At 73.0% G+C, this 56,865-nt stretch carries 51 protein-coding genes; 21 read left to right on the top strand and 30 right to left on the bottom strand.

Annotated elements, in window-relative coordinates:
- Positions 1 to 238: 238 nt before the first annotated feature.
- The 3 genes from OO54_RS23345 to OO54_RS23355 all read right to left on the bottom strand — a co-directional run bounded on the left by OO54_RS23345 (position 239) and on the right by OO54_RS23355 (position 4,510).
- On the bottom strand, positions 239 to 2,824 hold the full coding sequence (locus OO54_RS23345) for a bifunctional FO biosynthesis protein CofGH (RefSeq protein ID WP_033206143.1): 2,586 nt from the start codon (positions 2,822 to 2,824) through the stop codon (positions 239 to 241).
- Positions 2,825 to 2,967: 143 nt separating this feature from the next.
- Positions 2,968 to 3,798: an LLM class F420-dependent oxidoreductase gene (locus OO54_RS23350; protein ID WP_033206145.1), complete on the bottom strand. Its 831-nt coding sequence runs from the start codon at positions 3,796 to 3,798 to the stop codon at positions 2,968 to 2,970.
- 55 nt (positions 3,799 to 3,853) lie between these two features.
- Positions 3,854 to 4,510 (bottom strand): hypothetical protein, encoded by a 657-nt coding sequence (locus OO54_RS23355; protein WP_033206148.1) that lies wholly within the window; start codon positions 4,508 to 4,510, stop codon positions 3,854 to 3,856.
- Positions 4,511 to 4,623: 113 nt separating this feature from the next.
- Here OO54_RS23355 and OO54_RS23360 point away from each other — a divergent pair, with 113 nt between their 5' ends.
- Positions 4,624 to 5,373 carry a GNAT family N-acetyltransferase gene (locus OO54_RS23360; protein WP_033206151.1) on the top strand — a complete coding sequence of 250 codons (750 nt, stop codon included), beginning with the start codon at positions 4,624 to 4,626 and terminating at the stop codon, positions 5,371 to 5,373.
- 134 nt (positions 5,374 to 5,507) lie between these two features.
- On the top strand, positions 5,508 to 5,984 hold the full coding sequence (locus tag OO54_RS23365) for a carboxymuconolactone decarboxylase family protein (protein ID WP_033206153.1): 477 nt from the start codon (positions 5,508 to 5,510) through the stop codon (positions 5,982 to 5,984).
- Here OO54_RS23365 and OO54_RS23370 read toward each other — a convergent pair.
- Positions 5,968 to 6,462 carry a GNAT family N-acetyltransferase gene (locus OO54_RS23370; RefSeq protein ID WP_026058536.1) on the bottom strand — a complete coding sequence of 165 codons (495 nt, stop codon included), beginning with the start codon at positions 6,460 to 6,462 and terminating at the stop codon, positions 5,968 to 5,970. The two genes, OO54_RS23365 and OO54_RS23370, sit on opposite strands and share 17 nt — an antisense overlap.
- Positions 6,463 to 6,485: 23 nt before the next feature.
- On the opposite strand from OO54_RS23370, the gene OO54_RS23375 reads away from it, so the two are divergent.
- On the top strand, positions 6,486 to 6,944 hold the full coding sequence (locus tag OO54_RS23375; RefSeq protein ID WP_033206156.1) for a carboxymuconolactone decarboxylase family protein: 459 nt from the start codon (positions 6,486 to 6,488) through the stop codon (positions 6,942 to 6,944).
- Positions 6,945 to 6,992: 48 nt separating this feature from the next.
- Positions 6,993 to 7,205 (top strand): hypothetical protein, encoded by a 213-nt coding sequence (locus OO54_RS23380; RefSeq protein ID WP_017241046.1) that lies wholly within the window; start codon positions 6,993 to 6,995, stop codon positions 7,203 to 7,205.
- 102 nt (positions 7,206 to 7,307) lie between these two features.
- Here OO54_RS23380 and OO54_RS23385 read toward each other — a convergent pair whose 3' ends face one another.
- From OO54_RS23385 to OO54_RS23415, 7 genes are all read right to left on the bottom strand, one after another.
- Positions 7,308 to 8,873, bottom strand: coding sequence for an APC family permease (locus OO54_RS23385; protein WP_033206159.1), 1,566 nt, complete (start codon positions 8,871 to 8,873; stop codon positions 7,308 to 7,310).
- A gap of 237 nt (positions 8,874 to 9,110) precedes the next feature.
- Positions 9,111 to 10,565 (bottom strand): aldehyde dehydrogenase family protein, encoded by a 1,455-nt coding sequence (locus OO54_RS23390; RefSeq protein WP_033206162.1) that lies wholly within the window; start codon positions 10,563 to 10,565, stop codon positions 9,111 to 9,113.
- Complete coding sequence (locus tag OO54_RS23395) at positions 10,562 to 12,289, bottom strand: N-acyl-D-amino-acid deacylase family protein (protein ID WP_033206165.1); 1,728 nt, start codon at positions 12,287 to 12,289, stop codon at positions 10,562 to 10,564. Before OO54_RS23395 ends, OO54_RS23390 begins: the two co-directional genes overlap by 4 nt.
- Before the next feature lie 223 nt (positions 12,290 to 12,512).
- Positions 12,513 to 13,637, bottom strand: coding sequence for an LLM class flavin-dependent oxidoreductase (locus OO54_RS23400; protein ID WP_033206167.1), 1,125 nt, complete (start codon positions 13,635 to 13,637; stop codon positions 12,513 to 12,515).
- 110 nt (positions 13,638 to 13,747) lie between these two features.
- A complete protein-coding gene (locus OO54_RS23405; protein WP_033206169.1) occupies positions 13,748 to 14,509 on the bottom strand; it encodes an SDR family NAD(P)-dependent oxidoreductase in 762 nt (253 codons plus the stop codon).
- A gap of 11 nt (positions 14,510 to 14,520) precedes the next feature.
- Positions 14,521 to 15,438: an LLM class F420-dependent oxidoreductase gene (locus tag OO54_RS23410; RefSeq protein ID WP_033206171.1), complete on the bottom strand. Its 918-nt coding sequence runs from the start codon at positions 15,436 to 15,438 to the stop codon at positions 14,521 to 14,523.
- A 190-nt stretch (positions 15,439 to 15,628) separates the two neighbouring features.
- Positions 15,629 to 16,846: an amidohydrolase family protein gene (locus OO54_RS23415; protein ID WP_033206174.1), complete on the bottom strand. Its 1,218-nt coding sequence runs from the start codon at positions 16,844 to 16,846 to the stop codon at positions 15,629 to 15,631.
- A 210-nt stretch (positions 16,847 to 17,056) separates the two neighbouring features.
- Between OO54_RS23415 and afsR the strand changes: the two genes are divergently transcribed.
- Together afsR and OO54_RS23425 are read left to right on the top strand one after the other, a co-directional pair.
- Positions 17,057 to 20,161: an SARP-family global regulator AfsR gene (gene afsR / locus OO54_RS23420; protein WP_033206177.1), complete on the top strand. Its 3,105-nt coding sequence runs from the start codon at positions 17,057 to 17,059 to the stop codon at positions 20,159 to 20,161.
- Positions 20,162 to 20,372: 211 nt separating this feature from the next.
- Positions 20,373 to 20,603, top strand: coding sequence for a hypothetical protein (locus tag OO54_RS23425; RefSeq protein ID WP_033206179.1), 231 nt, complete (start codon positions 20,373 to 20,375; stop codon positions 20,601 to 20,603).
- Positions 20,604 to 20,821: 218 nt separating this feature from the next.
- Here the strand turns inward: OO54_RS23425 and OO54_RS23430 are convergent, their stop codons facing one another.
- Positions 20,822 to 21,469: an LppU/SCO3897 family protein gene (locus OO54_RS23430; protein ID WP_033206182.1), complete on the bottom strand. Its 648-nt coding sequence runs from the start codon at positions 21,467 to 21,469 to the stop codon at positions 20,822 to 20,824.
- A gap of 115 nt (positions 21,470 to 21,584) precedes the next feature.
- A complete protein-coding gene (locus tag OO54_RS23435; protein WP_033206334.1) occupies positions 21,585 to 23,141 on the bottom strand; it encodes a FadD3 family acyl-CoA ligase in 1,557 nt (518 codons plus the stop codon).
- A gap of 90 nt (positions 23,142 to 23,231) precedes the next feature.
- On the opposite strand from OO54_RS23435, the gene OO54_RS23440 reads away from it, so the two are divergent.
- From OO54_RS23440 to OO54_RS23450, 3 genes are read left to right on the top strand one after another with little or no spacing between them, the layout of a single operon-like run.
- Complete coding sequence (locus OO54_RS23440) at positions 23,232 to 24,374, top strand: lipid-transfer protein (RefSeq protein WP_017241033.1); 1,143 nt, start codon at positions 23,232 to 23,234, stop codon at positions 24,372 to 24,374.
- 15 nt (positions 24,375 to 24,389) lie between these two features.
- The gene (locus tag OO54_RS23445) at positions 24,390 to 24,821 is read left to right on the top strand and encodes a Zn-ribbon domain-containing OB-fold protein (protein ID WP_033206184.1); all 432 of its coding nucleotides are present in this window, start codon (positions 24,390 to 24,392) and stop codon (positions 24,819 to 24,821) included.
- A complete protein-coding gene (locus OO54_RS23450) occupies positions 24,818 to 25,594 on the top strand; it encodes an enoyl-CoA hydratase/isomerase family protein (RefSeq protein ID WP_063738319.1) in 777 nt (258 codons plus the stop codon). The genes OO54_RS23445 and OO54_RS23450 overlap by 4 nt, the downstream gene beginning before the upstream one ends.
- On the opposite strand, the gene OO54_RS23455 is transcribed toward OO54_RS23450, so the two are convergent.
- Positions 25,595 to 26,209, bottom strand: a complete 615-nt coding sequence (locus tag OO54_RS23455; protein WP_033206187.1) for a hypothetical protein — start codon at positions 26,207 to 26,209, stop codon at positions 25,595 to 25,597.
- A gap of 126 nt (positions 26,210 to 26,335) precedes the next feature.
- Here OO54_RS23455 and OO54_RS23460 point away from each other — a divergent pair, with 126 nt between their 5' ends.
- Complete coding sequence (locus OO54_RS23460) at positions 26,336 to 26,959, top strand: hypothetical protein (protein WP_033206189.1); 624 nt, start codon at positions 26,336 to 26,338, stop codon at positions 26,957 to 26,959.
- 44 nt (positions 26,960 to 27,003) lie between these two features.
- Here OO54_RS23460 and afsK read toward each other — a convergent pair whose 3' ends face one another.
- Positions 27,004 to 29,451, bottom strand: a complete 2,448-nt coding sequence (gene afsK / locus OO54_RS23465; RefSeq protein WP_033206192.1) for a protein serine/threonine kinase AfsK — start codon at positions 29,449 to 29,451, stop codon at positions 27,004 to 27,006.
- Positions 29,452 to 29,578: 127 nt separating this feature from the next.
- Positions 29,579 to 30,382: a VOC family protein gene (locus tag OO54_RS23470; RefSeq protein ID WP_033206195.1), complete on the bottom strand. Its 804-nt coding sequence runs from the start codon at positions 30,380 to 30,382 to the stop codon at positions 29,579 to 29,581.
- Positions 30,383 to 30,708: 326 nt separating this feature from the next.
- On the opposite strand from OO54_RS23470, the gene OO54_RS23475 reads away from it, so the two are divergent.
- Positions 30,709 to 31,356, top strand: a complete 648-nt coding sequence (locus tag OO54_RS23475; protein WP_017241026.1) for a TetR family transcriptional regulator — start codon at positions 30,709 to 30,711, stop codon at positions 31,354 to 31,356.
- A gap of 171 nt (positions 31,357 to 31,527) precedes the next feature.
- On the opposite strand, the gene OO54_RS23480 is transcribed toward OO54_RS23475, so the two are convergent.
- The gene (locus tag OO54_RS23480; protein ID WP_033206198.1) at positions 31,528 to 31,998 is read right to left on the bottom strand and encodes a nitroreductase family deazaflavin-dependent oxidoreductase; all 471 of its coding nucleotides are present in this window, start codon (positions 31,996 to 31,998) and stop codon (positions 31,528 to 31,530) included.
- Positions 31,999 to 33,396, bottom strand: coding sequence for an acyl-CoA dehydrogenase family protein (locus tag OO54_RS23485; RefSeq protein ID WP_033206201.1), 1,398 nt, complete (start codon positions 33,394 to 33,396; stop codon positions 31,999 to 32,001).
- Positions 33,397 to 33,502: 106 nt separating this feature from the next.
- Between OO54_RS23485 and OO54_RS23490 the strand changes: the two genes are divergently transcribed.
- The 3 genes from OO54_RS23490 to OO54_RS23500 all read left to right on the top strand — a co-directional run bounded on the left by OO54_RS23490 (position 33,503) and on the right by OO54_RS23500 (position 36,783).
- Positions 33,503 to 34,669 carry a thiolase C-terminal domain-containing protein gene (locus tag OO54_RS23490; RefSeq protein WP_033206204.1) on the top strand — a complete coding sequence of 389 codons (1,167 nt, stop codon included), beginning with the start codon at positions 33,503 to 33,505 and terminating at the stop codon, positions 34,667 to 34,669.
- 198 nt (positions 34,670 to 34,867) lie between these two features.
- The gene (locus OO54_RS23495) at positions 34,868 to 36,133 is read left to right on the top strand and encodes an FAD-dependent monooxygenase (protein WP_033206207.1); all 1,266 of its coding nucleotides are present in this window, start codon (positions 34,868 to 34,870) and stop codon (positions 36,131 to 36,133) included.
- Positions 36,130 to 36,783 (top strand): pyridoxine/pyridoxamine 5'-phosphate oxidase, encoded by a 654-nt coding sequence (locus OO54_RS23500; RefSeq protein WP_033206210.1) that lies wholly within the window; start codon positions 36,130 to 36,132, stop codon positions 36,781 to 36,783. The genes OO54_RS23495 and OO54_RS23500 overlap by 4 nt, the downstream gene beginning before the upstream one ends.
- 3 nt (positions 36,784 to 36,786) lie before the next feature.
- Here OO54_RS23500 and OO54_RS23505 read toward each other — a convergent pair whose 3' ends face one another.
- From OO54_RS23505 to OO54_RS23515, 3 genes are all read right to left on the bottom strand, one after another.
- Positions 36,787 to 38,667 (bottom strand): AMP-dependent synthetase/ligase, encoded by a 1,881-nt coding sequence (locus tag OO54_RS23505; RefSeq protein WP_033206213.1) that lies wholly within the window; start codon positions 38,665 to 38,667, stop codon positions 36,787 to 36,789.
- Between the two features lie 182 nt (positions 38,668 to 38,849).
- Positions 38,850 to 40,190: a dicarboxylate/amino acid:cation symporter gene (locus OO54_RS23510; protein WP_033206216.1), complete on the bottom strand. Its 1,341-nt coding sequence runs from the start codon at positions 40,188 to 40,190 to the stop codon at positions 38,850 to 38,852.
- A gap of 368 nt (positions 40,191 to 40,558) precedes the next feature.
- Positions 40,559 to 40,825 carry a DUF4229 domain-containing protein gene (locus tag OO54_RS23515; RefSeq protein WP_033206218.1) on the bottom strand — a complete coding sequence of 89 codons (267 nt, stop codon included), beginning with the start codon at positions 40,823 to 40,825 and terminating at the stop codon, positions 40,559 to 40,561.
- A 164-nt stretch (positions 40,826 to 40,989) separates the two neighbouring features.
- On the opposite strand from OO54_RS23515, the gene OO54_RS23520 reads away from it, so the two are divergent.
- Complete coding sequence (locus tag OO54_RS23520) at positions 40,990 to 41,523, top strand: GNAT family N-acetyltransferase (RefSeq protein WP_033206220.1); 534 nt, start codon at positions 40,990 to 40,992, stop codon at positions 41,521 to 41,523.
- Between the two features lie 61 nt (positions 41,524 to 41,584).
- Here the strand turns inward: OO54_RS23520 and mqnE are convergent, their stop codons facing one another.
- Positions 41,585 to 42,748 (bottom strand): aminofutalosine synthase MqnE, encoded by a 1,164-nt coding sequence (gene mqnE, locus OO54_RS23525; RefSeq protein WP_017241017.1) that lies wholly within the window; start codon positions 42,746 to 42,748, stop codon positions 41,585 to 41,587.
- Between the two features lie 51 nt (positions 42,749 to 42,799).
- Complete coding sequence (locus OO54_RS23530; RefSeq protein ID WP_017241016.1) at positions 42,800 to 43,255, bottom strand: Lrp/AsnC family transcriptional regulator; 456 nt, start codon at positions 43,253 to 43,255, stop codon at positions 42,800 to 42,802.
- 112 nt (positions 43,256 to 43,367) lie between these two features.
- Between OO54_RS23530 and OO54_RS46445 the strand changes: the two genes are divergently transcribed.
- Positions 43,368 to 43,505 carry a hypothetical protein gene (locus tag OO54_RS46445; protein ID WP_164875197.1) on the top strand — a complete coding sequence of 46 codons (138 nt, stop codon included), beginning with the start codon at positions 43,368 to 43,370 and terminating at the stop codon, positions 43,503 to 43,505.
- Here the strand turns inward: OO54_RS46445 and OO54_RS23535 are convergent.
- Positions 43,502 to 44,185: a UbiX family flavin prenyltransferase gene (locus tag OO54_RS23535; protein WP_033206223.1), complete on the bottom strand. Its 684-nt coding sequence runs from the start codon at positions 44,183 to 44,185 to the stop codon at positions 43,502 to 43,504. The two genes, OO54_RS46445 and OO54_RS23535, sit on opposite strands and share 4 nt — an antisense overlap.
- Positions 44,186 to 44,298: 113 nt before the next feature.
- Complete coding sequence (locus OO54_RS23540) at positions 44,299 to 45,570, bottom strand: carboxylate--amine ligase (protein ID WP_063738320.1); 1,272 nt, start codon at positions 45,568 to 45,570, stop codon at positions 44,299 to 44,301.
- A 253-nt stretch (positions 45,571 to 45,823) separates the two neighbouring features.
- On the opposite strand from OO54_RS23540, the gene OO54_RS23545 reads away from it, so the two are divergent.
- The 5 genes from OO54_RS23545 to OO54_RS23565 are packed head-to-tail and all read left to right on the top strand — an operon-like array spanning position 45,824 to position 51,134.
- Positions 45,824 to 46,735, top strand: a complete 912-nt coding sequence (locus OO54_RS23545) for a phosphotransferase family protein (RefSeq protein WP_159391611.1) — start codon at positions 45,824 to 45,826, stop codon at positions 46,733 to 46,735.
- Entirely contained in the window at positions 46,732 to 48,573 is a 1,842-nt protein-coding gene (locus OO54_RS23550) for a hypothetical protein (RefSeq protein ID WP_033206228.1), read from the top strand. Before OO54_RS23545 ends, OO54_RS23550 begins: the two co-directional genes overlap by 4 nt.
- Complete coding sequence (locus OO54_RS23555; protein WP_051787135.1) at positions 48,570 to 48,989, top strand: hypothetical protein; 420 nt, start codon at positions 48,570 to 48,572, stop codon at positions 48,987 to 48,989. Before OO54_RS23550 ends, OO54_RS23555 begins: the two co-directional genes overlap by 4 nt.
- Complete coding sequence (locus OO54_RS23560; RefSeq protein WP_051787136.1) at positions 48,989 to 50,236, top strand: FAD-dependent oxidoreductase; 1,248 nt, start codon at positions 48,989 to 48,991, stop codon at positions 50,234 to 50,236. Before OO54_RS23555 ends, OO54_RS23560 begins: the two co-directional genes overlap by 1 nt.
- 13 nt (positions 50,237 to 50,249) lie before the next feature.
- Positions 50,250 to 51,134, top strand: coding sequence for a glycoside hydrolase family 16 protein (locus tag OO54_RS23565; RefSeq protein WP_051787137.1), 885 nt, complete (start codon positions 50,250 to 50,252; stop codon positions 51,132 to 51,134).
- A gap of 49 nt (positions 51,135 to 51,183) precedes the next feature.
- Here the strand turns inward: OO54_RS23565 and OO54_RS23570 are convergent, their stop codons facing one another.
- The 5 genes from OO54_RS23570 to OO54_RS23590 form a co-directional block, all read right to left on the bottom strand.
- A complete protein-coding gene (locus OO54_RS23570) occupies positions 51,184 to 52,020 on the bottom strand; it encodes a polysaccharide deacetylase family protein (RefSeq protein WP_051787138.1) in 837 nt (278 codons plus the stop codon).
- A 95-nt stretch (positions 52,021 to 52,115) separates the two neighbouring features.
- Positions 52,116 to 53,117: a glycosyltransferase family 2 protein gene (locus OO54_RS23575; RefSeq protein ID WP_033206230.1), complete on the bottom strand. Its 1,002-nt coding sequence runs from the start codon at positions 53,115 to 53,117 to the stop codon at positions 52,116 to 52,118.
- Positions 53,114 to 54,367, bottom strand: coding sequence for a lipopolysaccharide biosynthesis protein (locus OO54_RS23580; RefSeq protein WP_033206233.1), 1,254 nt, complete (start codon positions 54,365 to 54,367; stop codon positions 53,114 to 53,116). Before OO54_RS23580 ends, OO54_RS23575 begins: the two co-directional genes overlap by 4 nt.
- Positions 54,368 to 54,600: 233 nt before the next feature.
- On the bottom strand, positions 54,601 to 55,989 hold the full coding sequence (locus tag OO54_RS23585; protein WP_063738321.1) for a glycosyltransferase family 2 protein: 1,389 nt from the start codon (positions 55,987 to 55,989) through the stop codon (positions 54,601 to 54,603).
- On the bottom strand, positions 55,986 to 56,813 hold the full coding sequence (locus OO54_RS23590) for a glycosyltransferase family 2 protein (RefSeq protein WP_033206235.1): 828 nt from the start codon (positions 56,811 to 56,813) through the stop codon (positions 55,986 to 55,988). Before OO54_RS23590 ends, OO54_RS23585 begins: the two co-directional genes overlap by 4 nt.
- Positions 56,814 to 56,865 lie beyond the last annotated feature (52 nt).

Raw genomic sequence — 56,865 nt, forward strand, 5'->3', positions numbered from 1 at the left:
CCGGGTGCGGGTTCAGGCGCGGAAGCCTGGGCCCGGCAAGGGGCGCCGTCCGTTGTGCCCACCCGTTCCGCCCCAGCGGAACGAATGCCCACAACGCGGGGGCGGGGCGCAGGCGCGGGGGTGGGCACCGCCCCAGCGGAACGATTGCCCACAACGCGGGGCGGGGCGCAGCGCGCGGGGGTGGACACCGCCCCGGCGGAACGATTGCCCGCAACGGGCGGGGCGCAGGCCCGGGGCGTTAGGGCTGGGGGAGGACGGGGAGGAGGGTGGGGAGGTGGCCGTCGGAGGCGCGGGCGGTGTGTTGGCGCTCGGCGGGGACGGGGCCGTAGAGGGTGGTGCGGGGCTTGGCGGGGCGGCCGGCGGCGGAGGCGATGGCTTCGAGGTCGCGGATGGAACGGTAGGAGCCGTAGCTGGAGCCGGCCATGCGGGAGATGGTCTCTTCCATGAGCGTGCCGCCGAGGTCGTTGGCGCCGGAGCGGAGCATCTCGGCCGCGCCGTCGGTGCCGAGCTTGACCCAGCTGGTCTGGATGTTGGGGATGTGGGGGTGGAGGAGGAGGCGGGCCATGGCGATGACGGCCCGGTTGTCGCGGGTGGTGGGGCCGGGGCGGGCGATGCCGGCGAGGTAGACCGGGGCGTTGGTGTGGATGAAGGGGAGGGTGACGAACTCGGTGAATCCTCCGGTCTCCTGCTGGATGCGGGAGAGGGTGCGGAAGTGGCCGAGCCAGTGCCGGGGCTGGTCGACGTGCCCGTACATCATCGTGGAGGAGGAGCGGATGCCCAGTTCGTGGGCGGTGGTGATGACCTCGATCCAGGTGGCGGTCGGCAGCTTGCCCTTGGTGAGGACCCAGCGGACCTCGTCGTCGAGGATCTCGGCGGCGGTGCCGGGGATGGAGTCGAGTCCGGCCTCCTTCGCCGCCGTGAGCCATTCGCGGATGGACAGGCCGGTGCGGGTGGCGCCGTTGACGACCTCCATCGGGGAGAAGGCGTGGACGTGCATGCCGGGGACGCGCTTCTTCACGGCGCGGGCGATGTCGAAGTAGGCGGTGCCGGGCAGGTCGGGGTGGATGCCGCCCTGCATGCAGACCTCGACGGCCCCGACGTCCCAGGCCTGCTCGGCGCGGTCCGCGACCTGGTCGAGGGAGAGGGTGTAGGCGTCGGCGTCGGTGCGCCGCTGGGCGAAGGCGCAGAAGCGGCAGCCGGTGTAGCAGACGTTGGTGAAGTTGATGTTGCGGGTGACGATGTACGTGACGTCGTCGCCGACCATGGATTTGCGGACGTCGTCGGCGACGCGGGTGAGGGCGTCGAGGGCGGGCCCGTCGGCGTGGAGCAGGGCGAGTGCCTGTGCGTCGGTGAGCTTCGTCGGGTCGTCGGCGGCGACGGCGAGTGCTTCGCGGACGTCGGCGTCGACCCGTTCGGGGACCATGCCGGGCGCGGCGGCCTCGCGCAGCGACTCCCAGTCGCCGTACACCTCGTCGAAGTCGTCGCGCCGGTCGTGGGTGCGGCCGGTGGTGTCGATGGTGCGGTGGAGGTCGGTGCGGCCGGTGGCGGTGAACGCCTCGTCGGGTTCCTGCCAGGGCAGGCCGCGGACGGGGGCGTCGGGGTCGGCGAGGCCGGTCTCGGGGTCGGCGAGGGCCCGGACGTGCGGGAGGAGCCGGGGGTCGAGCCAGGGTTCGCCGCGGGTGACGAACTCGGGGTAGACGCAGAGCCGTTCGCGCAGTTCGAAGCCGGCGGCGGCGGACCGGGCGGCGAGCTCTTCGATCCTCGGCCAGGGGCGCTCGGGGTTGACGTGGTCGATGGTGAGCGGCGAGACGCCGCCCCAGTCGTCGATGCCGGCCGCGATCAGCCGTTCGTACTCGGAGTCGACGAGGTTCGGCGGGGCCTGGAGGCAGGCGGAGGGGCCCATGATGAGCCGGGCGACGGCGACGGTGGCGACGAGGTCGTCCAGTTCGGCGTCGGGCATCCCGCGCATCGCCGTGTCCGGCTTGGCGCGGAAGTTCTGGATGATCAGTTCCTGGATCGAGTGGTACGCGCGCGCCACGCGCCGCAGCGCGAACAGCGACTCTGCGCGCTCCTCCAGGGTCTCCCCGATGCCGAGGAGCAGCCCGGAGGTGAAGGGGACGGAGGAGCGGCCGGCGTCCTCGAGGACCCTGAGGCGGACGGCGGGCTCCTTGTCGGGGGACCCGTAGTGGGGGCCGCCGGGCTCGGACCACAGTCGGGTCGCGGTCGTCTCCAGCATCATGCCCATGGACGGGGCGACCGGCTTGAGCCGCTGGAAGTCGGTCCAGGACAGCACGCCCGGGTTGAGGTGGGGCAGCAGTCCGGTCTCCTCCAGGATGCGGATCGCCATGGCCCGTACGTACGCGATGGTGTCGTCGTACCCGTGCGCGTCCAGCCACTCGCGGGCCTCGGGCCACCGGTCCTCGGGCTTGTCGCCCAGTGTGATCAGTGCTTCCTTGCAGCCCAGTTCCGCCCCGCGCCGGGCGATGTCGAGCACCTCGTCCGGCGACATGAACATCCCGTGCCCGTCGCGGCGGAGCTTGCCGGGGACGGTCACGAAGGTGCAGTAGTGGCACTTGTCCCGGCACAGCCGGGTGAGCGGTATGAACACGCTCTTCGAGTACGTGATGACCCCGGGCCGCCCGGCCGCCTCCAGGCCGGCGTCCCGCACGCGGCCCGCGGACGCCACCAGATCCGTCAGGTCGTCGCCCCGTGCCCGCAGCAGCACGGCCGCCTCGGTCACGTCGAGCGCGACCCCGTCCCTGGCCCGCTTGAGGGCGCGTCGCATGGCGTTCTCGGTGGGGCGGGCTGCCTGGTGATCAGTCATGAACCGAGCATACGAGCGGGTGGGGCGGCGCATGCTCGAGTCTCCCCAGGAAGGGCGTCCACCCGGGACGGCGTCCGCCCGGGAAGGGTGTCTCCCCGGGAAGGGCACCGCCCCGGGGTCTCATCGGTGGTCGCCCCGGCCCCTCACAGGTACCGGGCGTAGGCGTCGAGGGTGCGCAGCACCTCGGCCTCGCCCGCCGGGGGGAGTTGGAGGACGACCTCGGCGCAGCCGAGTTCGGCGTAGTGGTCGAGTTTGCCCGGGTTGGGGAGGACGGCGTACGGGACGAGCTGGAGGGTCTTGGGGTCGCGGCCGGCGCTCTCCCAGGCCTCGCGCAGGACCGGGAGGGATTCCGTGAGGCCGCGGCCGCCGATCGGCATCCAGCCGTCCGCGCCTTCGGCGACGCGGGCGAAGAGCTTCGGGCCTGCCGCGCCGCCCAGGAGGATGCGGGGCGCGCCGCCGGCCGGCTTGGGCCAGGCCTCCGAGGCGCGTACGGAGCCGCCGGACGTGCCCTCGTACGCGGTGGGTTCGGGTGCCCACAGGGCGCGCATGAGGTCCAGCCGGTCGTGGGTGAGACCCCGCCGGGTGGACCAGTCGACGCCGTGGTCGGCGGCTTCCTCGCGGTTCCAGCCGTAGCCGAGGCCGAGGGTGAAGCGGCCGCCGGAGAGGTGGTCGAGGGTCGCGATCTGTTTGGCGAGGGCGATGGGGTCGTGCTCGGCGAGCAGTGTGACGCCGGTGCCGAGGCCGAGCCGTTCGGTGACGGCGGCGGCCTGGCCGAGTGCCACGTAGGGGTCGAGGAGCCGGCTGTACTCGCGGGGCAGTTCGCCGCCCGCGGGGTAGGGCGTGGTCCGTTCGACCGGGATGTGGGTGTGCTCGGGGAGGTAGAGGCCGGCGAACCCGCGCTCCTCGAGCTCGCGTGCCAGCCGTACCGGTTCGATGGTCTCGTCGGTCAGGAAGATCGTGGTCGAGATCCGCATAGCGGCACGGTAGGGGTTGGGGCGCGGATTTCCGAGGGTCGCGACGTGCCGTGCGTCAGCGGGCGGGGTCCACCGCGCGCCGCTCCGCGGCCAGGTCGCCGTAGCCGCCGTGTTCCCAGACCTTCTCGCGGAAGTGCTGCGGGGTGAGCGGGGTGCGGTCCTCGCCGGGGACGTCCTGGAGGTGCACGGTGCCGCAGCGGTGGCAGTACCAGCCGTGCGACCAGAGTTCCTCGGCCTGGTGGCGGCGGCGCGTGACGCGGGCGAAGGCGGTGCGGCGGCGCACCACGACGACGCAGACGAGGACGGCGGCGAGCAGGGCGAGCGCCGAGATCCAGCCCAGGAAGCCGTACGCCGGCGGTGGGTCGGCGGGCGTGTCCGGCGGGAGCGTGGGCCAGCCGTCCAGTTCCGGCGGCTGGTGCCCGGGCTCGTCCCGGAACCACTTGCCGGCGATGACCCCGCCGAGGAAGGTGCCGACGGAGACGGCCGCGGCGAGGAGGCCGAGGCAGCCGATCGCGTACGTGGGCGGCGGGGGCACCGGCGCGAGGGCGTCGGAGAGGCCGGTGCTCACGGTCCTCGTCACGGTCCGCATGTCGCCGTCGCTGTCCCGTTCCCGGCTGGTGACGGCGTTTCGGCCCGCGAGGTACACGGCGGGCACGGCCTGCACCAGGTCGTCGCGGTCGCAGCCCGGGCAGGTGTTGCTCGTGCGGCTCATGGCTCCCCCTCTCCCCTGTCTGCACTTGGTGACGGGATCATGCCAGGAGCGGTTCCCGCCGGCGCGCCCGAAAACCGCCTGCGCCGCCCCGCACCGCCCCCTACCGTGTCCGGGTGCTGAACCGAATCGAGTCGTACTACGACGCCGTCACCCGCCCCTCCTCCCGCGCCGAGGACTTCGGTCCGCTGACCCTCTTCGTCCAGGCGGGCAACGGCTGGCCCTACTACGCCCGCCCGACCCTCGGGCACGAGGGCGAGGTGGCCGTCGAGGCCGTGGAGGCGGTACGGGCCCGGCAGCGGGAGCTGGGGGTGCCGGAGGCGTTCGAGTGGGTGGCGGAGACGACGCCGGGGCTGCGGGCGGCCGTGGAGGCGAGCGGGCTCACCGTGCACGAGCACCCGCTGATGGTCCTGGAGGGCGACGGGCTCGCCGTGCCGGACCCGGAAGGGGTCACCGTGCGGATGGTCGGCGCGGACGACATCGCCCTGGAGACGGCCGTGGCCGCCCCCTTCGCGGCCTTCGGCATGCCGCCGATGCCCGGCGCCGCCGACCGGGTCGCCCAGCGGATCACGGGCGGGCTGACCCGGCTCGCCGCGGCCCTCGACGACACCGGAAGCGCCCTTTCGGCGGGTCAGCACCAGCCCGTCGGCGCGGTCTCGGAGGTCGTCGGCGTCGGCACCGTGCCGGCGGCGCAGCGGCGCGGCCTCGGCCTGGCGGTCACCGCCGCGCTGGTCGCGGACGCCCGGGCGGGGGGCGCCGAGCTGGTGTTCCTGTCGGCTTCGGACGCCGACGTGGCCCGGCTCTACGGCCGGTTGGGCTTCCGCACGGTCGCCACCGCCCTCATCGCGGAGGCCGAGGAGGCGTAACCGCAGGTCAGGGGCGCGTGACGGGCTCCCGGAAAATTTCTCCGAAAAAAGTTCTCCGGAGCTGTCACATCCTCGTCGCGCGCTCCGTCAGTGCAGTGAAAGCGAAAGACGAGAGACGCTGAGGAGCGATCACGATGGCGCTGCACGAGCCCAAGGCCCGTATGACGAACCCCGCCTACCTGCTTCCGGACGCCGCCCCGGCGATCATGAACCTGGTGAAGGCGTCCCGGCAGGGCGGGGTCGACGAGTCCCTCCTTGAGCTCGTGCACCTGCGGGCCAGCCAGATCAACAACTGCGGCTTCTGCGTCGACTTCGGCGCGAAGGGCGCCAAGAAGGCCGGGGTCAGCGACGAGAAGCTGTTCGCCGTCGCCGCCTGGCGCGAGGCGCCGTACTTCTCCGACGAGGAGCGCGCGGCCCTCGCGCTCGCCGAGGCGGCGACCCGCCTCGCCGACGTGACGGACGCCGTGCCGGACGACGTCTGGGACGCGGCCGCCGACCACTTCGACGAGAAGCAGCTCGCCTCGATCGTGCTGACGGTCGGGATCACCAACCTCTTCAACCGGCTGAACGTGACCGTTCGCCAGCCGGCGGGCGTCATCCCCTCGCCGTGACCGTGCGGGCCTCCCGCACCATCCACACGTCGAACGGCGTCTCCGCCTCGACGGTGAAGCCCTCCCGCTCGTAGAGGCGGATGGCCGCGCTGCCGCGCAGGGACTGGAGGCGGACGGGTGCCCCCTCCGCGTCCGTCCGGCCGAGCAGCTCGCGCAGCACCGCCGTGCCGACGCCCCGGCCCTGGGTCTCGGGGCTGAGGTAGAAGTGCTCCAGCCAGAAGCCTTCGCCGTCGCCGAGTCCGTGTCCGCCGTCGTCGCCGTCGGCGTGCGGAACCAGGGCCACGCAGCCCGCGAAGGCCCCGTCCACCTCGACCACCGAGGTGTACTCGGCCCGGTAGCGCCTCCGCAGTCGCTGTCGCACCTGCTGCTCGTCGAACACCCCGAGCCTGACCAGGTCGTCCCGCATCACCACAGCTCTCAGCTCGGCGACGGTCTCCACTTCCTCAGCCCGTGCCGGGCGCATCGACCAGTTGATCATGTACGCATCCTAAGGAGCCTTCCGTGACCGCTCGCATCCCGAACCCCGCCATCGTCCTGTCCGACGTCGGCCCCGCGATCTTCCAGCTGATCAAGGCCGTGCAGGGCGGCAGCGACGTCCCCTCCAGCACCCTCGACCTGATCCACCTGCGGGCCAGCCAGATCAACAACTGCGGGTTCTGCGTGGTCGGCGGGGCGCAGAAGGCGCAGAAGGACGGCGAGACCGCCGAGCGGCTGCACGCCGTGGCCGCCTGGCGGGAGGCCCCCTACTTCACCGACGCGGAGCGGGCGGCGCTGGACCTCGCCGAGCACGCGACGCGGCTCGCGGACCGTCCGGACGCGGTGCCGGACGCGGTGTGGGAGGAGGCCGCGCGCCACTACAACGAGCAGCAGCTCGCCCAGATCGTGGCGTGGCTCGGGGTCACGAACCTCTTCAACCGGCTCAACGCGACGACCAAGCAGCCGGCCGGCCAGTCCTGGTAGTCGCCGCGCGACAGTAACCGGATCCAGGGCGTCCGCGTTGGTGCGGTCATGAAGAGGATCCTCACCGCAGCCGCCCTGTCCTGTCTCGCCGCGGCCGGCGCCGTCTCCGCCGCGGGCACCGCCGCCGCCGACACCGGCGGAATGAACCTTCCGTCCGTGGTCCCGCTCAGCGGCGTCCTCACCCCCAAGGCGAAGCCGGCCGGCACCCCCGACCTGCCGCCCGCGAACGCGGCGGTGGAGCGGCTGCTTCCGGGCCGCTGAGCGGCGACGGACGGCGGAGAGCGAAAGACGAAGGCGACGGGACCCCCCACGGGCCCGCCGCCTTCGCGCTCTCGGTGACTCAGGAGTGCGTGCGGTCGCGGCTCAGTCGGCGACGACCAGCGACGGCGTCTCCTTCGTCAGGATCTCGCCGCGGAAGAACGCGGGGCTCCTGCGCTGCATGACCAGCATGATGACGACGCCGAGGGCGAGCAGGCCGACGCCGATCACGAAGACCGAGCCGACGCCGAGGACGGCGGAGCCGGAGCCGTAGGCCGGGTCCCACATGTCGTACAGGGTCTTGCCGAAGACGGCGGTCAGCATGAGGCCGCCGAGGGCCGGCAGGAGGCCCTTGAAGGCGAGGTCGCGGGCCGAGCGGAAGAGCTCGCCGCGGAAGTACCAGACGCAGGCGAAGGCCGTCAGGGCGTAGTAGAAGCAGATCATCAGGCCGAGCGCGTAGATGGTGTCGACCAGGACGTGCTCGCTGACCAGGGTCATCACGGTGTAGAAGACGCCGGTGGCGACGCCCGCGACGATGGTGGCCTTGCCGGGGGTCTTGAAGACCGGGTGGACCTTGGTGAACGACTTCGGCAGCGCTTCGTAGGTGGACATCGCGAGGACCGTGCGGGCGACCGGGATGAAGGTCGTCTGGAGGCTCGCGGCCGCCGAGGCGAGGACGGCGACGAAGAGCAGGATGCCGAGCGTGGGGCCCATGACGGGGCCCGCGAGGGCGGCGAAGACGTTGTCGGAGGTCTCCGGGTTGGCGAGGCCGAGGCCCTGGTCGCCGGAGCCGACGACCATCTGGGCGGCGATGCCGGTGGCGAGGTACGAGCCGACCAGGACGACCATCGCGATGAGCGCGGCGCGGCCGGGGGTCTTCGCGCTGCCGGTGGTCTCCTCGTTGGTCGCCATGCAGGCGTCCCAGCCCCAGTACATGAAGATCGAGAGCGAGAGGCCCGCGGTGAAGGCCGCGAAGGACTGCACCGCGAAGGGGTTCATCCAGGACCAGGAGAAGTCGACGGAGGTCTCGAAGGACCCGGCCTTCGACAGGGCCATCGCCACGAAGACGGCGAGGACGACGAGCTGGAGGCCGACGAGGGTGTACTGGAGGCCCTTGGTGGCGGTCATGCCGCGGTAGCTGATCGCGGTGGCGACGGCGATGAGCGTCAGGCAGGTGACGATGTGGACGGCCTTGTTGTCGTCCAGGGCGGCGATGGACGCGGATCCGGTGATCTCGCCCGCGAGGAGCCAGAAGTAGGAGGTGGCGACGCCGGCCAGGTTGGACAGCACGATGATCGTCGCGATGACCAGGCCCCAGCCGCACATCCAGCCGATCTTGGGCCCGAAGGCCTTCACGGTCCAGGTGAACGAGGTGCCGCAGTCGGGCATGACCTTGTTGAGCTCCCGGTACGCGAAGGCGACGAGGAGCATCGGGAGGAAGCCTGCCAGGAAGATGGCGGGCATCTGCAGACCGACCTCGCCGGCGGTGGAGCCGAGCGTCGAGGTCAGGCAGTAGACGGGAGCGACGGTGGAGATGCCGATGACGGCACTGCCGAGGAGGCCGACGGAGTTTCCGCCGAGGCCCTTGCCGCGCACATCGGAGGTGCCGCTCGGGGCGTCGACGCCCCTTACCGTGTCTCCGGCCTGGGGCCGGGCTTCCACCTGAGTCATGAACAGGACGTTAAATGCTGCGGTTTCCACATCCGGAAGACCAGAGTCCGCTCATTTGATCGATCATCGCCTTTCATTGGACGGGTCGAAGCGGGCACTCGCCAATGATTGAAAGATCGACCACCGCGACGGACCGACCAACTGGTAGGTCGGTCGCCGGGTGTCCGATATGCGGGAACCGCAGCACTGTCTCGAATGTCCGATTTCAAATTTTCCCGAGGAATTTTCGGACCGTCCTCACCCCGGCCAGACGACCGCCTGCAGCTCGCTGTATGCGTGTAGCGCGTACGAGCCCACGTCCCGCCCGACCCCGCTCTTCTTGAACCCGCCGAACGGCGCCTCCATGTTCCGCCCGATCGTGTTCACGCCCACTCCGCCGGCCCGCAGCCGGGCCGCCGTGCGGAAAGCGCGGGCGACGTCGCCGGACCACACGTAGTCGATCAGTCCGTAGTCGCTGTCGTTGGCGAGCGCGACCCCCTCCTCCTCGTCGTCGAAGGGGACGACCACGACGACCGGGCCGAAGATCTCCTCCCGCACCACCCGCATCTCGTTGGTGCAGTCGGCGAGGAGCGTCGGGGCCACGTAGAAGCCCCGGGCGAAGTCCGGACGCTCACCGCCCGCGACGACCCGCGCCCCCTCCTTCCGGCCCAGCTCGACGTACGCCTCCACCCGGTCGCGGTGCGCCGCCGAGATCACCGGGCCGACGACCGTGCCCTGCTCCGCCGGGTCCCCCACCTTCATGAAGGCCAGGTAGCCGGTCAGCTTCTCGATCAGCCGCTCGTAGATCCCGCGCTGCGCCAGGACCCGCGTCGGGGCCGTGCAGATCTGCCCGCTGTAGAAGGCGAACGTCGTGCCGATGCCCATCACCGCCGCGTCCAGGTCGGCGTCGTCGAAGACGAGCGCGGCGCCCTTCCCGCCCAGCTCCATCAGCTGCCGCTTCAGGGAGCGGCCGCAGACCTCGCCGATCGCCTGCCCGACGGCCGTGGAGCCGGTGAACGACACCATGTCGACGTCCGGGGAGTCGACGGCGGCCTCGCCGACCGCCTGTGCGGAGCCGGTGACGACGTTGACGACGCCCGCCGGGACCCCCGCCTCCTCCAGGGCGCGGGTCATCGCGTACACGGAGAGCGGGTCCTGAGGGGCCGGTTTCACCAGGACGGTGTTGCCCATGGCGAGCGCCGGGGCGATCTTCCCGGCCGGGTTGGCCCAGGGGTTGTTGTACGAGGTGATGCAGGTGACGACGCCGACCGGGCGCCGCACCGCCACCGCGCCGAACACGCCGGCCTTCCCCATCGGCCCCGCCTCGTTGATCTGCGGGGGCAGCGCCTGCTCGACCGGCTCCATCGCGCCCCGCGCGTAGCGCCGGAAGCGGGAGGACCCGACCGCGACCTGCATCCCGCGCGCGGTCCCGGTGGTGGCGCCGGTCTCGGCCCGCGCGAGGAGCGTGTTCGCGTCGGCGTCCCTGGCCATGAGGTCCGCGGCCCGGTCGAGGATCGCGGCCCGTTCCTCCGGCTTCGTGCGGGACCAGGAGGCGAAGGCCTCGCGGGCCGCGGCGGCCGCCTCGTACACCTGCCGCCGGCTCGCCTCCGGCGCGAGGCCGACGACCTCCTCCGAGGCCGGGTCGATCACCTCGTAGTGGCCGCCGTCGGGCTCGACCCACTCCCCGGCGATGAAGAGCTTCTCGGTCCTCACCTGGTGTTCACCGTCCTCGTGTCACGGCCGGAGCGCAGCACCCTGCCCGGGATCGCGCCGGTCACCTCGTCGTCCCGTACCGTCTCCACGCCGTTGACCCGCACCGAAACGATCCCGACCGCGCGCGAGTCGAGCCGGGGGCTGTCCCCCGGCAGGTCGTGCACCAGGGTCGCCGGGCCCGCGTCGATCCGCTCGGGGTCGAAGAGGACGAGGTCGGCGTGGAAGCCCTCCGCGATACGGCCCCGCTCGCGCAGGCCGAACAGCCGCGCCGGGTCGTCGCTGAGCATCTTCACCGCCCGCTCCAGCGGGACCAGCTTCCGGCCGCGCAGGCAGTCCCCGAGGAAGCGGGTCGTGTACGGCGCTCCGCACATCCGGTCCAGGTGCGCGCCGGCGTCCGAGCCGCCGAGCAGGACGTCCTCGTGATCCCAGGTCTCCCGGCGCAGCGCCCAGGACGCCGGGTCGTTGTCGCGGGGCATCGGCCACAGGACGGTCCTGAGGTCGTCGTTGGCGCAGATCTCGACGAGTGCCTGGAACGCGTCCTGTCCGCGCTCGGCGGCGACGTCCCGCACGACCCGGCCGGTGAGCCCCTCGTTCTCGCGGCTGTACGTGTCGCCGATGACGTACCGGCCGAAGTCCGCCAGCCGCCGGAACACCCCCGCCTCCTTGGAGTCGGCGCGCAGCAGCATCCCGGCCCGCACCTCGGGGTCGCGGAGCCTCGCGATCCGCTCGGGGACCGGGAGGGCGAGGATCTCGCCCCAGCCGGGGATGAGGTTGAGCGCGCAGAACGTGCCGAGGGACATGTTCATGGGCGTGAGGATCGGCATCGTGAGCGCCACGATCCGGCCGCCGGACTTCCGGGCCCGCTCGGACGCCGTCAGCTGGCGCGGGACGCGTTCGGGAACGGCGGCGTCGATGGTGAGGACGTTCCAGTTGAGGGGGCGCCCGGCGGCGGCGGTCATCTCCACGAACAGTTCGATCTCGTCGTCCGAGAACTGGTCGAGGCAGCCCGCGAGGATGGCCTCCAGCTGTGTGCCCTCGTGCTCGCCGACGGCCCTCGACAGGGCGATCAGCTCCGCGGGCGTGGCGTGCCGGGAGGCGACCGGGGCGCCGTCGCCGTCCGAGTGGGTCGAGGACTGGGTGGTGGAAAGACCCCACGCGCCCGCCTCCATGGCCTCCTTGAGCAGGGCGACCATCCGGTCCAGCTGCTCGGGCGTGGGCTGCCCGCCGACCGCGTCCGCGCCCATCACGTACCGGCGCAGGGCGCAGTGGCCGACCATGAAGCCGGCGTTGACGGCGATCCGCCCTTCCAGGGCGTCGAGGTACTGGGCGAACGACGACCAGCTCCAGTCGACGCCGTCCTCCAGCGCCTTGAGCGCCATGCCCTCGACCTTCGACATCATCCGGCGCGTGTAGTCCGCGTCCTCCGGCCGGTCCGGGTGCAGCGGCGCGAGGGTGAAGCCGCAGTTCCCGCCCGCCACCGTGGTCACGCCGTGGTTCATCGACGGCGTGGCGTACGGGTCCCAGAACAGCTGCGCGTCGTAGTGGGTGTGCGGGTCGACGAATCCGGGCGCGAGCACGAGTCCGGTCGCGTCCTCGCTGGTGCGGGCGGTGGCGCCGGGGCCGGGGAAGACGATCCGGCCGTCGCGTATGCCGACGTCGGCCACGTGGCCGGGGGCGCCGGTGCCGTCCACGACGGTGGCGCCCGTGATCAGGTGGTCGAGCATGACGGTCCCTTTCTGTCCGTGGACGCGGGTGTGCCCCGGACCGGGGCCGCCGCGGGGCCCCGGCCGGGGCTCGTACGGGGCGGCGGTCCGGGAAGACACCGCCCCGCGTCGTTGGTGCGGGTCAAGACACGGAAGGCGGAGGCGCCCGCCAAGGCGCCGTCCCGTGTGCCCACCCGTCCCGCCCTGCGGGACGATTGCCCACACAGGGGGGCGGGGGGTCTCGTCAGGAGCCCGCGGCCTGGCGGAAGCGGGTGGTGCGGTGGACGGGGTCGGTGTCGATCTTGGGGATGACGTGTTCGCCGATGAGCTTGATGGAGTTCATCGTGTCCTCGTAGGAGATCCCGATGGGGAGCCCGAAGGAGAGCTGGTCGGCGCCGGCCTGCTCCCAGCGCTTGCACTGGGCGAGGACCTCTGAGGGGTCTCCGCAGATCATCAGCTCCTCCTGGATGAGGAGTTCGATGATCTCGGCGGAGTACTCGGGGAGCAGCTCGGGCCACTCGGGGATGCCCTCGGGCCGGGGGAAGGTGTCGTGGTAGCGGAAGAGCAGCGACTGGAGGTAGTTGAGGCCGCCGCCGACGGCGATCTCGACGGCCTTGTCGTGGGTCTCGGCGCAGATGGCCGTCGAGGTGACCATGACGTTGTCGTTGACGAAGTCGCCGATCGCCTTGGCCTCCTTGATCGCCGTCTTGTACGACTCGACGACCCACTCCATGTCGGAGACCTTCTGCACGCTGAAGCCGAGGACGCCGAGGCCCTTCTTGCCGGCCATGGCGTACGAGGAGGGGGACCCGGCCGCGTACCACATGGCGGGGTGGGACTTCCCGTACGGCTTGGGGAGCACCTTGCGGGGCGGCAGCGACCAGTGCTTGCCCTGGAAGCCGGCGTACTCGTCCTGGAGCCACATCTTGGGGAACTCGGCGATGGTCTCCTCCCACAGCTCCTTGGTGTGGTTCATGTCGGTGATGCCCGGCATGAACCCGAGGATCTCGTGGGAGCCCGCGCCGCGTCCGGAGCCGAACTCGAAGCGTCCGGCGGAGAGGTGGTCGAGCATGGCGACCTTCTCGGCGACCTTCACCGGGTGGTTGACCGGGGCGAGGGGGTTGAAGATGCCGGAGCCGAGGTGGATGCGCTCGGTGGCGTGGGCGAGGTAGCCGAGGTAGACGTCGTTGGCGGAGAGGTGGGAGTACTCCTCCAGGAAGTGGTGCTCGGAGGCCCAGGCGTACTTGAACCCGGACTTGTCCGCCTGGATGACGTACTCGGTCTCCTCCATGAGGGCCTTGTGCTCGGCTTCGGGATCGGTCTCGGCGCGCTTGCCGACGTATCCCTGTACGAAGATCCCGAATTCCAAGGGGGTTCACCGTCCTCTAGTTTCTGACGCATCGTCAGATCTGTGATGTGCCCGACTGTCGCACCGCGGGCGGGCGCGGTCAATACCTGATGACTCGTCAGATCTGCTTCTCAGAAGAGGCTCACGCCGGCCAGCCAGCCGCCGTCGATCACGAACGGCTGGCCCGTGATGTACGCCGACTCCTCCCCGGTCAGGAACAGCGCCAGGGCCGCCACCTCGTCCGGGCGCCCGATCCGCCCGAGCGGCACGAGCTTGCGGTACAGCTCGGCCGTGGCCGCCGGGTCCACTCCCTCCGGGTTGCTCATCGGGGTGTCGATCGCCCCCGGGCAGACCGCGTTCACCCGGATCCCCTTCGCGGCCAGCTCCAGGGCCGCGACCCGGGTGAGCCCCAGGACCGCGTGCTTGGAGGCCGCGTACGCGCCGACCCCGGCCATGCCCGTGAGCCCCGTGTACGAGGCGGTGTTGACGATGGTCCCGCCGCCGGCCGCCGCGATCTCGGGCGCGACCGTGCGGATGCCGAGGAAGCAGCCGGTCTGGTTGACCGACACGATCGCCTGGAACTCCTCCAGCGGGGTGGAGAGCAGCTCGTTGAAGCGGAGGATGCCGGCGTTGTTCACGAGCCCGTCGATCTTCCCGAACCGCTCCTTGGCGACGGCCACCGCCGCCGTCCACTCCTCCTCGCTGGTCACGTCCAGGTGGACGAAGGCCGCCCGCTCCTCCCCCAGCTCCTTGGCCAGCGCCTCGCCGGCGCCGTCCAGGACGTCCCCGAGGACGACCTTCGCCCCCTCGGCGGCGAAGAGCCGCGCCTCCTGCTCGCCCTGCCCGCGCGCCGCGCCGGTGACGAGGACGACCCGCCCGTCGAGCTTTCCCATGTCCGTACCCCTCAGAGGTGTGGTGCGACCTCCGTGCCGAAGGCCGCCATCTGGTCGATGAGTTCGCTACGGCTCCGGGACCGGAACCGCACCTGGATCTGGTGCACGCCCATCTCCCCGTACGCCCGCAGGGAGGCGGCGAGCTCCTCCGGCCGACCGCTCAGGGTGCGCCGGCCGACCTCCCAGCCGGGGGCGCCGACGTACAGCGCCTCGGTGATCGCGCCGACCGTGACCGGCTCCGCGATCCCGGCCTCCGCCCGGATCCGCAGCAGCCGCTGGATCTGCGCGGCGAGCTTCTCCCGCGGATCGCCCTGCGGCAGCCAGCCGTCCCCCTTGAGCGCGGCCCTGCGCACGGCGGCCGGCGACGAGCCGCCCACCCAGAGCGGGACCCGCTGCTGCGCGGGCCTGGGCAGCTGCCCGAGGTCCTTGAACGCGAACCGCTCCCCCAGGTGCTCCGGGTACTCCTCGGGCCCGAGGGCCGCCCGCAGCGCGTCGAGGGTCTCGTCGAGCACCGCGCCCCGGCGGGCGAAGTCCACGCCGAGCGTCTCGAACTCCTCCTGGACGTGCCCCGCGCCGACCCCGAGGACCAGGCGTCCTCCGGAGAGGTGGTCGAGCGTCGCGTACGCCTTGGCCGTGACGAGCGGATGGCGCAGGCCGACGACGGCGACGTGCGAGAGGAGCCGGACCCGCTCCGTGGCGGCGGCGAGGAAGGACAGCGTGGCCACCGGGTCGTACCAGACGGTGCTCATCGGCCCGGCGAGCCGGCGCGGGATCGCGACGTGGTCGCAGCTCGCGAGGTAGTCGAAGCCGTGGGCCTCGGCGGCCCGGGCGACGGCGAGCAGGTCCGCCGGACCCGCGGCCGCCTCCCAGGGTTCGACGTAGAGGGTGCTCTGCGACTGGACCGGCAGCTGCATGCCGTAGACCACCATGGGGACCCCCTGGTTCTGACGTACCGTCAGTTATGAGCGGACGAGGGTCATGCTCGTACCTGACGCACCATCAGACAAGGGGCGGGGCGCCCCGGAATCGCTCCGGGGCGCCCCGCGAGGGCCTTGCGGGGGCGGCCCGGCCCCCTTCCCCCGCCGGGTGGGACCCGGCCCGGGATCGGCGGGACGCGGCCTACGGCCGCCAGAGGCCCTCCGGCGTCAGGCCGAGCAGGTCGATCGCGTTGCCGCGCACGATCCGCTCGACGACGTCCGGGGCCAGGTGGCCCATCTGGGCCTCGCCGACCTCCCGGGACTTGGGCCAGGTGGAGTCGGAGTGCGGGTAGTCGGTCTCGTACAGGACGTTCCCGACCCCGATGGCGTCCAGGTTGCGCAGCCCGAAGGCGTCGTCGAAGAAGCAGCCGAAGACGTGGCCGGCGAACAGCTCGGACGGCGGGCGCAGGACCTTGTCGGCGACGCCGCCCCAGCCGCGGTTCTCCTCCCAGACGACGTCCGCGCGCTCCAGGATGTACGGGATCCACCCGATCTGCCCCTCCGCGTACATGATCCGGAGGTTCGGGAAGCGCTCGAACTTGCCGCTCATCAGCCAGTCGACCATCGAGAAGCAGCAGTTCGCGAAGGTGATCGTGGAGCCGACCGCCGGCGGGGCGTCCGCCGAGGTGGACGGCATCCGGCTCGACGAGCCGATGTGCATGGCGATGACCGTGCCGGTCTCGTCGCACGCCCGGAGGAAGGGGTCCCAGTGGTCCGTGTGGACCGAGGGGAGCCCGAGGTGCGGCGGGATCTCCGAGAACGCGACGGCCCGCACGCCCCGCGCCGCGTTGCGCCGCACCTCGGCCGCGGCGAGCTCCGGGTCCCAGAGCGGGATGAGCGTGAGCGGGATCAGCCGGCCGTGCGCCTCCGGCCCGCACCACTCCTCGACCATCCAGTCGTTGTAGGCCCGGACGCAGAGCAGCCCGAGCTCCCGGTCGCCGGCCTCGGTGAACGTCTGCCCGCAGAAGCGGGGGAAGGTCGGGAAGCACAGCGCGGACTGGACGTGGTTGACGTCCATGTCGGCGAGCCGGTCAGGCACGGAGTGGGAGCCGGGCCGCATCTGCTCGTACGTGATGACTTCGAGCCGTATCTCGTCACGGTCGTAGCCGACGGCCGTGTCGAGCCGCGTCAGCGGCCGGTGCAGGTCCTCGTACACCCACCAGTCGCCGATCGGGCCCTCGTCGCCCTTCGCCCCCATGACCGGGGCGAACTTCCCGCCGAGGAACGTCATTTCCTTCAGCGGGGCGCGGACGATCCGGGGCCCGGTGTCGTGGTACCGCGACGGGAGCCGGTCCCGCCAGACGTGCGGGGGCTCCACGGTGTGGTCGTCCACCGAGATGATCTTCGGGAAGGTCTCCATGGCTCTCACGGTAGCGCCGATCTGACGACCCGTCAGCTACCGGGACCCAGAACGGTCACACGACGGCCACACGACCCCCGCACAACGGCCTCGCCACGACTACGCCACGGCCCCTCCCCGGCCGTACTGCCGCCGACCCGATGCTGACGGACTCCCTCCGGACAAGGCAGACTGTCCTGGGCGAAACCAGCGGTACGGGCAGGGGGAGCGATGGACCGTGAGAACGGGCCGCGAGTTCCGGTGCAGCGGGCTCCGAGGACGGGCGCGACGACCCCGGCGGGCGAAGACGCCCGCACGGACGCCTTCGCGAGCACCGACGCCGGGAGGGCCACGGACGCGCGGACGGCCGCGGAAGCCGCGCCGGGAACCGGCACGGACGCACCGACGAGGACGGACGTCACGACGGGCACGGACGCCCCCGGGGTGCTCCGATTCGGGGTGCTCGGACCCGTGCGGGCGTGGCGGGACGGAGAGGCCGTGCCCACCGGATCGCCCCAGCAGCGGGCGCTGCTCGCGGCGCTGCTGCTGCGGGGCGGGCGGACGGCCACCGCGCACGAGCTGATCGACGCGCTCTGGGGCGAGGAACCTCCGTCGCAGGCGCTCGCGGCGGTACGGACGTACGCCTCGCGCCTCCGCAAGGCCCTGGACCCGAAGGTCCTGGTCAGCGAGTCGGGCGGGTACGCACTCCGCACCTCGGCCGCCGCGCTCGACGTCACCACCGCGCAGGAGCTGGCCGCCGAGGCCGAGAAGCTGCGGGCCGGCGGCGACCGCGCGGGCGCCCGGGAACGGCTCGCCGAGGCCCTGGACCTGTGGGACGGCGAAGTGCTGGCCTCCGTACCGGGCCCGTACGCCGAGACCCAGCGGACCCGCCTGGAGGAATGGCGGCTCACGCTCCTGGAGACCCGCCTGGACATCGACCTGGAGGTCGGCGCACACGCGGAGGCCGTCTCCGAGCTGACCGCGCTCACCGCCGCGCACCCGCTGCGCGAGCGGCTCCGCGAGCTGCTCATGCTCGCCCTCTACCGCAGCGGACGGCAGGCCGAGGCACTCGCCGTGTACGCGGACACGCGCCGGCTCCTCGCCGACGAACTCGGCGTCGACCCCACACCCGAACTCTCCCGGCTCCAGCAGCGGATCCTCCAGGCCGACGCCGAACTCGCCCGCCCGGTCGAGGAACCCGCCCCGGCCGCGGCCCCCGTCGCCCGGCCCGCCCAGCTCCCGGCGACCGTCCCCGACTTCACCGGCCGCACGTCCTTCGTACGGGAACTCGGCGCCCGGCTCGCCACCGCCGAGGGCCACGTCATGGCGGTGTCGGCGCTCGCCGGCATCGGCGGCGTCGGCAAGACCACGCTCGCCGTGCACGTCGCCCACGAGGCCCGCCCGCACTTCCCCGACGGCCAGCTGTACGTCGACCTCCAGGGCGCGGGCAACCGGGCCGCCGCACCCGAGACGGTCCTCGGCTCGTTCCTCCGCGCCCTCGGCACCGCCGACTCGGCCGTCCCCGACTCGCTGGAGGACCGCGCCGCGCTCTACCGCTCGACCCTCGACGGCCGCCGCGTCCTGGTCCTCCTCGACAACGCCCGTGACGCCGCCCAGATCCGCCCCCTCCTGCCGGGCACGGCAGGCTGCGCGGCCCTCGTCACCAGCCGGATCCGCATGGTCGACCTGGCCGGCGCGCACCTCGTGGACCTGGACGTGATGTCCCCCGAGGAGGCGCTCCAGCTCTTCACCCGGATCGTCGGCGAGGAACGCGTCGGGTCAGAGCGGGAGGCCGCGCTCGACGTCGTCGCCGCCTGCGGCTTCCTCCCCCTCGCGATCCGCATCGCCGCGTCCCGCCTCGCCGCCCGCCGCACCTGGACCGTGTCGGTCCTCGCCGCGAAGCTCGCCGACGAGCGCCGCCGCCTCGACGAGCTCCAGGCGGGCGACCTCGCCGTCAAGGCCACCTTCGAACTCGGCTACGGCCAGCTCGAACCGGCCCAGGCCCGCGCCTTCCGCCTCCTCGGCCTCGCCGACGGCCCCGACATCTCCCTCGCGGCCGCGGCCGCCGTCCTCGACCTCCCCCTCTGGGACACCGAGGACCTCCTGGAGGCGCTCGTCGACACCTCCCTCGTCGAATCCGCCGCGCCCGGCCGCTACCGCTACCACGACCTCGTCCGGCTCTACGCGCGTGCGTGCGCCGACCGCGACGAACAGCCCCCCTCGGAGAAGGAGGCCGCCCTCTCCCGCCTCCTCGACTTCTACCTGTCGACCGCCGCCCGGGTCTACGCCATCGAACGCCCCGGCGACCGCCTCGTCGACCACCTCGAACCCACCACCCACGACGGCCTCACCTTCACCGACCGCCACGACGCCCAGGACTGGCTCTACGCCGAGGCCAACTGCCTCCTCGCCACCGTCCGCCAGTCCGCCTCCTCCCCCACCACCCTCCGCCGCGGCGTCGACCTCCTCTGGGCCTCCCTCGACCTCGCCGAATCCGGCGCCAACTCCAAGGAGTACGAAGCCGTCGCCACCGTCCTGCGCGAAGCGGCCGGCACGACGGGCGACACCCGGGCGGAGGGACGCGCGGCGCTGACCCTGGCGTACGTCCAGCACGTGGCGGGCCGCTTCGACGAGGCGGACGGCCACGCCCACGAGGCGATGGACCTCACCTCCACGACGGGCGACGACCTCCCGCTGTGCTGGGCGGCCAACGCCCTGGGGATCATGGCCCTCTACCAGGGCCGCAACGCCGACGGGGAACGCTTCCTCGCCCAGGCGACGGCGGCGTTCCGCGCCTGCGACGACGCGGCCGGCGAGGCCAGCGCCCTCTGCAACCTCTCCCGGATCCACCTGGCGATGGGGCAGACGGACATCGCGGTCGAACTGGCCCGGCGCGGCACCGACATGTACGACGCCATGGGCCATTCCCTCAAGGGCGCCAACGGCCGCTACGCACTCGGACTCGCACTGACCCAGGGCGGCCAGCTGGACCAGGCCGCGGCACGGCTCGCCGAGGCCCTGGAGGTGTTCCAGGACAGCAGGCAGCGCCTGTGGGAGGGCATGTCGCTCTTCAGGATCGCCGAGGTCGACATCGCGGCCCGTCGGTACGCCCAGGCCGCGTCGAACTCCGAGATGGCGCTCGCCATCCTCTGGGGAGTGGGCGGCGAGTGGCGCCGGGGACAGGTCCTCGTCGTCCTGGGCCGCGCGCTGTCCGGCATAGGGCAGCACGGGCGGGCCCGGGTCTGCTGGCAGGAGGCCCTCGGCATCTTCGTGGAGCTCGGCTCGCCGGAGGAATCCGAGGTACGGGCGCTGCTGTTGGAGACCGCCGCGGCCTGACCACTGAGCTGCCCGTTCATCGTTCGTTTATGACAGTCGGGCAGTCTTCTCTCATCGATCCGCCGCGTCGGGGGGCAGACGGGTCGATGGTACGGCCGTCACACCGTCGCACTAGGGTGAACGGCTCCGAGTGGGCCCTCCGGCTGTCCACGGGGGAACGGCCGGCAGGGCCCACTCGCCCCATCCGAAGTCACTACGGGAGTTGATCACCATGGCCGACCTGGACCCGACCAAGCCCATAGCCTCGCCGACGAACATGCACGCCACCGGCGAGGACATCGTCAGCAAGAACATGCACGCGACGGACGCTCCGCTCACCGACTCGGTGGCCGAGAAGCTCGGCATCAACGGCAACATGCACGCCACCACGGAGCCCATCGACGGCAGCGCCGGCACGGCCACGACGGACAACATGCACGCCACCACCGAGCCGGCCAAGTAGACCATTCCCGACGGGGAGAACGGCCGCGGCGGCGCCATCGGGGGAGTCGCCGGGGCCGACCATGGAGGTCCGGTCGACGGGGGAGCACACGGGCTCGGGGGACACCCGGCGGAACCAGGGGGGATCCGTCCGGGCAGGGCCCGTGCGCAACGCGATCGGACCACCGCGAAGAGGGGCCGGGCATCTGCCCGGCCCCTCTTCGCGTTTCCCGGCGGGGCTCAGCGGGCGTACGAGCCGAGGCCGACGAGGCAGTAGACGTACTCGCTGACGGTGGTGCCGTTCATGGTGTAGCGGTGGGAGAAGGCGTACTGGGTCTTGGGGTTGGAGTTGCAGTTGTTCATGTCGGAGGTGAAGGGGAAGGTCTGGATGACCTTGTAGTGGGCGTCGGAGGCGGAGCAGGGGACTTCCTCGACGTCGTCGACGCTCTGGGCGGTGGTGGAGTCGGGCAGGGAGCCGTTGAGGCAGGTGCCCTTCTCGTAGGGGTCGGGCTGTTCCTCGGTGGGGGTCGAGGTGGGGTCGAGGCTGGGGAAGGGCTCGTAGGAGAAGGTGGGGACGGGGCCGGGGCCTCTGGAGCCGGGGGCGTCGTCCTTGTCGTCGCCGAGCAGGTACGAGCCTCCGACGAGGGCGCCGATGACGCAGAGGGTGACCAGGCAGCCGAGGCCGCCGGACTTCTTGGGGGCTGCGGCGCCGGCGACGGTGATGCGGAGGTGGACCGTGCCGTCGCCGAGCCTGGCGGCGACGAGTTCGCCGTGGCGGCAGGGACGGACGGTGAGGTGGGCGGGTCCTGAGGGCAGTTGGACGGTGAGGATCACACCCTGAGCGGCCTGCTGCGGGGTGAGGGTGAGGGGGATCTCTTGCGTCGACACCGGCTGCTCCTGGAGAGGGGAGGAGAGGGAGGAGGGAGGCGAACGGTTGCCCGTATGACGTGTACATGGAGCACGTCGGTTGCACCACCCGCCGGCCCCGTCACTCCCCCGCCCGTCACCCCGACGTTCGCGCCCGCAGCTCCCCCTTCACCACCTTGCCGCTCGCGTTGCGCGGGAGTTCGGTGACGAACTCGACGGCGCGCGGGACCTTGTAGTTGGCCATCTCGCGGCGGGACCAGGCGATGAGGTCGTCGGCGGTGACGCGGGCGCCGGGGCGGCGGACGGCGAAGGCCTTGCCGACCTCGCCGAGCCGGGAGTCGGGGACGCCGATGACGGCGACGTCGGCGATGTCGGGGTGGAGCCCGAGGAGTTGCTCGATCTCGGCCGGGTAGGCGTTGAAGCCGCCGACGATGAACATGTCCTTGAGGCGGTCGGTGATGCGGAGGTTGCCGGCGTCGTCGAGGACGCCGATGTCCCCGGTGTGGAGCCAGCCCTCGGGGTCGATCGCCGCGGCCGTCGCCTCCTCGTCCTCGAAGTAGCCGCTCATGACGTGGTGGCCGCGGACGAGGACCTCGCCGGTCGGGGAGAGCCGGACCTCGGTGTCGGGGACGGGGCGGCCCGAGGTGGTGGCGACCGTCTCGTCCGGGTCGTCGCGGCGGCACATGGTGACGATGCCGCTCGCCTCGGAGAGGCCGTACGCGGTGAGGACCGTGCCGACGCCGAGGTCGGCGCGGAGGCGTTCGACGAGCCGGAGCGGGACCACGGCCGCGCCGGTGACGACGAGCCGGAGGGAGGAGAGGTCGTGGGCGGCCCGGGCGGGGTGGTCGAGGAGGGACTGGTGGAGGGTGGGCGGGCCGGGGAGGACGGTGATGCGCTCGGCGGCGATGTTGGCGAGGACGGTGTCGACGGTGAAGACGGACTGGGGGACGATCACCGCGCCGTGCATGAGGCAGGCGAGGATGCCGGCCTTGTAGCCGAAGGTGTGGAAGAAGGGGTTGACCACGAGGTAGCGGTCGCCCTCCCGGAGGCCGGCGAGCCCGGCCCAGATCGCGTAGCAGCGCAGGGACTGGGCGTGGCTGATGACGGCGCCCTTGGGCCGGCCGGTGGTGCCGGAGGTGTAGATGATGTCGGAGGGGGCGTCGGGATCGATCGCGTCGGCGCGGGCGCGGACCCGGGCGGCGGGGATCCGGTCGCCTGCGGCGAGGAAGGCCTTCCAGGTCGTCCAGTCCGGTTCGTCGGGGGCGGTGTCGCCGAGGACCACGACCTTCTCCAGGTACGGGAGTTCGACGCCGGAGCGGCGCAGGGAGGCCACGTACGAGGTGCCGAGGAAGGTACCGGTGACGAAGAGCAGGCGGGCCCGGGAGCGCTGGAGGACGTAAGCGGCCTCGGTGCCCTTGAAGCGGGTGTTGAGGGGGACGAGGACGGCGCCGGCGGTGACGGCGCCGAGGGCCGAGACGATCCAGTCGAGGGTGTTGGGGGCCCAGATCGCGACCCGGTCGCCGGGGCGCATGCCGGTGGCGAGGCAGGCGGCGGCGGCCCGTTCGACGCGTTCGCCTAGTTCGGCGTAGGTGACGCGGGCGCGGCCGTCGACGACGGCTTCCCGCGCCCCGTACCGCTCGGCCGCGGCCCGTACGAGACCGGGGATCGTGCCCCACTCCAGGTCGCCGCGCATGTCCATACCCAACCTCCCTGTAGCTGACTATCCGTCAGATTAGTTGTAGCCTGACGCGCTGTCAGCAGTGCTGCCCCATGAGGAGGTTCGGTGCTCAAGGACGCCACGGCGATCGTCGGAATCGGTCAGACCGCCTTCGCCAAACACCTGCCCGAGACCGAGAAGGCCCTCGCCTGCCGGGCGATCCTCGCCGCCCTCGACGACGCCGGGATCGACCCGTCCGAGGTCGACGGGTTCGCCTCGTACACGATGGAGGAGACCGACGAGGTCGAGGTCGCCAAGGCCATCGGCGCCGGCGACGTCACCTTCTTCTCCAAGGTGGGGTACGGCGGCGGCGGGTCCTGCGCGACCGTCGGCCACCTCGCCGCCGCCGTCGCCACCGGCCAGGCCAGCGTCGGCGTCGCCTGGCGGTCGAGGAAACGGGGCTCGGGCCCCCGGCCCTGGAAGAACACCGCCGTCCAGCTGCCCACCCCCGGCCAGTGGACCCGCCCCTACGGGCTGCTCCGCCCCGCCGACGAGATCGGCATGCTCGCCCGCCGCTACATGCACGAGTACGGCGCCACCCGCGACCACCTCTTCAACGTCGCCCTCGCCTGCCGCAACCGCGCCAACCAGAACCCCGCCGCGATCATGTACGAGCGCCCGCTGACCCGCGAGATGTACATGACCGCCCGCTGGATCAGCGAACCCCTCTGCCTCTTCGACAACTGCCTGGAGACGGACGGCGCCCTCGCCTGCGTGATCGTGAGCGCCGAACGGGCCCGCGACTGCCGGCAGAAGCCCGTGTACGTGCACTCCGCCGCCCAGGGCCTGCCCGCCCAGCACCACGGCATGGTCAACTACTGGAACGACGACCCGCTGTCCGGACCCGCCTGGACCGCCGCCCGGCACCTGTGGAAGCAGGCCGACTTCGGCCCCCAGGACGTCGACGTCGCCCAGATCTACGACGCCTTCACCCCGCTCGTACCGCTCTCCCTGGAGGGCTACGGCTTCTGCGGGCGCGGCGAAGGCGCCGCGTTCACCGAGGGCGGGGCCCTGGAGATCGGCGGCCGGCTGCCCCTCAACACCGGCGGCGGCGGGCTGAGCGAGGCGTACGTCCACGGCTTCAACCTCATCAACGAGGGCGTGAAGCAGCTCCGCGGCACCTCCACCGCCCAGGTCCCCGACGCCGCCACCTGCCTGGTCACGGCGGGCGAGGGCGTCCCCACATCGGCCATCCTGCTTCGCGCGTGAGGAGTTGATCCCGACATGCTGACACCCGTCGCCGACGAGGACGGTGCCCCCTTCTGGGAGTACACCGCCCGGGGCGAGCTCCGCGTCCAGGCCTGCGCGGCCCCCGACTGCGGCGAGCTGCGCTTCCCGCCCCGCCCCTGCTGCCCGCACTGCCGCTCCTTCGACAGCGAGTGGCGGCTGATGTCCGGGCGCGGCCGGATCTGGTCGTACGTGCTGCCCCACCCGCCGCTCCTGCCCGAGTACGCCGCCCAGGCCCCGTACAACGCGGTGCTCGTCGAACTCGCCGACGCCCCGCTCATCCGCCTCGTCGGCAACGTCGTCGCCGACCCGGACGCCCCCCTGAACTCGGTCGACCCGACCCGGCTCCGCATCGGTGCCCCGGTGCGGGTGGCGTTCACCGAGATCGACGGCGTCACCGTCCCGCGCTGGCTCCTGGAGCGCGGGTGAGCATCCGGGTCGAGCGCGACAAGGAGTCCGGGGTCGCGGTCGTCACCCTCGACCGGCCCGCGAAGCACAACGCGATCACCCTCGCCATGGCCCGCGAGCTCGGCTCCGTCTGGCGGGGATTCCGGTACGAGGACGAGGTCCGCGCGATCGTCGTCACCGGCTCCGGCGGGCGGGCCTTCTGCACGGGCATCGACCGCGAGGCCGCCCAGGACGTGCCGCAGCCCTCGTCCCCGTACACGATCGACGACCCGCTCCTCGCGATCGGGCCCAAGGCGAACGACCTGTGGAAACCGGTGATCGCCGCCGTCGAGGGCATGGCCTGCGGCGGGGCGTTCTACCTGATCGGCGAGGCCGAGTTCGTCGTCGCCGGCGAGGACGCGACCTTCTTCGACCCGCACACCACCTACGGGATGGTCAGCGCCTTCGAGACCATCCACATGGCCCAGCGCATGCCCTACGGGGAGATCGCCCGGATGGCCCTGATGGGATCCGCCGAACGGATCTCGGCCCGACGGGCGCACGAGACCGGGCTCGTCTCCGAGCTGACACCGGCCGGCGAGGCCCTGGACGCCGCCGTGCGGGCCGCCACCGTCATCGCCGGCCACCCGACCGAGGCCGTGCAGGGCACGGTCCGGGCGCTCTGGTCGGCCACGGAGGCGTCCCGCACCCCGGCCCTCGCGCACGCCCCGCACCTGGTGACCCTCGGGAACCTGCCGGCGGACCGGCAGGCGGAGCTGTTCGGCCGGCGGGGGCCGGCGTTCAGGACGAGGTAGCTACGGGGTGGCGGTGGCGGTGGCGGAAGGGGTGGCGGTGGGCGTGCCCGAGGGGGTCGCCCCCGTCACCTCGCCCACGACGCTGGCGAAGCACCTCTTCACCCGGTCGACGGCCCCCGGGTGGGTCATCGCCACCTCGAAGGTCTTCGTGCGCCCGGTCGTGACCGTCGTCTCGGTCCGGTCCACCGTCTTGTTGTCCGCGCCCTCGAAGTACACGACGACGCGGAAGGTCTTCTCCGCCCACTCGCCCGAGGTGATCTTCACCGTGGCCGTGGTGTCCGCCTTGCGGGCCGGCTTCCCCTTGCGCTTCTTCTGCGCGGGCTTCACGCAGTCGACGACCTCGACGGTCGCGTCCGTCGTCGGAGAGACGGTCGGCGTCGGGTCGTAGGTGTACTCCTGGGTGGGGCCGCCCGACCCGCTGTAGTCGTCGTTGCTCTTCTCGTCGTTGGAGCAGCCGCCGCCCGAGTCGTCGTCGTCCGAGTGGCTCCGGCTCTTGCTCTTGCCGCTGCCGCCACCGCTGCTGCTGCCGTGGCCGCCCTTGCCGGTGTGGAATCCGGTCAGCGCGAGCACCACCACCGTGAGCGTCGCCGCGAGCTTCAGGCGTGTCCGTACCATCGCCGCAAACCGTCCTGTCTGTTGTGTCCGCGCCACCCTAGGCGATGCCCCGGCGCCACGTGGCGGGGCCCCCGCACCCGGCGTAGCGTCGGGAACGAGAGCCGATCCGTGAAGGAGGCCGCTTCGATGATCCGCAACGTCGTCGGCTCGGTCCTGGCTCTCGCCGGAGCGACGGCCGCCGTCTGGAGCCCCTTCCGTGCCTGGTACGACGGCCGTCACGGCCGCGACTACGCCGTCGACGAACTCTTCACCGGCATCACCGACGCCACGGCCGACGTGCTCGGCTCGATCCTGCTGCCGTTCGCCTTCGCCGCCCTCCTCACCCTCGTCGGCGTGGTGCTCCGCTCCCGGCTGCTCGTCGCCCTCGCCGGGATCGTCGTCCTCGGCTTCACCGTCTTCTGGATGGTCCGCGTCGGACAGGCCGAAGGCAGCCTCGTCGTCTCCGGCGACGGACGGGGCCTCGGCGACGGCGTCGCGAACGCCTTCGGCGGCGGCGTCCTGCTCCTCATCGGCGCGCTCGTCATGCCCGGCCGCAAGAGCCGCGCGCACCGGGTCGACCGGCCGGACCGGCACCACCACCGGCCCACCCACCCCACGCCCGACGGCCCGCCCGTCTCCCCCGACGCCTCCCCCGGCACCCCCGAGGCGCCGAACCGCCACCCGCAGGCCTCCACCCCCTACGCGGCGACCCGGACCTTCGACGTCCCGACACCGGACCCGGAACGCGAGAACCCGCCGCCCAAGGGCTAGCGCCCCCGGCAGCGGGTTCCATCCGGCTCTCTTCCGGACCGGGCCTAGCGTCCGCCGGACCCCCGGCCCGTGGCCGTGCCCTTGACCGCGTCGAGCGCGTACACGCAGCGGTCCTTGCTGCACGCGTACACGACACCGTTGCGCACCACCGGGGAGCCGGTGATCTCGCCGCCCGTGGCGAGCTTCCAGCGCAGCTGCCCGCCGGTCGCGTCCAGGGTGTACAGCACGTGGTCGGCCGAGCCGAAGTGCACCCGGCCGCCGGCGACCACCGGCGCGCCGACGAGCTCGCCGCCCGCCGCGAACCGCCACCGCGGAGTGCCGGTGACGGCGTCCAGCGTGTACAGCGCGCTGCCGCTGCCGACGTGCACGTTCCCGTCGGCGACCAGCACCGGCTCGGCCGACTGCCGCGGCTCGGTCGCGATCCGCCAGCGGTCCTGACCCGTGGTGGCGTCCAGCGCGTACACCGTGCCGAGGTGGTCGGACAGGTACACGCCGCCGCCCGTGACCGCCGGTCCCGGCGCGAACGCGGGCGGCGAGAGGAAGACGGCCGGGGCCTCGAAGTGCCAGCGGACGTGCCCGGCGGCGATGTCGATCGACAGCACCCGGTTGCCCGCGGAGACGTACACGCAGCCGTCCTCGGCCGGTGCCACCCGGACCGGCACGTTGGCACACGACGCGGCGTCGCCGATCGGGTACGACCAGCGCTCCACCCCCGTACGGGCGTCGAGGGCCTGGAGCCGGGCGTCCCGCCACACGTACACGGTGTCGCCGTGCACGGCGGGCCCCGCCTCCGGGGTCTCGAAGTCCGTCTGCGCGCCGGTGATCTCCCACAGCTTGGCGCCGTTGGAGGCCTCCCAGCCCTGCACCCCGCCACCACGCGTCCCGGTCACCACCGTGCCCCGGTCGACCCCCAGCGAGTACACCCAGGCGTCCGTGTGCAGCCGCCAGCGCTCGGTGCCGTCGCCGGCGTCGAGCGCGTACAGCGTGGGACCGTCCGAGGCGTGGATACGGCCCGAGGACACGGCCATCGACCAGGCCACGTCCCGCGTCTTGAACTGACGCCGGCCGCTCCCCGTGTCCAGGGCGTGCACCTCGAACGAGGTCACGTACAGCAGGTCGCCGTCCACGACCGGGGTGCCCCACACGTCGTTCGACATGCGGAACCGCCACGGACGCCAGTGACCCGGCTCCGGCGGCGGCTGCGGGGCCGTCTGGTCGATGCCGCCCTGCGACGGGACGTTCAGCGGACGCGAGCCGGGCGCCGGGCCGGGCTCCGCGCCGTGCGGGCCGCCACCGGGCGGCCGGATCCAGCCGGTCGCCGGGCCCGCGTCCGCGCCCCGGCCGACGGCCAGCGCGGCACGCGTGTCGGCGACCCGGGGGCCCGGGCCGATCGGCACGGTCGCCCCGCCGAGGCGCACCGGACCGCCCGCGCTCTCCGCGGGACCCGCGTGACGGCCGCCGGGGCCGCCGACGGGCTCCGGGTGACGACCGCCGCCGACAGGAGCCGGCCGGCGCCCGCCGGACGGCGCGCCGTCCGGGAAGCGCGGGTCGGCGAAGCCCTCCGGCGGGTCCGCGGGAACCGGCGGCACCGGCGTACGGCCGCCGCCACGGCGCCGCTCGATCATCGCCGTGGCACTGTGCGGGAGCCACGCCGACGCCGTACCGCTGTCGTCGCTGCCCGGCCCGAAGAGGTGCGGGGCCAGCTGCGCCTGGAGATCCGCCGGGGAGGGCCGCCGGGTGACGTCCATCTGCATGCACGACTCGATGAGCGGCCGCAGCTCGTCGGGCAGGCCCGCCAGGTCGGGGCCCTCCCGGAGCAGCATGAACACGGTCTCGACCGGGTTCGCGCCGTGGAACGGCGCGTGGCCGGTGGCCGCGAAGACCAGCATCGAGCCCAGCGAGAACACGTCGCTCGCGCCCGTGACGCTGCGCGAGTCGCGGGCCTGCTCGGGCGACATGTAGGCGGGCGTGCCGACGGCGACGTTGGTCATCGTCAGTCGCGTGTTGGACACCCCCGACGCGATGCCGAAGTCGATCACCCGCGGCCCGTCCTCGACGACCAGGACGTTCGACGGCTTCAGGTCACGGTGGACGAGCCCCGCGCCGTGGATGGACTGCAGGGCCTCCGCGACGCCGGCCGCCAGCCAGCGGACCGCCTGGGCCGGGAGCGGCCCGCACTCGTTCACTATCTCCTCGAGGGAGGGCGCCGGCACATAGGCCGTGGCCAGCCACGGCACGGCCGCGCGCGGGTCGGCGTCTACGACGGCCGCCGTGTAGAAGCCGGAGACCGCCCGCGCCGCCTCCACCTCCCGGGTGAAGCGGACCCGGAACAGCTGGTCCTCCGCGAGCTCCGTGCGCACGGTCTTGATCGCCACGCGCCGGCCCGAGGCCGACCGCGCCAGATAGACCAGGCCCATCCCGCCCGCGCCGAGCCGGCCCAGCACCTCGAAGGGCCCGATACGTCTCGGGTCGTGCTGCGTCAGCTGTTCCACTTGCCTGCCACCTCCCCGTACGGGCCATGAGGGTACGGCCCCGTGGCCCTGATTCTTCCTGTCCGAGGGCCCGGTTGCGAACCCGGGGGCGGATCGGGGTGTCACAGGTCATATCGGCGGCGAGTGGTCAGCTGTCCGGGCGGGGCTTCTCCGGGGATTTCGGTTCGGCGAGGACGGCGAAGCGGGCGCCTTGGTTGTCGTGGAGGACGGCGATGCGGCCGTGGGGGGTGTCGAAGGGAGGGGTGGCGACGCGGCCGCCGAGGCGTTCGGTGGTGGCGCAGGCGTCGTCGCAGTCGTGGACGGCGAAGTAGACGAGGATGTGGCCGGGCATCTCGGCGGGGAAGTCGTCGGTGATGACGGCACGGCCGCCGAAGGCGCTGTCGTCGCCGGGGCGGGAGCCGGGGGGCGACCAGACGCGGTAGTCGAAGGAGGGGTCGCGGCCTTCCTCGGCGGCGTCGGCCTGGCGGCCGAGGTAGCCGAAGACGGTGGCGTAGAAGGTGTCGACGGCGTCGGGACGGCGGGTGTACACCTCCATCCAGCAGAAGGCGCCCGGTTCGTTGGTGACGGCGAAGCCGTCGTCGTCGCCGGCCTGGCGGAGGCCGAAGACGGCGCCGCCGGGGTCGGCGGCGAGCGCGAGGACGCCGAAGGGCCCGACGGGGTAGGGCTCCATCACCATCTGCCCGCCGGCGGCCTTGATCCGGGCGGCGAGGGTGCCGGCGTTCTCGGTGGCGAGGTAGAGGGTCCAGGTGGTGGGCATGCGGCCGTCCCGCTTGGGGACGAGTCCGGCGGCGCGGCGGCCGTCGAGGAGGGCCTCGTCGCGGTCGGCGTCGAAGGTCCAGCCGAAGAGCTCGCCGTAGAAGCGCTTGCCCGCTTCCAGGTCGGGGAGCTGTGCGTCCACCCAGCAGGGGGTGCCCTCAGTGCGTACGGCCATGCTTCCACGCTAGGACGGCGGGGACATCCCCGCACGGCCCGCGCGGCCCGCGCGGGGATGCCGGGGCGCTTCACCGGCCCCTCACGGGCCCTGGGCCCTTGGGGTGACTGGGTTGTCCACGAAAGTTGTCCACAGCCTGTTCATAAGCCTATTCGGGTGCGCGGCTCCCCCGCCCGCTCGAGAACCCCGGCAACCTGGCTTGAACCCGCCCCCACGCCCCGGCCCGCACACCCGTGCCGACCTCGTAGAACGCCCCCGGAAACGGGCCCGCACCCATTTGCACTCGGCCGAATCGCGCGTCGATCGCCCCTCGGTAAGCTGACGGCATGACAGGACAAGTACGCACCGTCGACGGCCGCGTGGCCGGACGACGCGGCCAGGCGACGCGGCAGAAGCTGCTCGACTGCCTCGGTGAGATGCTCAGCTCCTCGCCCTACCGGGACGTCAAGGTCATCGATGTGGCCCGGAAGGCGGGTACTTCACCCGCGACGTTCTATCAGTACTTCCCGGACGTCGAGGGAGCGGTCCTCGAGATCGCGGAGGAAATGGCCAAGGAGGGTGCCGGGTTGACCGAGCTGGTCTCCGGTCGCTCCTGGGTCGGCAAGGCCGGCTGGCAGACCTCCGAGGAACTCGTGGAAGGCTTCCTGGACTTCTGGCGCAAGCACGACGCGATCCTGAGGGTCGTGGACCTCGGCGCGGCCGAGGGGGACAAGCGGTTCTACAAGATCCGCATGAAGATCCTGAACTCGGTCACCAACTCCCTGACGGACGCGGTGAAGGAACTCCAGGCCAAGGGCAAGGTCGACAAGGACGTCAACCCCGCCGCCATGGCCGGCTCCCTGGTGGCGATGCTGGCCTCGGTCGCCGGCCACCAGAAGGGCTTCCAGACCTGGGGCGTGAAGCAGGCCGAACTCAAGCCGAACCTGGCCCTGTTGGTGCATCTTGGCATCACCGGCAAGAAGCCGACCAGATAGCCCCGTCCGCCCCTTCACCCGTCCTGTCGTCGACGCCGACGGCGGCCAGCTCCCCGCGAGGAGGAGCGTGACCGTCGTCGGCGTCGCCGTGTCCGGGGGGCGGGGGCCGACGCCCGTCCGTGTACGGGGCCGGGCCACGGCGCCGTCCGGGACCGGTGGTCCTTCGGCGCGTCACCGCCTCGTCAGGCGGAAGAGCCGGATCTCGCGCTCCACGCGTGCCTGGTAGGTGGCGTACGGGGGCCAGAACCGCAGAGCGGCCTGCCAGGCGGCGGCGCGTTCCTCGCCCGCGAGGAGCCGCGCGCGTACGGGGACGTCCTCGCCGCGCCAGTTGACGTCAGCCTCCGGGTGGGCGAGGAGGTTCGCGGTCCAGGCCGGGTGGCCGGGGCGGCCGAAGTTGGAGCCGATGAGCAGCCAGCCGCCGTCCGGCTCGGGCATGCAGGCGAGCGGGGTGACCCTGGGCTGCCCGGTCCTGGCGCCGCGGGCGGTGAGGACGACGCCGGGCAGCATGCGGGCGCTGAGCAGTACCCTGCCGCGGGTCATCCGGTGCACGGTCCGGTCCATCGCCGGGATGACGTGGGGGGCGATCCTGGCGAAGGTCCGGGTGGAGGAGACCTTCTGCATGATTCTCACGCCGACGGGCATCTACGCCGCCACCTCTCCGAAGGGTCCGGTCCGTTCCGCGGCCCGGGCGCGCAGGCGCCGGGCCGGGCCGAAGAGCAGTTCGTCGGAGGCGGCCCGGTGGAAGTACGCCTCCTGGTCCCGGGTGGGGCCGGTGCCGCCGTGCGGTTGGGCGCTCTCGCCGGCCGTGGCGCGCAGCGCGTCCAGGGCGTGGGCGAGGGCGAGCGGTCCGCTCTCCGGCCCGGGGCCGGGTTCGCGGGCGGCGCAGTGGGTCAGGGAGCGGGCCGTCTCGACCTGGACGTAGAGGTCGGCGAGCCGGTGGTCGACCGTCGGGGCGGGGGCGGCGGGCCGGCCGGACGGTTCGCGGGAGCCGGCGTGGGCGACCGTGCGGTCCAGGGCCTCTCGTGCCGCGCCGACGGCTTCGGCGGCGAGCATCACGGCGGCGGCCCGGCCGGCGGTGGCGAGGGCTCCGAGGACGTCGGCGGGTTCTTCGCCGAGGAGTTCGGCCCCGGTGTCGCGGAACTGGACGGTGGCCCGGGTGCGGGTGGGGTCGAGGGCGGGCTGCCGGGTGCGGACGAGCCCGGGGGCTTCGGCCGCGTCGGCCCGTACGAGGAAGAGGAGGGTGCGGCTGCGGGCGAAGCCTCCGGTGTGGGCGGCGACGATCAGCAGTCCGGCGCTGTGGCCGTCGACGACCTGGGCGGCCTCGCCGTACAGCCGCCAGCCGCCGTCCGTGGTGCGGGTCGCCTGGATGCCGCCGGCCCGGCCGTCGCCGGACCAGGGGTGGGCCGTGTTGTCCCCGGTCAGGCCGAGGGCGAGCGCGAGCGCGCCGGGGACGGCGAGGGTGCAGGTCAGGCTGCCGTCGGCGAGGCGCGGCAGGAGGTCGGCGCGCTGCTCCGGGGTGCCGAGGGCGGCGAGGAGCGGGGCGCCGAGGACGGCGGTGGCGAGGAGGGGCGAGGGTGCGAGGGTGCGGCCGGTCTCCTCGCACGCGGCGGCGAGGGCGGCGGGGCCCCGGCCGGTGCCTCCGTACTCCTCGGGGAGGGTGAGCCCGGCCAGGCCGAGTGCGCCGGACATGCGGGCCCAGAGCTCGGTGTCGTATCCCTCGGGGGTCGCCGTCGCCGCGCGGTTCTCGTCCGGCCCGGCCCGCTCCGCGAGCAGTTCCCGCAGGGCGTGACGAACCGCCTGTTCCTGGTCGGCGGGCGGTTCGGCGCCGGGACCCGACGGCGCGGCGGCGAGCGGCGCGGCGGGCGGGGTCGCGCGAGGCTCCCCCGCAGCGGCGGGCGGGGTCGCGCGAGGTCCTCCCGGCGCGGCGGCCTGCCGGGCCGGGCGCGGTCCCGTCGGTGGGGCGGGTGCCGGGGTGGTGGGCGAGGTGGCGAACGGGTCCGTTGGCGCGGTGGTGAGCGCGGCGTGGTCGGCGGCGTCCATGGAGCTCCCTCCGTATCTGACGGTGCGTCATGCTAGGGCGGGGCGAGGCGGGTTGCCCAGAGAACAGCCGGTCCCGATTCGGAGAATCTGATGTACCGTCAGATTCATGCCCATCACACGCAGCGCCCGCCGTGTCGCCGCCGTCGGGGTCTCCCTCTCCGACTGCGGCCGTGTCGACGAGGCCACCCCTTACGCCCTGCACGCCCAGGCCGCCCGCCGCGCGCTCGCGGACAGCGGCCTCGACCGCTCGCTGATCGACGGCCTGGCCTCTGCGGGGCTCGGCACCCTGGCCCCGGTGGAGGTCGCCGAGTACCTGGGACTGCGCCCCCGCTGGGTGGACTCGACGGCGGTCGGCGGCGCCACCTGGGAGGTCATGGCCGCGCACGCGGCCGACGCGATCGCCGCGGGCCACGCGAACGCGGTCCTGCTCGTGTACGGCTCCACCGCCCGCGCCGACATCCGGGCCCGGCGCAGGACCGCGAACCTGTCCTTCGGGTCGCGGGGCCCGCTCCAGTTCGAGGTCCCGTACGGGCACACCCTGATCGCCAAGTACGCGATGGCCGCGCGGCGCCACATGCACCAGTACGGGACCACCCTGGAGCAGCTCGCCGAGGTGGCGGTCCAGGCGCGGGCGAACGCGTCGCTCAATCCGGAGGCGATGTTCCGGGACCCGGTCACCGTGGACGAGGTGCTCGGCGGGCCGATGATCGCGGACCCGTTCACCAAGCTGCACTGCTGCCTGCGCAGCGACGGCGGCTGCGCGGTGCTGCTGGTCGCGGAGGAGTACGTCCAGGACTGCCGGACGGCTCCGGTGTGGGTGCTCGGCACGGGCGAGCACGTCTCGCACACCACGATGTCGGAGTGGGAGGACTTCACGGTCTCCCCGGCGGCGGTCAGCGGCCGACTGGCGTTCGAGCGGGCGGGGGTGTCCCCGGCGGACGTCGATCTCGCCGAGGTCTACGACGCCTTCACCTACATGACCCTGGTGACCCTGGAGGACCTGGGGTTCTGCGCGAAGGGCGAGGGCGGGGCGTTCTTCGCGGAGAAGGACCGGCTTCCGGTGAACACGGACGGCGGCGGGCTCTCGGCGTGCCACCCGGGGATGCGCGGCCTGTTCCTGCTGGTGGAGGCGGTGCGGCAGCTGCGCGGGGAGGCGCCGGGGCTCCAGGTGCGACGGCCGGACGGCTCGCTGCCGGAGTTGGCGGTGGCGTCGGGTACGGGGGGCTGGTTCTGCTCCTCGGGGACGGTGGTGCTCGGCCGGGACCACCGGTGACCGCCGCGGGCGGGGCGGGGTGCCGCCAGGCGGCGGCCCCGGGTCGGGTCGGGCGGCACCCCCGGCGGCCGCCCGGCCCCGCCCGGCCCCGCCCGCCAGGAATCTATACAACCGTCATAGACAAGCGTGTAGGACATCCGTATAGTCATGTCTGCGGGCAGGGGAACGGCCCGCAGACACCCGACAAGGAGTCCTGAGATGAACCGCAACGCACCCGCCGCCAAGACCGTCCTGATCTCCGGCGCCTCGATCGCCGGCCCCGCCCTCGCCCTCTGGCTGCACCGCTACGGCTTCGTCCCGACCGTCGTCGAGCGCGCCCCCGAACTCCGCACCGGCGGCTACAAGGTGGACATCCGCGGCACCGCGATCGAGGTCTGCCGCCGGATGGGCGTCCTGGACGAGATCCGGGCCAAGTCCACGGACATGCGCGGCGGTTCGTACGTCGACGGCGCCGGCCGCACCATCGGCGAACTGCCCGCCGACATCTTCGGCGGACGCGTCGAGGAGGACGACGAGATCATGCGCGGCGAGCTCGCCCGGATCCTCCACGACCGGACCCGCGACGACGTCGAGTACCTCTTCGACGACTCGATCGCCGCCCTCGCGGAGGACGCGGACGGCGTCACCGTCACCTTCGAGAGCGGCACCGTCCGCCGCTTCGACCTGGTCGTCGGCGCCGACGGACTCCACTCGAACACGCGGAAGCTCGCCTTCGGTCCCGAGGAGCGGTTCAAGCGCCACCTCGGGGCGTACATCTCCATCTTCACCGCCCCCAACCACCTGGGCCTGGACCGCTGGGAGACGTACCACGCGCTTCCCGGGAAGCTGGTCTGCGTCTACAGCTCGGCCGGCGAGGCCGACGCGAAGAACCTCTTCATCTTCTCCTCGCCCGAGGAACTCCCCCACGACCCCCGCGACGTCACCGCCCAGAAGCGCGCCCTCACCGACCGGTTCACGGGCGACGGCTGGGAGATCCCGCGGCTCCTCGGGCACGCGGCGGACGCCGACGACTTCTACCTCGACTCCATGTCCCTGGTCGAGATGGAGAGTTGGTCGAAGGGCCGGGTCGTCCTCCTCGGCGACGCCGCCCACTGCGCCTCCCCCGCCTCCGGCCAGGGCACCGGGCTCGCCCTCACCGGCGCGTACGTCCTCGCCGGCGAGCTGGCCAGGGCGCACGGCGACCACACGGTGGCCTTCGCCCGCTACGAGGAGCGGATGCGGCCCGGCGTGGAGCAGAACCAGCGGATGGCCGAGGGCTTCGTCAAGGAGATGACCGTCGGCTCCAAGTGGAAGATCGCCCTGCGCATGTTCATGGTGCGGACGCTGCCGAAGACCCCGTGGAAGAACCTCATCGCGAAGAAGATCCGCGACGGCATCCAGGCGGCGGCGAACGCGGTCCCGATCGAGGACTACTCCGCGCCGGTCGCCGGCCCGGCCGCCCCGCGCCCTAACGTGACCGCATGACCGACTTCCACCACGCCCTCCACGCCCTCCGGGTCTGGGACACGACACTCCCCTCCTTCGACCCGGCGGGCGCCCCGCCCGAGCCCCTCGCCCTCTTCCACGACTGGTTCACCGAGGCGGTCGCGGCCGGTCAGACCGAGCCGCACACCCTCTCCCTGGCCACCGTGGACGAGGACGGCAGGCCCGACGTCCGCACGGTGATGCTGCACGACGCCGACGAGCGCGGCTGGCACTTCGCCTCCCACGCCACCAGTGCCAAGGGCCGCCAGCTCGCCGCCCGCCCCGAGGCGGCGCTCGGCTTCTACTGGCCGGTGCAGGGCCGCCAGGTCCGCGTCCGGGGCCACGTCGTCACCGGCACCCCCGAGGAGGCGTACGCGGACCTCCACGCCCGCACCACCGGCGCCCTCGCGTCCGCCCTGGTCGGCCGGCAGAGCGAGGTCCTCGACTCCCCCGAGACCCTCGCCGAGGCGAGCGCGGCGGCCTGGCGCCGGGCCCAGGCCGAGCCGGACGCCCCCTCCCCGACCTGGACCCTGTACGTCGTCGAGCCGGCCGAGGTCGAGTTCTTCCAGGGCGACGAGCAGCGCCGCCACCTCCGCCTCCGCTACCGCCGCGAGTCCGGCGGCTGGATCCGCGAACTTCTGTGGCCCTGAGCCCTATTCGGCCCCGGGCCCGTACATCTCCTCGATCTCGCGGGCGAAGTCGCGCAGTACGGCCCGTCGTTTGAGCTTGAGGGACGGCGTCAGGTGGCCGGAGGTCTCGGAGAACTCGGCGGTCAGGACCCGGAAGGCGCGGATGGACTCGGCGCGCGAGACCAGCCGGTTGGCGTCGTCGACCGCCCGCTGGATCGCGGCCAGCAGCTCCGCGTCCCGGGCCAGTTCCCAGAGCGCCAGGTGGTCCTTGTGCCGCATCCGCCGCCAGTGCGTGAGGCCCTCGTGGTCCAGGGTGACGAGGGCCGAGACGTACGGCCGGTCGTCGCCGAGGACGAGGCACTGGGCGACCAGCGGGTGGGCGCGCAGCCAGTCCTCCAACGGGGCCGGGGCCACGTTCTTCCCGGCGGAGGTGATGATGATGTCCTTCTTGCGGCCGGTGATCCGCAGGTAGCCGTCGGCGTCGAGCGATCCGAGGTCGCCGGTGGGGAACCAGCCGTCGTCGGTGTAGGGCAGGGCCACCCCGCGCTGGGCGTCCCAGTAGCCGGCGAAGACGTGGCCGCCCTTCAGCCAGACCTCGCCGTCGTCGGCGATGCGGACGGCGGTGCCGGGCAGCGGCCAGCCGACCGTCCCGGTGCGGGGGCGCTGCGGCGGGGTGACGGTGGAGGCGGCGGTGGTCTCCGTCAGGCCGTACCCCTCGAAGACCTCGACGCCGGCGCCGGCGAAGAACTCGGCGAGCCGGGCGCCGAGCGGGGAGCCGCCGCAGATCACGTACTTCACGCGGCCGCCGAGCGCGTTCCGGATCCGCCGGTAGACCAGCGGGTCGTACAGCGCGCGGGCGGCGCGCAGGGGGAGCGAGGGCGTGGCCTGCTGTCCGTACCGGCGGGCTATCCGCGCGGCCCGGTCGAAGGCGGCGGCCTTTCCGCCGCGTTCGGCGGTGGCACGGGCGGTGTTGAAGACCTTCTCCAGGACGTACGGGATGGCGAGGAGGAACGTCGGCCGGAAGCCGGCGAGGTCGGTGAGGAGTTCGTCGCCCTCGACCGTGGGGGCGTGCCCGACGCGGACCCGGGCGCGGACGCAGCCGACGGACACCATGCGCCCGAAGACGTGGGAGAGCGGCAGGAAGAGCAGGGTGGCGGCGGGTTCCTTGCTCTCCGAGACGAAGACGGGGTGGAGCAGCCGGACGGCGTTGTCGACCTCGGCGAAGAAGTTGGCGTGGGTGAGGGCGCAGCCCTTGGGCCGGCCGGTGGTGCCGGAGGTGTAGATGAGGGTGGCGAGGGTCTCCGGGGTGAGCAGGCCCCGGCGGGCGGTGACGGCCTCGTCGGCGACCCGGGACCCCGCGCGGCGGAGCTGGTCGACGGCGCCGGCGTCGAGGACCCAGAGGTGCGCGAGGCCGGGGAGCCGGCGGCGTTCGGCGGAGACGAGCCGGGCCTGTGCGGGGTCCTCGACGACGCAGGCGGCGGCGCCGGAGTCCTGGAGGATCCAGCGGGTCTGGAAGGCGGAGGAGGTGGGGTAGACGGGGACGGTGACGAGTCCGGCGGCCCAGGCGGCGAAGTCGATGAGGGTCCACTCGTAGGTGGTCCTGGCCATCAGCGCGAGGCGGTCGCCGGGTCGTAGGCCGTGGGCGATGAGCCCCTTGGCGACGGCGTGCACGTCGGCGGCGAAGCGGGCGGCGGTGACGTCGTGCCACCGGCCGTCCGCGTCCTTGCGGGAGAAGAGCGGGGCCTCGGGGTCCTGGCGGGCGTTGTCGTACGGCAGGTCGGCGAGGGAGCCGCGCCTCACCGGGGGCACGAGCGGCGGCATGGAGACCTCGCGCACCCGCCCGTCCACCAGCGTCTTGTGCGGTTCGACGGGTTCGGTGCCGGATGCGGCGGTGACGACGGACACGTGCGGCTCCTCGGTTATCGCGATGAACTGAGGTCGTGCGTCGGTACGTTGCGCTTCCGCGGTGACTGACTAGCCGGTAACCCTACTGCCCGGTAGTCCCCAGGGGGAGCCCCCCGGAAACGCGGCGTGCCCCCTGCCCGGACGGGGGCAGGGGGCACGCGGGGCCGTTCGCGCGGAGAGGGTCAGGCGGCGGCGGTGACCGCGACCTTCTCGTCGGTCTCGCCGATCTCGACCAGGTCGTCGATCGGGGAGGACGAGGCGTTCTCGTACGCCGCGTGGTCGAGGATCTTCTCGCGGGCGGAGACGACGACCGGGACCAGGGCCTGGCCGGCCACGTTGGTGGCGGTCCGCATCATGTCGAGGATCGGGTCGATCGCCATGAGCAGGCCGACGCCCTCCAGGGGCAGGCCCAGGGTGGAGAGGGTCAGGGTGAGCATGACCGTCGCGCCGGTGAGGCCGGCGGTGGCCGCCGAGCCGATGACGGAGACGAAGGCGATCAGCAGGTAGTCGCCGATGCCGAGCTGCACGTCGAAGATCTGGGCGATGAAGATCGCGGCGAGCGCCGGGTAGATCGCGGCGCAGCCGTCCATCTTGGTGGTGGCGCCGAACGGGACGGCGAAGGAGGCGTACTCCTTCGGGACGCCGAGGCGCTCGGTGACCTTCTGGGTGACCGGCATGGTGCCGACCGAGGAGCGGGAGACGAAGGCCAGCTGGATGGCCGGCCAGGCGCCCTTGAAGAAGTGGAGCGGGTTGACCTTGGCGACCGTGGCGAGCAGCAGCGGGTAGACGCCGAAGAGGACCAGGGCGCAGCCGACGTAGACGTCGGCGGTGAAGGTCGCGTACTTGCCGATCAGGTCCCAGCCGTAGTCGGCGATGGCGAAGCCGATGAGGCCGACGGTGCCGAGCGGGGCGAGGCGGATGACCCACCACAGCGCCTTCTGGAGGAGCTCCAGGATCGACTCGGAGAGGGTGAGGATCGGCTTGGCGCGGTCGCCGAGCTTGAGGGCGGCGATGCCGGCGACGGCGGCCATGAAGACGATCTGGAGGACGTTCAGCTCGGTGAACGGCGTGATGACGTCCGTCGGGATGATGCCGGTGAGGAAGTCGATCCAGGAGCCCTCGCGCTTCGGCAGCTTGCCGTCCTGCGGGGTGAGGCCGGTGCCGGCGCCCGGGTTGGTGATCAGGCCGATCGCGAGGCCGATGGCGACCGCGATCAGGGAGGTGATCATGAACCAGAGGAGCGTGCGGGTGGCGAGCCTGGCGGCGTTGTTCACCTTCCGCAGGTTGGTGATCGAGACCAGGATCGCGAAGAAGACGAGCGGGGCGACGGCCAGCTTGAGCAGCTGGACGAAGATGTCGCCGATCTGGCCGAGGGTCTCCTTCAGCCAGGAGACGTCCTGGCTGCGGGCGACCCAGCCGAGCAGGGCGCCGAGGACGAGACCGGCGATGATCTGGGCCCAGAAGGGGACCTTCGGTATGCGGGACGAGGGCTTGGCCTCGGGCGCGTTCGCGGGCGCGGACACAGACACACTCCACAGGTGCGTATCGGGACATACGGGGACGGGGGTGCGGCACGCACGCGCTCGGGCGCGGGCCGCTGCATGATGCCGGATCAGAAGGCGCGGCAACAGACCGCGGACATACAGCGGCAGAGATCGACGTGCAGGCGCGCCACGAGCGGGGTGCTCACGGCATGAGGGGGGCGCACTGCTGTCGTCATGTCGAACACGTTAACACTTGAACTTTGAGAACCTCAAAGCCATTCTTTGGGGTGCGGACACCCCGTTCCACCTCCGAAACGCAGAACACCCCAGACAGGAGCCTTGGAAGGCCCTGTCCGGGGTGAATGTCTGTGAGGAAGCTTACGCAGCCTTTACGCGGCGGGGACGCGCTACAGCGCGTCCTCCTGCGACCGGTTCGCGGCCAGGCGGCCCTTGGCTCGGTCGACCTTCGCCACGACCTCGGCGCTGGCCTCGTCGCGGACCTTGCGGAGGAGGACGAAGCTGAGGGGGGCGGAGACGACGATCGAGAGGGCGAGGACCCAGAGCAGGTTCGAGTCGCCGAGGCCGCGCGGCAGCACCTCGATGTAGACGAGACCCCACAGGGCGAGGAAGCATCCGGCGAAGATGCCGAGACGCATCAGCGTGTAGCGGAGCATGTCAGCCCACTCTTCCGTTCCGACGTTCCGAAAAGTACCCAAGATCCCTTACGGGACCGGCGCCCCTCCAGTGAAGCACGGGGAGCGACGTCCGCCGGGAGCGGGGGCCGCATGGAGGACGTGACCCCTTGAGCGCCACGCCGGGTAATAGATAACATACGCCCATGACCCTTACCTTCGAGGTGGATCCGGCCGTCGACCCCGCACTGCGCGACGGCGTCCTCGCGCTCTGGGCCGACGTCACCAACGCGGGCGGCGCGGTCGGCTTCGTCTCTCCCGTCACGCCCGACGAGATCCGCCCGGCGCTGGTCAGGCACCTCGTCGCGATGACCGAGGGCCGCACCCGCCTCCTCGTCGGCCGCGACGAGGACGGCGAGGTCGCCGCCACCGCCTTCTTCACCTTCAACACCCACCCGCTGATGGGGCACTGGGTGTGGCTGTACACGGTGATGGTCCACCCCCGCCACCAGGGCAAGGGGTACGGCCTCGACCTCATGGCGGCGGTCGAGCGGGCCGCCCGTACCGCCGACGGCTTCGCGGCGATCGAGGCGATCCGGCTCACCTGCCGGGGCGGCCTCGGCCTCGAAGGCTTCTACGCCCGCGCGGGCTACAAGGAGGTCGGCCGGATCCCCGGAGCGATCCGGGTGGCCCCGGGCGACGACCGCGACGACGTCGTCATGCTGCTGCCGCTGACCTGACGGGGGTGCGCGGAAGGGCCGGCGGGATGGTTCCCGCCGGCCCTTCCTCCGTATGCCCCGATCAGAACCGCATGGCCTGCGGGGTCTCGCGGCGGTCCGCGTCCGGGCCCGGGTACTCGCGGATGATCTCGTAGCGGGTGTTGCGCTCGACGGGGCGGAAGCCGGCGTCGCGGATCAGTTCCAGCAGGTCCTCGCGGCCCAGCTTGTTCGGGGTGCCGTAGTTGTCGGCGTCGTGCGTGATCTTGTACTCGACGACCGAGCCGTCCATGTCGTCGGCGCCGTGCTGGAGCGCGAGCTGCGCGGTCTGGACGCCGTGCATGACCCAGAAGACCTTGACGTGCGGCACGTTGTCGAACAGCAGCCGGGAGACCGCGAAGGTCTTCAGGGCCTCGGCGCCGGTCGCCATCGTGGTGCGCGCCTGGAGCTTGTTGCGGACCTTGCCGTCCTGCATGTCGACGAAGTCGTGCTGGTAGCGCAGCGGGATGAAGACCTGGAAGCCGTTGGTCTCGTCCTGGAGCTCACGCAGCCGCAGCACGTGGTCCACGCGGTGGCGCGGCTCCTCGATGTGCCCGTACAGCATGGTCGAGGGGGTCTTCAGACCCTTCTCGTGCGCGAGCCGGTGGATCCGGGACCAGTCCTCCCAGTGGGTGCGGTGGTCCACGATGTGCTGCCGGACCTCCCAGTCGAAGATCTCGGCGCCGCCGCCGGTCAGGGACTCCAGACCGGCCTCGATCAGCTCGTCGAGGATGTCGGAGGCGGACATCCCGGAGATCGTCTCGAAGTGGTGGATCTCGGTGGCCGTGAACGCCTTGAGGGAGACGTTCGGCAGGGCCTTCTTGAGCTCGGAGAGGGAGCGCGGGTAGTAGCGCCAGGGCAGGTTGGGGTGCAGCCCGTTGACGATGTGGAGCTCGGTGAGGTTCTCGTTCTCCATCGCCTTCGCGAGGCGCACGGCCTCCTCGATGCGCATGGTGTACGCGTCCTTCTCGCCCGGCTTGCGCTGGAAGGAGCAGTACGCGCAGGAGGCGGTGCAGACGTTGGTCATGTTCAGATGCCGGTTGACATTGAAGTGGACCACGTCGCCGTTCTTGCGGGTCCGGACCTCGTGGGCCAGACCGCCGAGCCAGGCGAGGTCGTCGGACTCGTACAGGGCGATGCCGTCCTCACGGCTCAGCCGCTCACCGTCCCGGACCTTCTGCTCCAGCTCACGCTTGAGCCCCGCGTCCATATACGGCCCGCCTCCCTTTATCTCCGAAACCAAGGCTTACCCACCGTACTCTCAGCCCTCTTCGGGCAGCTCCCCGACCCGGTTCTCCCACTTCGTGGAGAGCACGATCGTCGTACGCGTACGGGAGACGCCCTTGGTGCCGGAGAGCCGGCGGATCGTCTTCTCCAGGCCGTCGACGTCGTTGGCGCGAACCTTGAGCATGAACGAGTCGTCGCCGGCGATGAACCAGCAGTCCTCGATCTCGGCGAGGTCCTTCAGCCGGCGGGCCACGTCCTCGTGGTCGGCGGCGTCGGAGAGGGAGATGCCGATCAGGGCGGTGACGCCGAGGCCGAGCGAGGCGGCGTCGACGGTGGCGCGGTAGCCGGTGATGACTCCCGCCGCCTCGAGACGGTTGATGCGGTCCGTGACCGAAGGGCCGGAGAGCCCGACGAGCCGACCGAGCTCGGCGTACGAGGCACGGCCGTTCTCACGCAGGGCCTGGATGAGCTGCCTGTCCACGGCGTCCATAGGGAGGAACCTTCCATTGTCCAGCGATACCGCGAGTTTGAGTGTAGAATCTAAGGTACACAGGGGCGACACCCTGTGAATCTTTCAGCAGATCAAAGACGATCTTTCAGGAGTGGTGTTCACCGTGTACACGATCGAGATGGCCTACGCACGCATGCGCGAGCTGCAGGACCTGGCCAACCGCTCGCGTGCCCACCAGCCGTCCGCCGCCTCGAAGCGCGCCGCGAAGAAGCGCGCCAAGAAGCGCTAATCAGAACGGGAACCTCCACCGAGGTCTCCCTCCCAACGGCGGTACAGCTCGTGCGGCACCCCTGCCGCGTCGAGCACCCGCCCGGCGACGAAGTCCACCAGATCCTGGATGTGCGTCGCCCCCGCGTAGAACGCCGGAGAGGCGGGCAGCACCACGGCGCCCGCCTCGTCCAGCGTCACCATGTGCTTGAGCGTCTGTCCGTTCAGCGGGGTCTCCCGCACGGCGACCACCAACGGACGCCGCTCCTTCAGCGTCACGCTCGCGACCCGCTGCAGCAGGTCCTTCGAGAGTCCGAGCGCCACTCCCGCCACCGCGGCGGTCGAGGCCGGCACCACCAGCATCCCCTTCGCCGGGTACGAACCCGAGGACGGCCCCGCGGCCAGGTCACCGGCCGCCCAGTACCGCACGTCGTCCAGGGAGCCCGCGACGTCGAAGGTGTCCGGCTTCCCGTCGGCACCCCGCGCCAGCCAGGCCGCCAGGTCCTCGCGCCAGTGGGCGTCGCGGAAGGAGATCCCCGTCTCGTCGAGCAGCGTGAGCCGCGAGGCCCGCGACACGACGAGGTCGACGCTCTCCCCCGCGGCGAGCAGACCCCTCAGGACGGAGGCGGCGTACGGCGTGCCCGACGCCCCGGAAACCCCCACCACCCAGGGCCGACGACTCTTCTTCTCCTGCGACTCCACGACGCTGAGCCTATCCGGCCGGGAAAAAACAGGCCGTGGCAAGGCGGCCGACGGAGATCACCGGGCGCCTCCGCACCCGGGGCGGCGACCGGGGTCCCCGCCCGTCCACGCCCTCAGGCGCGGACCAGGGCCGCCTTCCCGCGAGCCGCTTCCCGGACGCCGGCCGTCCTGGCGCGCACGTCACGGCCGAGGCGGCGGGTGACCGTGCCGAGGAAGCGGACCGTCTCCGCCGCGGCCGGCAGCGGGTCCTCCCCGCTGAGCCACGCGCGCTCGGTCCCCCCCACCGGCAGCAGGCCCGGCGGCAGCCGGTGCTCCTCCCTCAGCCACGCGGCCACCGACGGCAGGTCGAGATGGCCGGCGACGAAGACCCGCCCGTCGACCTGCGGACGCCGCGGCACGTCACGGCCCGTCAGGTCGAGGTGCAGGGCCCGTACGACGTCCACGCCGTCGGTGTTCTCGAAGAGGCGGAACTGGGCGCCGGTCCGCGGGTTGAAGTCCACCAGCTTGTACCGCCCGTCGCGGCCGTCGTAGCGCCAGTCGAGGTCCGCGACCCCGCAGTAGCCGATCCGGCGGCACAGGTCGGCCGCCAGCTCCGCGAGGACGGGGTTGCCGAGGGCCACCGCCCTGGTCGTCACCCCGGCGTGCGGGGGCCAGGAGCGCAGCTTCAGGCCGGTGAACACGGCCAGGGGCGCGCCGCCCGCGCCGCAGTAGAGGTGGGCGATCCAGTCCTCGGCGCCCTCCCGCGGGATGTACTCCTGCACCAGGACCGGGGGAAGCGCGCCGGGCGGGAACCGGTCGAGGAGGCCGCGTTCGTCGCGGATCGCGGTGGTGCTGCCGACCGCCGGGGTGCGCAGCCGGGTCCACGCGTCGCGGTTCTTGAGGACGACGGGGAAGCCCAGTTCCCTTCCCGCGTCGACGAGTTCGTCGCGGTCGGCGGGCGCCCTGCTGCGGGGCGAACCGACGCCCAGGTCCTCGCAGAGGTCGTGCAGGCTCGCCTTTCCGGCCAGCAGCCGGGGCAGTCCGGCGGGGACGGGGGGCAGCAGGAAGTGCTCGGCGAGGGCGTCGGCGTGCTCGGCGATCAGGATCGCCGCCTCGTCGTCGGTGGGCACCGGGACGCACGGCGTGCCGATGGAGCGGCCGATGGCGAGGAAGGCGGCGAGGAGCGCGTCCGGGTCCTCCAGGCCGGTCGTCGGCCGGACGAACGCGCGGGACAGGTGCCGGGACAGCGCGACCGGGGTCAGCCGGTCCTCGACGACGGCGTGCACGGTGACGCGCGCCCGGCCGAGGGTGCGCACCACGCCGAGCCCGCCGTGGTGCTGCGGGTACCTGCCGACCTTGGCGAGCAGAGCGGGCACCGCCGGGTCGAGGGACGGTTCGTCCGGCACGCGCCTCACGGTTCTCCCTTCGCCCGCGCCCCGGTGGGAGGTGCGGGCCGACGCCCCCGGCCGTCTCCCCCATTGTCCCATAAGGCAGGAAAACAGGGGGTGTTCTATCGTTGGTAACGATATGTCCGCCTTGGGGAACGCTCTCCCACTCAGCACGCCACGGCCCCTGGGAGCACTGGCCGACCGGACCGCGGCGCACGGCATGGTGCGCCACGCGGGATCCTGCGAAGTCACCGTGATGCCGCGGCGCACCGTGTCCCACGCGAACCTGCTGGTCTTCACGGTGGACTGGGCCGGCACCGGCGTCGTGGTCAAGTACCCCAGGACCGACGGGGCTTCCGAGGCCCTCGCCCTGGAGTGGGACCACCTGCGCGACCTCGCGGCCGACCGACGCCTCGCCCCGTGGCGACCGCTCCTGCCCGAAGCCGTCGGCAGCCGGCCCGACGCCGGGCCGCCCCGCCGTCCCCTCGTGCAGACCCGGCTCCCCGGCGTCCCCGCCGGGCCGCTCCTCCCCGACCACCCCCGCGACCTGCGCCGTACCGTCACCGCCGCCCTCCGCCTGCTCGCCGCCCTGCGGGGCGCGACGGGCCGCCGGGAGGCCGCGACGGACCGCACCGCCGACTGGGCGCACGAGCAGCTGGCCGTCCTGACCGCCGAGATCGGCCGGGGCCGTCCGGGCGCCGGAGCCGCGGCCCTCGACCCGCTGCGGCGGCGGCTCGACGACGCCCTCGCCACCGCCACCCTGACGCGCGGCTGGACACACGGTGACTTCCACATCGGCAACGTCCTGCTCGACGAGGACCGCACCCGGATCACCGGCGTCTTCGACTGGGGCAACGCCCGCGCCGACGGCCCCGCCGAGATCGACGCGTGCACCTTCGTCCTCGCGACCCGCGAAGCCCTCGGCGGCCCCCCGATGGGACGGCAGGTCGCCGACGCCCTGCGCCGCGGCCGGCTCCCCGGGGCCGACCGCGCGCTGCTGTCCGCCCACGGCGTCGACCCGGACAGCGGCGGCGACCCGGCGGCGCTGCCGCTGCTGACCTGGCTCTGGCACGTGTCGGGAAACCTCCGCAAGACCCGGCAGTTCGGTCACAGCCGCCGCTGGCTGGGCGTCTCGGTCGCCCCCGTCCTGCGGGAGGCGGACCGCGGCGCAGGAACGCCATGACGGGCGCGCGGGACGGCCCGTACGAGGACACCGCCGCGCCACCCGCCCCGCGGGACGGGTGGACGCACGGGACGGCACCCCCGGCTTCCGCGTCCACCCGCGCCGCCACCGTGCGCCACTGGTCGATACGCGCGGTGCTCCCCCTCTCCCTCGGCCTCTGGCTGTTCTCGCTCCGCTCCGTCCCGCTCGACCGGATGCGCGACCTCGGACTCCTCCAGGTCCTGCCCGCCCTGTTCTGGCTCGCCGCCGCCCTGCTCACCCTCGGCTTCTGCCTCGCCCTGAGCGACCGCCGCACCCACGGCGCCTGGCTGACCGGCTACGTACTCGGGCTGATCGCCCTGCTGCACGCCACGCCCACGCTGCTGTACCCGACCCTGCGCTACTCCTGGGCGTGGAAACACCTCGCGGTCGTCGACGCGATGCTGCGCCACGGCGGCGAGGTGCCGAACGCCGACAAGTTCGCCGTCTACAACGACTGGCCCGGCTTCTTCCAGCTCAACGCCCTGTTCCTGCGGGCCACCGGGCTTGACTCCGCCGTCGGCTACGCCGCCTGGACCCCCGCGTTCGCCAACGCCCTGCTGCTCGCCCCGCTCCTGCTGCTGTACCGGTCCGTGACCCGCGACCGGCGGCTCGTCTGGGGCGGGGTCTGGATCTTCTACAGCTGCTCCTGGGTCGGGCAGGACTACTTCGCGCCGCAGACCTTCGCCTTCCTGCTCTTCATGACCGTGACGGCCCTGCTGTTCCGGCAGCTGCCGACCTCCGCGCTGCCGCGCCCCGATCCGCGCCGACGGGACGGCTGGCCGCCGGCGCTCCTCGCAGGCGTCGTGGTGCTCGTCGCCGCGATCGTCGTCTCCCATCCGCTCACCCCGCTGATGCTGATCAGCGCGCTCGTCGCGCTGTCGCTGCCGCGCCGCAACCGGCGGGTGGTCCTGCCGGTCCTCGCCGCCGCCGTCGTCCTGACCGCCCTCTGGGACGCCACCGTGGCCCGGTCGTACATCTCCGTCCACATCCAGAACCTCGTGCAGTCCCTCGTCCAGCCCGACGAGAACGTGGCCTCGGGGCTCGCCGCGACGGGCAACGCCGCTCCGGGGCAGATCCTGCTGTCCGCGGTCGACCGCGGGCTGTCCGCCGTGGTCGTCGTGCTCGCCGTGGCCGCGTTCGTCGTCCGCCGCTGGACCCGGCGCACGGGACTGCCCCTGCTCGCCGTGGCGCCGCTCCCGCTGCTCGCCGTCAACGCCTACGGCGGCGAGATGCTCTTCCGGGCCTACCTGTTCGCGCTGCCCGCCGCCGCGTTCCTGGTGGCGGCCCTGCTGCTGCCGCCGACGACCCGGCACCACCCCGTGCGCACCCTCGCCGTCTACCCCCTGTTCCTGGCCCTGCTCGGCGGCCTGGTCTTCGGCTACTACGGCAAGGAGGCCGTGAACCGGTTCACCCCCGGCGAGGTCGCCGCCGCCCGCTACGTGACCGACCACGCCCCACCGGGCTCGCGGATCGTCACGCTCACCTCCGACGTACCCGGACTCGACCGGTACTACGAACAGCACCGCAGGATCCAGCTGGCCCACCAGAGCCCCAAGGACACCGAGCGGCTGGTGCGGCACCCGCTGGCCGGCGTGAGCGCGTTCCTCTACGGCTCCACCGAGGAGCAACCCTCGTACATCGTGCTCAGCCGCGCCCAGGACATGAACGGCTACCTCACCGGCGCGCTGCCGGCCGACACCTCCCGGCACCTGCGGTCCGCGATGGCGAACGCCCCGGGCTTCACACTCGTCTACGCCGACGAGAACGCCACCGTCTACCGCTACGTGACCCCACGACCCGTCGGGGGCACCCCGTGACCCCGCACCGGACGCTCCCCCGCCTGGCGCTCGCCGCCTCGGGATGGGTCGCGCTGCTCGCCACCACGCTGCCGGAGGCCGCCCCGCTGCGGGTGGCGGTCGTGACGCCGTTCCTGCTCGTCTGCCCCGGCCTCGCGGCCGTGCTCGCGATGCGGGCCGCCGCACCGGCGCACGGCATGCCCCGGTACGCGGTCCTGGAGGCCGCACTGCTCAGTCTGATGCTCGGTCTCGCCCTGGCGACCCTGGTGGCCGTGGGGCTCTTCCTCGGCGGTGCCTTCACCGCCACGCGGGGCCTGGTCGTGCTCGCCGCACTGACCTCCGTCCTCGCGCTGCTGCCCCGCCGCCACCGCGCGCGGGAACGGGACGGCGAGGTGCAACCTGGTGGAGGGGGAGGCGGGGGGAGAGGAGGTCCGTGATGGTCCCGGAGCTTGGAGGCACCGGCCGCGGCCGGCTGCCGGTCGTGGTGGTCGGAGCAGGCCCGTACGGGCTGGCCACCGCCGCCTGGCTGGGAGCCGCAGGCGTGACGACACGCGTCTTCGGCGAACCGATGGACAGCTGGCGGGCCCACATGCCCGACGGCATGTTCCTCAAGTCCGTCCCGACGGCTTCGTCGATCTCCGCCCCCGACGGGCGTCACCGGTTCGCGGACTTCCGCGCCACACGGGGCGGCCCACCGGTGGGCGACACCTACCCGATCCCCGTCGACGAGTTCATCGCGTACGGCCACTGGTTCCAGAAGGAGCGGGTGCCCGAGGTGGAACGGGCCGCGGTGCGCGAGGTGCGGGCCGCGGACGGCGGGTTCGGCGTGACCCTGGACTCCGGCGAGAAGATCACCGCGGGCTCCGTCGTGGTGGCCAGCGGCCTCGTGCCGTACGCCTACCGGCCTCCCGGCCTCGCCCCGCTGTTCCCCGCGGGACTCGCCTCCCACCCGTGCGACCACGCGGACCTCTCCGCGTTCGCCGGCCGGCGGGTCGCGGTCGTCGGCGCCGGACAGTCGGCGCTGGAGAGCGCCGCCCTGCTGTACGAGACGGGCGCCCGGCCCACGGTGATCGCCCGCACCTCCTCCCTGCTGTTCGGCACACCCCCCACGACGAACCTGCCGGAGGAACGCCCCCGGGCGGTCCGGCTGCTCAAGCCGGCCTCCACGCTGGGCCCCGGCTGGTCCCACGTCGCCGTCAGCCGCGGCGCGGGCGCCTACCGCCGGCTGCCGCTCCCGGTGCGCAACCACTTCCTGCGGACGGTGCTCGGCCCCTCGGGCGCCTGGTGGCTGCGGGACCGGGTGGACGGGCGCTTCCCGGTGCTGTGCGGACGGCGGGTGGCGTCGGCACAGAGGCGGGACGACGAGGGGACGGTACGCCTGGAACTGGCGGACACGACGGGCCGTGCGGCGGAGTCCCTCGACGTCGACCACGTCCTCACCGCCACCGGCTACCGCGTGGACGTGGACCGGCTCGACCTCCTGGAGCCGACCCTGCGGCAGGCGGTGCGCACCCTCCCCGGCGGCCCTCCGGTCCTGTCGGCGGGGTTCGAGTCGTCCGTGCCCGGCCTGTACTTCACGAGCCTCGCCGCGGCCCCCACCTTCGGGCCCGTCCTGCGCTTCGTCTGCGGTACGGACTTCGCCGCCCGCCGGGTCGCGGGCGCGGTCGCGGCCGGGCCGCGGTGACCCCGGGCCCGGTGTGACCCGGGACGCGGGCCCCGGCGGCCCGCCCCGCCGCCGGCGGCGGACGGCCGCGCTGGCACTGGCCTCCGCCCTGCTGGCCCTCACCGCCTGCGGCGGCCCGGCCGGGTCCGCCGCGCCCTCGCCGACGGTCCCGGCCGCCGTCACCTCCTCCGGTCCGCCGGACCCGGGCCCGTGGCGACTCGTCCTGGACGACGGCTTCGACGGCACCGAACTCGACTCCGCGCTGTGGGCGACCTGCTACGACTGGAACAAGGACGGCTGCACGATCAGCAGCAACGACGAGTCCCAGTGGTACCTGCCCGGCCAGGTCTCCGTGCGGGACGGCGAGCTCACCCTCACCGCCGAGCGCCGCCGGACCCGCGGCAGCGACGGCGAGACCTACCCGTGGCGGTCCGGGATGATCTCCACCGGGCGCGACCAGTGGTACGGCGAGCCCCGCCGGACCTTCACCTACGGCTACTTCGAGGCCTCGATCCGCATCCCGGCCGAGGCGGGCATGTTCCCGGCGTTCTGGATGATGCCGGAGTCCCGGTTCACCCCGCCTGAGGTCGACATCATGGAGTTCCTCGACTCCACGACCCGCGTCAACATGTACGTCCACTGGCGCGAGCCCGACGGCGAACGGGCCCGGGAGCGCGGCGAGTACGGGCCTTCCGACTTCTCGGAGCGCTTCCACGTGTTCGGACTGCTGTGGGAGCGCGACGCCCTGGTCTGGTACGTCGACGGCGTCGAAAGGTTCCGCGTGACGGAACCCGAGCGGATCCCCGACGTCCCCATGGAGGTGATGGTCAACCTGGCCGTGGGCGTGCCCAAGGAACCGCCCGCCGACGTCGACCGGGCCCGGATGCGGGTCGACTGGGTGCGGGTCTGGCAGCGGTGAGGCGGCGGCGCGCGGAGGCGACAGCGGTGAGGCGGCGATGCGAAGGGCCTCAGGCGATCGCCTCGTACGGCACGTGCAGCCTCGCCCTCGTACGCCGATAGGCCCGCCACCCCTTGGTCCTGACCCCCTCGGGGAACGGCGCGACAGGCGCCCCCGCGCCCCTCGTCCACTCCCGGAACCGATCCCGGTCCGTGTCGGCCCGCACCATCAGCCGCGCGATGCGCCACGGATCGTCGGCCGCCGAACTGAACGCCTCCCGCACCGCCGCCGCCGACGTCCACCCCGCCTCGCGCACCCGGGCGCGCACCGCGCGACTCGAGTACCCGTGCGGATACGCGAACGCCGTCACCTCGTGCCCGAGCACGTCCGCCAACTCCCGCCCGCACTCCATCACTTCCTCCCGCACCCGGCCGCCCGGCAGGACGTCGAGCTGCGGATGCGTCCGGGTGTGGCCGCCGATCTCCACCCCGGCCGCGTCGAGTTCACCGAGCTGTCCCCGGCTCAGCATCCGCGAACCCGGCGGGAACGGCCCGCCCTCCGGGCCCCCGCCCAGTCCGCCCGTGGTGACGTACAGGGTCGCCGGCAGCCTCCACCGCACGAGCAACGGCAGCACCGTCGCCCGGAAGTCGGCGAAACCGTCGTCGAACGTCAGCACCGCCGCCCGCTCCGGAAGCACCTCGCCACCGCGCTGCGCCGCCACCAGACTGCGCAGCGGCACCACCCTCAGCCCACTTTCGACGATCATGCCCAGCTGCTCCGCGAACGTCCGCGGACTCACCGTGAACGGCGCGATCCACGACGGCGGATCGACCGCCACCGAGTGGTACAGGAACACGGGCACGGCCCCGGCCACGGGCCCCTCCCGGCCGCCCGGCACGGCGGCCACCCGTCCCTCCCGGCCTCCCGTCCCGGCGGTCCGCCCCGTCCGGCCCCCCGCACCGCCGGCCACGGGCCCGTTCCGTCCGCCCGGCGCCGCCGTGCTCACGGCCGTCCCCCGCCCGCAGTGGCGGGCAGGCGTACGGCCACCGCCTCCGCACCGGCGCCCCGGCGCCCGGCGGGGCCGGAAGCGGGGTGGCGGACCCGGCCGACGGCGTAGCCGGCGACGGTCGCGCCGACGCCTCCGGCGAGCGCGCCGGCCGTGCGCAGACCGGCGGGGCGGCCGGGGCGCAGGGCCCGGGCGAACGCGCGGGGGATGGTCGAGCGGAGGTAGGCGCGCTCACTGGCCAGGGCGGCGTGAGTGCCGCCGAGGCGGGCGACCTGGGCCTTGGAGAGGCCCTCCGCGTAGCAGCGGGAGACGAAGTAACCCCAGGTGGCGCGGGCCGCGGGCACCCGGTGGCGGACCGCCGCGGCGGGCTCGTGGAGCAGGACGGCGCCCGGACGGCGGGCCGCGATGCGCAGGCACAGCTCGGTCTCCTCGCAGCCCAGCGGCCGGGTTCCGACCCGGCCCAGGTCGGCGCGGAAGCCTCCGGCGGCGACGACCTCGGCGCGCCGGAAGGACATGTTGGCGCCGATGAAGTTCCGTACGGGCGCGAGGTGTCGGGGCAGTCCCCGGTACGAGCAGCCGACCACCCAGTCGAACTCGGGCGGGAACCACACGGGCCGCCGGGTGACCCACCAGGCCCTGACCAGGCCGCCGACTCCGGCGACGTCGGGGTCCGCGTACCGGGCGAGGAGGCCCCCGGCCCAGTCGGGGTCGGCGGCCGCGTCGTCGTCGAGGAAGGCCACCACCTCGCAACGGGCTTCCCCGACCCCGGTGTTGCGGGCGTCCGACAGGCCCTGGCGCCCGGCGTTCTCGACCACCCGCACCCCGGGGAACGCGGCGGACGCCCGCTCGTACAGCTCGGGGCAGTGGTCGATGACGAGGACGATCTCGTCCACGGGATGCCGTTGGGCGCGCAGGGACCCGATCGCCGCCCGGACGTCGTCCCAGCGGTCGAGGGTGTAGGCGCAGACGACGACGGTCACGCTCGGCACGGTGTTCACGAGGACCTCCCGGGTACGGCCGTGAGCCAGCGCGTACGCCAGATCAGCAGGGGGGTGGCCAGCAGGCACATGGTCGCCAGCCAGGCGACGCCGGCGCCGGTGATCCCCATGACGGGCAGCAGCAGCCTGGTCAGCCCGAGCACCAGCACGCACATCGCGACCTGCAGTCCGACCGCCCAGCGCAGCCTCCGGCGGGCCCGCGACGAGTCGATGGCGATGCTGACGATGATGTTCGGCAGCGACGACAGGGCCAGGAGCCGCAGCAGCGTGGTGCCGTGCTCGGCGTACTCGGCCCCGAAGAGGGACAGGATCTGCGGGGCGAGCGCCACGACGAGGAGAACCGCCGACCCGAGGAGCAGCGTCGTGTGCCGCAGCACCCTCAGCGCGTGCTCGACCAGCCGCCCGGGGCTCCGCACGGCCTCCACCAGCAGCGAGCTGCCCAGGTTGCGGGCCACCAGGTACAGCACGTACCCGACGATCCAGGCCAGCGAGAAGTACGCGCTCTGCTCGGCGCCCAGCTGGTCCAGGACGATCAGCGGGACCAGCGTGTACGCCGCCATCCGGAACAGCGAGCCGAAGTAGTCGGCGGACGCGTACCGCAGCACGCCCTTCGGCCGCTCCGCCACCGTCGACACCCGCACGTGCTGCGGCACGGCCCGCCTCAGCAGGACGAAGTTGGTGACGAGGAGCGACACTGCGAGGGCCCCGGCCCAGGAGGCCAGGATGCCGGAGTGCAGCGCCAGCACCGCGCCCAGTCCGAGCAGTCCGATCTTCACGCACGCGAAGACCAGGTTCTCGGCGACCACCCAGCCGGGCCGGCGCACCGCCGTCAGCGCCCCGTCCTGCATCACGAACACGGCGTATCCGGCGGTGGTCGCGACGAAGCACGCGCCGGTCACCGGCGTCAGCAGGAAGTCCAGTTCGGGCGCGATCATCGGCACGAGCAGCAGGAACCCGAGGGCCGCCATCGCGCTGACCCCGGCGCTCACGGCGTAGCAGGTCAGGATCAGCCTGCGGGTGTGATGCCCCGCCGAGGGCACGAACCGGACCAGGAAGTCGTTCAGGTTGAGCTGCCCCACACCCGCGAGCAGCAGCGTCATGGACAGCGCGGAGTAGCTGACGCCCACGATCTCGTCGTCGTACCAGTGCGTGGCGAGCGCCCAGAACACGGCCCCAAGACCGGCGCTGGCGAGAGAACTCACCGCGAGCAGGTGCCCGTTGCGCAGCAGCGGGTCCTTGGACAGCAGCACGCTCCGACCGGCCTTCAACACCGCGCCCAACGACCGCCGCCCACCGTCCGCCGCCTTCGCTCCGTCCACCGCAGACGCAGGCACGTGCGCGGGCGGCGGCGTCGGCGTGGCCCGGGTGGCCCGAGGGGCCGGCGTGGCCCGGGTGGCCCGAGGGGCCGACGCGGCCCGGGTCGGCCGGGTCGCCCGTCCCCGGAAGGCGCTCACGACGGGTCCGTGGCGCGTGGGCTGCCCGGTCATCGCCCCTCACCCCGCTTCCGGCGTGCGACGGGGGGCGCGGGGACCCCGTGGGCGGGGACTCCACGGCCGTCGTGCGCGGCCCATCGCCGCAGGCGCCGCTCGGCCCGTCGGCTGCGCAGGTAGCCGAACGGCCCGTACAGCAGCCCGCGCAGCTCCAGGCTCGCGACGCGAGACGAGGCGACGCCGGGCCCGGAGCCCGGCCCGGCGTCACGTCCTGTGTCGGGTCGGACGTCGGGCCGGACACGTGGTCCGACGTCAGGCCCCTCACCGAGTGCGGCCCGTGCGCGGCTCCTGGCCAGCGCGTACCGCAGCCCGGCCGGCAGCCGCCGCAGCAGCGCGGGCAGCATGCGTGGTTCGTGGGCGAGGGCCCCGGCCAGGTAGGCGCCGAAACCCGCGCCGTAGCCGAAGGCCTGCGCTTCGAGCGCCTCGGGGGTCCGCCGGTGCCGGTGCCAGACGATCGCGCCCGGCTCGTAGGCGAGGGAACGGCCCCGGGCCAGCACCCGGAAGAACGACAGCAGGTCGTCGCCGCCGCGCGCCGGGGTCCCCACCCCGGTGGCGGGGTCGAACCCGCCGAGCTCGCGCAGCAGTTCCGTCCGGAAGGCCATGTTCGCGCCGGACCCGAACCGTCCCGCCGTGAACGGGAACAGCGGGTCGGCCGGCGGGGCGCCCAACGACCAGGTGCGCGGCGCGTACCCCTTCGCGAACGCCCCGTGCCGCTCCAGCGCGACCTGCGCCTCGGTGTCCAGCTCGGCGGGCACGATCAGACCGGTGACGCAGCCGGTCCCCGGGTCGGCCAGGAAGGGCGCGGCGAGCGCGGTCAGCCACCCCGGGTCGACGAGCGTGTCGTCGTCGGTGAAGGCGGCGATGCGCCCCCGGGCCGCGGCCAGCCCCCGGTTGTGCGCGCGGGCGAGCCCGGGCACGGGCTCGCACAGGTACCGCACAGCCCCGTACTCGCGCCGGATCATCTCCTTCGTGGACGAGTCCGCCGGAGCGTTGTCCACCACGATGACCTCGAACCGCGGGTACTCCACCGCCCGCAGCGAATCCAGGCAGTCGCGCAGCATTCCGGCGCGGTTCCTCGTCGCGACGATGACGCTGACGGGCGGGGCGTCTCTCCCGGCGGGAGCGGGGCCGGCACCTGCTGCCCCCGCCCTCGGGGAATCCCTGAGCACCGCGTCCGCGAGGGCCTGCCACAGTTCCCCGGGCTCGCGGCCGGTCGCCTCGGCCATCCCGAGCGGTCGGCCGTGGAGCCGTACGAGGCCGAGCGCACGGCCGGCCGGTCCGGCGCGGGACCGGCCTCCGGGGCGCCGGAAGGCTCCCGGTTCGGCGAGGTCGATGTCCACGACGGGCATCGGCGCGGCCGGCCCGGTCGGGACCGGGGTCACGGCGCGCTCCCCTCCCGCGGGGCGGGCGACGCCATCGCGCCCGGACGCTCGGACAGGAGGGTGCGGAGCACCCGGCGCCCGTCGGAGATCGCGTGGAGGTTGGAGCGTCCGTTGCGCCGGGGCAGTTCGAGGCTCGGGACCTCGGCGATGCGGAGGCCGGAGCGCAGGGCGTGCACGATCATCTCGGTCTCGATCTCGAAGCCGGTGGCGTGCAGGTCCAGCTGGTCGAGGAAGGTGCGGCGGAAGGCGCAGAAGCCGTAGCAGAGGTCGGTGAGCGTGGCGTCGTACAGCCGGTTCACGAGGGCCAGGAGGGCGTGGTTGCCGAGCCGGCGGAAACGGGTGATGTCGAGCGAGCCGCCGCCCTCGACGAAGCGGGAGCCCTTGACGAAGTCGTACCCGTTCTCGAGGAAGTGCACGAAGTGCGGGATCTCGGCGGGGCTCATGCTGCCGTCGGCGTCCATCATGACGATGTAGTCGCCGCGGGCGGCGAGGAAGCCGGTGCGCAGGGCGTTCCCCTTGCCCTTCCCGCTCTGCGGGATGCTGCGGACCGTGGGCAGGATCTGGGTCGCCACGCGGACCGTGGCGTCGTACGAGTCCCCGTCGATCAGGAGGACCTCGCCGACGCAGTCGGGGATCTGTTCGAACACCCAGGGGATGTTGCGCGCCTCGTTGAGGGCCGGGACCACCAGGCTCACCGCGAGTCGGGTCGGCGCCCTGTCCTCGGCGCGCCGCATCGGGTGCGGCGGCGGGTCGGTGGAGCGGGGGTCGGGGTGGTCGGCCGGCCGCGGGCCGGGGCTCTGCGGCAGGGTCTGGTGAGTGGTCATGATGGCTCCGGATCGCAGGGGTGCACGGTCGTGCCGTGGCGCGGAGGCCGTC

It is taken from the genome of Streptomyces wedmorensis (genome assembly GCF_000716445.1).
Lineage (GTDB): Bacteria > Actinomycetota > Actinomycetes > Streptomycetales > Streptomycetaceae > Streptomyces > Streptomyces wedmorensis.

Bases quoted from the DNA above. Each gene is read 5' to 3' on its own strand.
- OO54_RS23345 (WP_033206143.1), bottom strand. From the start codon at position 2,824: ATGACTGATCACCAGGCAGCCCGCCCCACCGAGAACGCCATGCGACGC.
- OO54_RS23350 (WP_033206145.1), bottom strand. From the start codon at position 3,798: ATGCGGATCTCGACCACGATCTTCCTGACCGACGAGACCATCGAACCG.
- OO54_RS23355 (WP_033206148.1), bottom strand. From the start codon at position 4,510: ATGAGCCGCACGAGCAACACCTGCCCGGGCTGCGACCGCGACGACCTG.
- OO54_RS23365 (WP_033206153.1), top strand. From the start codon at position 5,508: ATGGCGCTGCACGAGCCCAAGGCCCGTATGACGAACCCCGCCTACCTG.
- OO54_RS23370 (WP_026058536.1), bottom strand. From the start codon at position 6,462: ATGATCAACTGGTCGATGCGCCCGGCACGGGCTGAGGAAGTGGAGACC.
- OO54_RS23380 (WP_017241046.1), top strand. From the start codon at position 6,993: ATGAAGAGGATCCTCACCGCAGCCGCCCTGTCCTGTCTCGCCGCGGCC.
- OO54_RS23385 (WP_033206159.1), bottom strand. From the start codon at position 8,873: ATGACTCAGGTGGAAGCCCGGCCCCAGGCCGGAGACACGGTAAGGGGC.
- OO54_RS23395 (WP_033206165.1), bottom strand. From the start codon at position 12,289: ATGCTCGACCACCTGATCACGGGCGCCACCGTCGTGGACGGCACCGGC.
- OO54_RS23405 (WP_033206169.1), bottom strand. From the start codon at position 14,509: ATGGGAAAGCTCGACGGGCGGGTCGTCCTCGTCACCGGCGCGGCGCGC.
- OO54_RS23410 (WP_033206171.1), bottom strand. From the start codon at position 15,438: ATGGTGGTCTACGGCATGCAGCTGCCGGTCCAGTCGCAGAGCACCCTC.
- OO54_RS23415 (WP_033206174.1), bottom strand. From the start codon at position 16,846: ATGGAGACCTTCCCGAAGATCATCTCGGTGGACGACCACACCGTGGAG.
- afsR (WP_033206177.1), top strand. From the start codon at position 17,057: ATGGACCGTGAGAACGGGCCGCGAGTTCCGGTGCAGCGGGCTCCGAGG.
- OO54_RS23425 (WP_033206179.1), top strand. From the start codon at position 20,373: ATGGCCGACCTGGACCCGACCAAGCCCATAGCCTCGCCGACGAACATG.
- OO54_RS23435 (WP_033206334.1), bottom strand. From the start codon at position 23,141: ATGCGCGGCGACCTGGAGTGGGGCACGATCCCCGGTCTCGTACGGGCC.
- OO54_RS23445 (WP_033206184.1), top strand. From the start codon at position 24,390: ATGCTGACACCCGTCGCCGACGAGGACGGTGCCCCCTTCTGGGAGTAC.
- OO54_RS23455 (WP_033206187.1), bottom strand. From the start codon at position 26,209: ATGGTACGGACACGCCTGAAGCTCGCGGCGACGCTCACGGTGGTGGTG.
- OO54_RS23460 (WP_033206189.1), top strand. From the start codon at position 26,336: ATGATCCGCAACGTCGTCGGCTCGGTCCTGGCTCTCGCCGGAGCGACG.
- OO54_RS23470 (WP_033206195.1), bottom strand. From the start codon at position 30,382: ATGGCCGTACGCACTGAGGGCACCCCCTGCTGGGTGGACGCACAGCTC.
- OO54_RS23475 (WP_017241026.1), top strand. From the start codon at position 30,709: ATGACAGGACAAGTACGCACCGTCGACGGCCGCGTGGCCGGACGACGC.
- OO54_RS23480 (WP_033206198.1), bottom strand. From the start codon at position 31,998: ATGCCCGTCGGCGTGAGAATCATGCAGAAGGTCTCCTCCACCCGGACC.
- OO54_RS23485 (WP_033206201.1), bottom strand. From the start codon at position 33,396: ATGGACGCCGCCGACCACGCCGCGCTCACCACCGCGCCAACGGACCCG.
- OO54_RS23490 (WP_033206204.1), top strand. From the start codon at position 33,503: ATGCCCATCACACGCAGCGCCCGCCGTGTCGCCGCCGTCGGGGTCTCC.
- OO54_RS23495 (WP_033206207.1), top strand. From the start codon at position 34,868: ATGAACCGCAACGCACCCGCCGCCAAGACCGTCCTGATCTCCGGCGCC.
- OO54_RS23500 (WP_033206210.1), top strand. From the start codon at position 36,130: ATGACCGACTTCCACCACGCCCTCCACGCCCTCCGGGTCTGGGACACG.
- OO54_RS23515 (WP_033206218.1), bottom strand. From the start codon at position 40,825: ATGCTCCGCTACACGCTGATGCGTCTCGGCATCTTCGCCGGATGCTTC.
- OO54_RS23520 (WP_033206220.1), top strand. From the start codon at position 40,990: ATGACCCTTACCTTCGAGGTGGATCCGGCCGTCGACCCCGCACTGCGC.
- mqnE (WP_017241017.1), bottom strand. From the start codon at position 42,748: ATGGACGCGGGGCTCAAGCGTGAGCTGGAGCAGAAGGTCCGGGACGGT.
- OO54_RS23530 (WP_017241016.1), bottom strand. From the start codon at position 43,255: ATGGACGCCGTGGACAGGCAGCTCATCCAGGCCCTGCGTGAGAACGGC.
- OO54_RS23550 (WP_033206228.1), top strand. From the start codon at position 46,732: ATGACGGGCGCGCGGGACGGCCCGTACGAGGACACCGCCGCGCCACCC.
- OO54_RS23560 (WP_051787136.1), top strand. From the start codon at position 48,989: ATGGTCCCGGAGCTTGGAGGCACCGGCCGCGGCCGGCTGCCGGTCGTG.
- OO54_RS23590 (WP_033206235.1), bottom strand. From the start codon at position 56,813: ATGACCACTCACCAGACCCTGCCGCAGAGCCCCGGCCCGCGGCCGGCC.